The following is a 56421-nucleotide window of genomic DNA, read 5'->3' on the forward strand; positions in this document are numbered from 1 at the left end:
GGGGGCTTCGGCCCACGCGACAGGGATGCCCGGTCGACCCGCTTGCGCCGCAGCCTGCCTCGGTGCGCGTGGCGCACCCTACGGCACCGCACACGCGTAGGGTGCGCCGCGCGCACCATGGGAATCTCGGCCGCAGGGGGCTTCGGGCCACGCGACAGGGATGCCCGGTCGACCCGCTTTCGCCGCAGCCCGCCTCGGTGCGCATGCGCACCCTACGGCACCGCGCACGCGTGGGGTGCGCCGTGCGCACCGGGGGATTTCAGAACAGCTTCAGCGGTTCCTCGTCCAGGGCCGAGAGCTGCTCTCGCAGTACCAGCACCTGGTCGCCCCAGTAGCGCTCGCTGCCGAACCAGGAAAAGCTCATGGGGAACGCCGGGTCGTCCCAGCGCCGCGCCAGCCAGGCGCTGTAGTGCATCAGCCGGAGCGAACGCAGGCCTTCGATGAGCGGCAGTTCGCGCGCGTCGAAGTCGTGGAATTCCTGGTAACCGTCGATCAGCTCGGCGATCTGCCCGAGGCGCTCGTGGCGGTCACCGGCGAGCATCATCCATAAATCCTGCACCGCCGGCCCCATGCGGCAGTCGTCGAGATCGACCATGTGGTAGGTCTCGTCGCGGCACAGCAAATTGCCCGGATGGCAGTCGCCATGCAGGCGGATCGGCGTGAAGCGGACCCGCGCGAAAAGTTCGTCGAGGCGCTTGAGCAGGTCGCGCGCCACTGACTCATAGGCCGGCAGCAGGCTGCGCGGAACGAAGCCGCCTTCGAGCAGGAAATTCAGCGAGTCGTGGCCGAAGTTCTGCACGCCGAGGCTCTCGCGGTGCTCGAACGGGCGCATCGCCGAGACCCCATGCAGGCGCCCGAGCAGTTGGCCGAGGCGATACAGCTGGTCCAGATTGCCCGGTTCCGGGGCGCGTCCGCCGCGTCGCGGGAACAGCGCGAAACGAAAGCCGGCGTGCTCGAACAGGGTTTCGCCGTCGCGCACCAGGGGCGCCACGACTGGCACCTCGCGCTCGGCCAGCTCGAGGGTGAAGACATGTTCCTCACGGATCGCCGCCTCGCTCCAGCGCCCGGGACGGTAGAATTTGGCGATGATCGGCGTCTCGTCCTCGATGCCCACCTGGTAAACGCGGTTCTCGTAGCTGTTGAGCGCCAGCACGCGGGCGTCGCTGAGGTAGCCGATGCTTTCGACGGCATCCAGCACGAGGTCGGGACTGAGGGAGACGAACGGGTGGGTCATGGCGATCTCCTGCGGCGGGCCGGCATGGTAGCGCAGGCCCGCCACGGGCAGGGCAACCGATTGCGCCCGCCGTTGAGCATAGATCGCCGGGTACGGGTGCAGGCCGCTCAGGCAGCGCCGATCACCCCGCCGTCGTCGCGGCGGATCGCCAGCACCGAGGAGCGCGGTTTGGCGCCGGGCTGCCCGGACGGGAAATTCGAGCCGCCGTTCTCGCCGGGATGCTGGATGCCGATGAACAGCGTGCGGTAGTCCGGCGCGAAGGCCACGCCGGTCACTTCGCAGCCCACCGGGCCGGTCATGAAACGGCGGATTTCGCCGCTGCCCGGGTCGGCGCAGAGCATCTGGTTGTTGCCCATGCCGGCGAAGTCGCCGCTGTTGCTGGTGTCACCGTCGGTCTGGATCCACAACCGACCGCCGCCGTCGAAGGCGAGGCCGTCCGGGCTGTTGAACATGTTCCGCGCGGTGATGTTCGGCGAGCCGCCATTGGCCGTGCCGGGGTGCGCCAGCGGGTTGCCGGCGACGGCGAACAGGTCCCACTCGAAGCTCGACGCCGCGGCATCGTCGCCGTGCTCGCGCCAGCGCAGGATCTGTCCGTAGACGTTGTTCGCCCGCGGATTCGGCCCGCCCACCGGCTGGCCTTCGCCGCCGCGTTTCACGTTGTTGGTCAGGGTGCAGTAGACCTGGCCATCCTCGGGGCTGACGACGATCCACTCCGGGCGGTCCATCCGCGTGGCACCGACCACGCTGGCCGCCAGCCGGGTGTGGATGAGGATTTCCGCCTGGCCGGGGAATCCAGCGGCAGCATCCAGCCCGCCGCGTCCGTGCACCAGCTCCAACCACTGACCGCGCCCCTTGGGATGTTGCGGGTCGCCGTCGCCGTCGTCGAAACGCGCCACGTACAAGGTGCCGTGGTCGAGCAGATCGGGGTTGGGCTGCGTCGGGTCGAAGCGCGCGAAGCTGACGAACTTGTAGATGAACTCGCCGCGCTCGTCGTCGCCCATGTAGACCACCACGCGGCCATCGGCGGCCTGGGTCAGCGCCGCGTTCTCATGCTTGAAACGGCCCAGGGCAGTGCGTTTGACCGGTTGCGCGCGCGGGTCGAAGGGGTCGATCTCCACCACCCAGCCGTGGCGGTTGTACTCGTTGGGCGTCTGGCTCACATCGAAGCGTGATTCGTAGGGATGCCAGTGCACGTCCTTGCTGTCGGCCAGCACGCCGTAGCGCTTCAACGCGCCTTCCGCCGCGTAGGCCGGGTCGCTGCTGCCGAAGCAGTCGGTGAAGTTTTCCTCGCAGGTCAGGTAGGTGCCCCAGGGCGTCCTGCCCGAGGCGCAGTTCTGGAAGGTGCCGAGCACCTCGCGCCCGCTCGGATCGGCGGCGGTGCGCAGCCAGGCGTGGCCGGCGGCCGGGCCGCCGAGGCGGATCGGCGTGTTGCCGTGAATGCGCCGGTTGTAGGCGGAGTCGCGGACGAAGCGCCAGCCGTCGGCGTCGCGGCGGATTTCCACCACCGAGACGCCTTCGCAGGCGAGCGCCTTGTGCACCTCGTCGGCCGACTGCGGGTTGCCGCCGTGGGCATAGAGGTAGCGGTAGTTGGTGTACTCGTTGTTGATCGCCAGCAGCGCGCGGTCGGCCTCGCCGGGGAAGGCGAACAGGCACATGCCATCGTTGTTGTCGCCGAACTGCCGTTCCTGGTCTGCCGCGCTGCCGTTTCCGGTGGGATCGAACGCGGGCGCATCCGCGTGCAGCGGCTCGCCCCAGCTGATCAGCACCTCGTAGCGGTAGCCGGGCGGCAGCAGCACGGCGTCGGCGCCGGATGCGGCGATCCCGTCGAAGCCGATCAGCGCGCGGTTGCCCGTCTGCAGGCTGGCGGCCAGCGCACCCAGGGGGTGGCCGCCGAAGAACAGCGCAGCGCCGCAGAGGGTTCCGGCGCCGAGAAAGCGCCGGCGCGACAGGTCGGCGAGACGTTCGAGGTCGGTGGGCAGGTCGTCTGGATACATGGTCGGCTCCTTCACGGGGATGCGGCCGACGTTAATTCGCGCGGATGACAGTCCTGTTTCAGTCGCCGGGGGGCGGCGTGCGCGCCAGGCAGTAGACGTCGACGCGGCGCGCCCCGGCCTTGATCAGCAGCCGCGCCAGCGCATCGGCGGTGCTGCCGGTGGTCAGCACGTCGTCCACCAGCACCAGGTGGCGGCCCTCCACCTCGGCGTCGTCCGACAGCGCGAAGGCCCGGCGCAGGTTGCGCCGCCGCTCGACGGCCGTCAGCCCCTGCTGTGCCGGCGTATCGAGCACCCGCAGCAGCGCGCCCTCCTCGACCGGCAGCCCGAGGTCGCGCCCCACCCAGTGGGCGAGCATCGCCGCCTGGTTGAAGCCGCGCTCACGCAGCCGCCGCGTGGCCAGCGGCACCGGCAGCAAGGCGTCCGGGCGCGGCAGGCCCTCGGCGAAGGATTGTTGTAGATGGTGTGACAGCAGCCCGCCGAGCAGACGTCCCATGGGCCAGCGTGACTGATGCTTGAAGCGGGTGATCAGGCTGTCGACCGGGAAGGCGTAGCGCCAGGGCGCTTCGACCCGGCTGAACGCCGGCGGTCGCTTGAGGCAGGCGCCGCAGGCCAACCCCTGGGTAGGCAGCGGCAACGCGCAGACTGCGCAATGCCCCTGCAGCCAGGGCAACTCGAGCTCGCAGGCATTGCACAGGGGAAGCCCGTCGCGCTCGACCGGCTCATCGCAGAGCAGGCATGACTGACCACTATTTAACCACTTGTAAACCCGCCGCAAGGCCCTTGGTTGACAGCGCATCCAGCTTCCCTAATATGCGTGACATCCGTGTCGCGCCTGACTGTAGCAGGCGCCAGCCCCCGATAAGGAACACCCATGAGCGCCACCTCTCCCTTCGCCCCGCGTAACGACTGGTCCCTCGCCGAAGTCCGCGCGCTCTTCGAGCTGCCGTTCAACGACCTGCTGTTCCAGGCGCAGACCGTGCACCGCGCGCATTTCGACGCCAACCGCGTGCAGGTTTCGACGCTGCTCTCGATCAAGACCGGCGCCTGCCCGGAGGACTGCAAGTACTGCCCGCAGTCCGGCCACTACAACACCGGGCTGGACAAGGAAAAGCTGATGGAAGTGCAGAAGGTGCTCGACGCCGCGGCCGAGGCCAAGTCGATCGGCTCGACGCGCTTCTGCATGGGTGCCGCCTGGAAACATCCGTCGGCCAAGGACATGCCCTACGTGCTGAAGATGGTCGAAGGGGTGAAGGCCCTCGGCTTGGAAACCTGCATGACGCTCGGCAAGCTGAGCCGCGAGCAGACCGTCGCGCTGGCCGAGGCCGGCCTCGACTACTACAACCACAATCTGGACACCTCGCCGGAGTTCTACGGCAACATCATCACCACCCGTACCTACGCCGAGCGCCTGGAAACCCTCGCCCACGTGCGCGAGGCGGGAATGAAGATCTGCTCCGGCGGCATCCTCGGCATGGGCGAGTCGGTGGACGACCGCGCCGGCCTGCTGATCCAGCTGGCCAACCTGCCAGAGCAACCGGAATCGGTGCCGATCAACATGCTGGTCAAGGTCAAGGGCACGCCGCTGGCGGAAGAGAAGGACGTCGACCCGTTCGACTTCATCCGCACCCTCGCGGTGGCGCGGATCATGATGCCAAAATCCCACGTGCGCCTGTCCGCCGGCCGCGAGCAGATGAACGACCAGATGCAGGCGCTGGCGTTCTTCGCCGGGGCCAACTCGATCTTCTACGGCGAGAAGCTGCTGACCACCGCCAACCCGCAGGCCGGCAAGGACATGCAGCTGTTCGCCCGCCTCGGCATCAAGCCCGAAGAGCGCCAGGAACACGCCGACGAAGTGCACCAGGCCGCCATCGAGCAGGCCCTGGTCGAACAGCGCGACTCCAAGCTGTTCTACAACGCCGTCTCGGCCTGAATGCCATTGGCCCCTTCTCCCCTTCATGGGAGAGGGTCGGGGAGAGGGCAATCCCGCACCGGGGCCTGACCCTGTCCCCCGCTCCCGCAACCGGATCACCATGACCTTCGATCTCTCCGCCCGCCTCGCCGAGCGCCGCACCGCCCATCTCTATCGCCAACGGCCCCTGCTGGAGAGCCCGCAAGGCCCGCTGGCGCAGGTCGATGGCCGCGAGCTGCTGGCGTTCTGCTCCAACGACTACCTCGGCCTGGCCAATCACCCCGAAGTGATCCGCGCGCTGCAGGACGGCGCCGCGCGCTGGGGCGTCGGCGGCGGCGCCTCGCACCTGGTGATCGGCCACAGCGGCCCGCACCACGAACTGGAGCTGGCCCTCGCCGAATTCACCGGCCGCCCGCGCGCGCTGCTGTTTTCCACCGGCTACATGGCCAACCTGGCCGCCGTCACGGCGTTGGTCGGCCAGGGCGACACGGTGCTGGAAGACCGCATCAACCACGCCTCCCTCCTCGACGCCGGCCTGCTCAGCGGCGCGCGCTTCTCGCGCTACCTGCACAACGACGCCGAGAGCCTGGGCAAGCGCCTGGAGAAGGCCAGCGGCAACACCCTGGTGGTCACCGACGGCGTGTTCAGCATGGACGGCGACCTCGCCGACCTGCCGGCGCTCTGCGCCACCGCCCGCCGCCAGGGCGCCTGGGTGATGGTCGACGACGCCCACGGCTTCGGCCCGCTGGGCGCCAGCGGCGGTGGCATCGTCGAGCATCTCGGCCTGGGCAGCGATGACGTGCAGGTACTGGTCGGCACCCTTGGCAAGGCGTTCGGCACCGCCGGCGCCTTCGTCGCCGGCAGCGAGGAACTGATCGAAACGCTGATCCAGTTCGCCCGCCCCTACATCTACACCACCAGCCAGCCGCCGGCCGTGGCCTGCGCGACGCTGAAGAGCCTCGAACTGCTGCGCAGCGAGCGCTGGCGGCGCGAGCACCTGGAACGGCTGATCGCGCAATTTCGCGACGGCGCCGCGCGCATCGGCCTGGAACTGATGGACAGCCCGACGCCGATCCAGCCGGTCCTGATCGGCGACAGCGCGCGCGCCCTGCGCCTGTCCAGCCTGCTGCGCGAGCGCGGCCTGCTGGTCGGTGCGATCCGTCCGCCGACGGTGCCCGCCGGCAGCGCGCGCCTGCGCGTGACCCTCAGCGCCGCCCATAGCGAGGCACAGGTCGACCGCCTGCTCGACGCCCTCGCCAACGCCTGGCACCAACTGAATACGGAGACCGGCGCCGATGCGTGACCGCCTGATCCTGCTGCCCGGCTGGAGCTTCGGCGCCGCCGCGCTGCAACCGCTGCAGGAAGCCCTCGAACAACGCGCGCCCAACTTGCGCGTGGAGATCGCCGAGCTGCCCGAGAACGCCGCGCCCGGCGCCTGGCTCGACGAGCTCGACGCACGCCTGCCGGCCGAAGCCTGGCTGGCCGGCTGGTCGCTCGGCGGCATGCTCGCCACCCAGCTCGCCGCCCGCCGCGGCGAGGCCTGTCCGGGACTGATCACCTTCGCCAGCAACGCCTGCTTCGCCAGCCGCGAGGACTGGCCAACGGCGATGCCCGCGGAGATTTTCGCCACCTTCCGCCAGGCGTTCGGCCTGGATGCCGAGCAGACCCTGAAGCGCTTCAGCCTGCTCGCCAGCCGCGGCGCCTTCGACCCGCGCACGCTCGCCCGGCAACTGCAGGTGACCCAGCCGCGCACGCCCGTCGAAGCGTTGGACGCCGGCCTGAGCCTGCTCGCCGAGCTGGACGGACGCGCCGCCTTGCGTGCCTATTCCGGCCCGCAGCTGCACCTGTTCGCCCGCCACGACGCGCTGGTTCCGGTGGCCGCCGCCGACGCCCTGCTGGCCTGGCTGCCGGACCTGGAAGTGGAACTGTTCGACGCCAGCCACGGCCTGCCGCTGGAATGCCCGGACCAGATCGCGCGGGCGCTGCTGGGCTTCATCGGCGACGCCGTCGATGACTGAGCCCGCCGCCTCGACGCGACCGGACAAGCGCAGTGTCGCCGCCTCGTTCTCCCGCGCCGCGGCCAGCTACGACGGCGTCGCCGGCCTGCAGCGCACGGTAGGCGATGCGCTGCTCGCGCGCTTGCCGGCCGACCTGACGCCCGCGCGCTGGCTCGACCTGGGCTGCGGCACCGGGCATTTCTCCCGCGTGCTGGCGACCCGCTTTCCAAAAGCCGAAGGGCTGGCGCTGGACATCGCCGAGGGCATGCTCCGTCACGCCCGGCCGCTGGGCGGCGCGACCCACTTCGTCGCCGGCGACGCCGAACACCTGCCGCTGCGCGACGCCAGCGTCGACCTGCTGTTCAGCAGCCTGGCGCTGCAATGGTGCGGCGACTTCGCCGGCGTACTCGACGGGGCCCGGCGGGTACTGCGCCCAGGCGGCTGCCTGGCGTTCTCCAGCCTCTGCATGGGCACCCTGCAGGAGCTGCGCGACAGCTGGCAGGCCGTCGACGGGCTGGTCCACGTCAACGCCTTCCGCCGCGTCGAGGACTATCAGCAACTGTGCGCAGCCAGCGGCCTGCGCCTGGTCGGTCTGGAGCGACGCGCCGAGGTGCTGCATTTTCCCGACCTGCGCCAGCTAACCCACGAGATCAAGGCGCTCGGCGCGCACAACCTCAACCCCGGCCGCCCCGGCGGGCTGACCGGTCGCGCGCGGATGCGGGCGCTGGTCGAGGCCTACGAGCGCCAGCGCCAGCCGCTCGGCCTGCCGGCGACCTATCAGGTGGTCTACGGTATCTTGCGCAAGGCCTGAGCGAACCCGTGCCCCGCCATCGAGTGAAAACCAACGCATGAAGCACGCCTACTTCGTCACCGGTACCGACACCGAAATCGGCAAGACCACCATCGCCGCCGGCCTGCTCCACGCGGCCCGGCGCGCCGGGCTCTCGACCGCGGCGGCCAAGCCGGTCGCCTCCGGCTGCCAGTTGACCGACGCCGGCCTGCGCAACGACGACGCCCTCGCCCTGCTCGCCGAATGCAGCGTCGCGCTGCGCTACGAGGAGGTGAACCCGCTGGCCTTCGCGCCGCCGATCGCGCCGCACCTCGCCGCCCGCGAGGCCGGCGTGCGGCTGGACGTGCCGGCGCTGGTCGATGCGGTGCGGCCGATCCTCGCCCGCCAGGCCGACTTCACCCTGGTCGAAGGCGCGGGAGGATGGCGCGTTCCCCTGGCCGGCACGGCCAGCCTGTCCGACCTGCCGATCGTTCTCGGCCTGCCGGTGATTCTCGTGGTGGGTGTGCGCCTGGGCTGCATCAACCACGCGCTGCTCAGCGCCGAAGCCATCCAGCGCGACGGCCTGCGATTGGCCGGCTGGGTCGCCAATCTGGTCGACGTGCAGACCTCGCGCCTGGAGGAAAACCTCGCCACGCTGACCGAGCGCCTGCCGGCACCCTGCCTCGGTCGCGTGCCGCGCCTGGATCGCGCCGATGCCGCAAGCGTCGCCGCGCATCTGGACCTGGCAGCGCTCGGGTTCTAAGCACGGCGGTTTACATAGCCCATTGCCAGTACGCCCGGCGCAGCGACTCTGTTTCAATAACCACTCAAACCTTTTCCCCGAGCCTCCGCCATGCAAATCTCAGGAAGTGCCTTCAGCAGCGGTTTCAGCGGCATCCAGGCCGGCCAGCAGCGCGTCGACCGCGCCGCCGGCGAGATCGCCAGCCAGTCGACTGCGCGCGGCAACGGCGTCGAGGAAACTTCGTCGCAGGTGCGCGAGAACGACGACCTGGCGCGCAGCCTGGTCGACCTGCAGGCCGGCAAGCAGGACGTGCAGGTCAACGCAAAAGTCGTCAAAACCGCCGACGACGCACTTGGCACCCTGATCGACATCCGCGCCTGATCCCTCGCCAGCGCCCGCTGGCAACAGACCTTCCCGGTTTCCTTCGAGCACCCTCGCTCGGGCGCACGCCTGCGCGTTTGCCGGGCAACACCTAGACTAAAGTCACTGTTCAAAGCGCCGAATGGCGTGGCCGCTTCTTTGGCCCAGGGTTGACAAGGCCAGAACGCGAACGTATGTTTCAAACGCCTGTTTGATGCCTGTCGACCCTGTCGGCCGCCGGCGATTTGATGCGATGCCTAGACCGGCGCACCGGTCGCCCCAGAGAGCCCGTGAGTGGCTCTTACATTACGAACCCACCGCAGAGGTTTACCGTTATGCCTGACTACAAGGCCCCCTTGCGCGATATCCGTTTCGTACGCGACGAACTGCTCGGCTACGAAGCGCATTACCAGAGCCTGCCCGGCTGCGAAGACGCCACTCCGGACATGGTCAACGCCATCCTCGAAGAAGGCGCGAAGTTCTGCGAGCAAGTCATCGCTCCGCTGAACCGCGTCGGCGACCAGGAAGGTTGCACCTGGAGCCCGGAAGGCGTGAAGACGCCGACCGGCTTCAAGGAAGCCTACAAGCAGTTCGTCGAAGGCGGCTGGCCGAGCCTGGCGCATGACGTCGAGCACGGCGGCCAGGGCCTGCCGGAATCCCTCGGCCTGGCGGTCAGTGAAATGGTCGGCTCGGCCAACTGGTCGTGGGGCATGTACCCCGGCCTGTCGCATGGCGCGATGAACACCATCTCCGCCCACGGCACCGCCGAACAGCAGCAGACCTACCTGACCAAGCTGGTCTCCGGCGAATGGACCGGCACCATGTGCCTGACCGAGCCGCATTGCGGCACCGACCTGGGCATGCTGCGCACCAAGGCCGAACCGCAGGCCGACGGCTCCTACAAGGTTTCCGGTACCAAGATCTTCATCTCCGCCGGCGAACACGACATGGCCGACAACATCGTCCATATCGTGCTGGCGCGCCTGCCCGATGCACCGGCCGGCACCAAAGGCATCTCGCTGTTCATCGTGCCGAAGTTCCTGCCCAACGCCGAAGGCGGTGTCGGCGAGCGCAACGGCGTTTCCTGCGGCTCGCTGGAACACAAGATGGGCATCCACGGCAACGCCACCTGCGTGATGAACTTCGACGGTGCCACCGGCTTCCTGATCGGCCCGGCGAACAAGGGCCTGAACTGCATGTTCACCTTCATGAACACCGCTCGCCTGGGCACCGCGCTGCAAGGCCTGGCGCATGCGGAAGTCGGTTTCCAGGGCGGCATCAAGTACGCCCGCGAGCGTCTGCAGATGCGTTCGCTGACCGGTCCGAAAGCGCCCGACAAGGCGGCCGACCCGATCATCGTGCACCCGGACGTGCGCCGCATGCTGCTGACCATGAAGGCCTTCGCCGAGGGCAACCGCGCGATGGTGTACTTCACCGCCAAGCAGGTGGACATCACCCAGCACAGCCAGGACGAGGAAGCGCGCAAGGCGGCCGACGGCCTCTTGGCGTTCCTGACGCCGATCGCCAAGGCCTTCATGACCGAGGTCGGTTTCGAGTCCGCTTCCCACGGCATGCAGATCTATGGCGGCCACGGTTTCATCGCCGAGTGGGGCATGGAGCAGAACCTGCGCGACTGCCGCATCTCGATGATGTACGAAGGCACCACCGGCATTCAGGCCCTCGACCTGCTGGGCCGCAAGGTGCTGATGACCCAGGGTGAAGCGCTGAAAGGCTTCACCAAGATCGTTCACAAGTTCTGCCAGGCCAACGAAGGCAATGACGCGGTGAAGGAATTCGTCGCACCGCTGGCCAAGCTGAACAAGGAATGGGGCGAGCTGACCATGAAGGTCGGCATGGCCGCGATGAAGAACCGCGAAGAAGTCGGTGCCGCTTCGGTGGACTACCTGATGTATTCGGGTTACGTCTGCCTGGCCTACTTCTGGGCCGACATGGCCCGTCTGGCAGCCGAGAAGCTAGCGGCCGGCACCGGCGACGAAGCCTTCTACAAGGCCAAGCTGCAGACCGCGCGCTTCTACTACGCACGCATCCTGCCGCGCACCCGCACCCATGTGGAAACCATGCTGTCCGGCGCCGACAACCTGATGGACATGGCCGAAGAGGACTTCGCCCTGGGCTACTAAGCCGAGGGACGGTCCTCACGATGCCGCTCACCGCGAGGTGAGCGGCATTTTTGTTGCTGCCGACCGACGCCACGTCGGTCGACGAAAGGCCGAGGCATCGCGATCTCCCGCCGCCGGGGCGAAAATGCCACTATAGGTGCCCCTGATCGATCCAACGACATCGACCGGTATCCCGCGTGCGGAATCTCGCCTCCTTTCGTCCGAGTCATTTCTTCGTGCCGCTGCTACTGGTCGGCGGCGGTGCGATGGCCGGCTCCCTGGCGCAGATGACCGAGTTCTTCACATCGCTGTTCAACGTGCTGCCCACCCTGCTGCTGTTGCTCGGCGGCGCGTTCTGCCTGGTCTACGGGCGTGTCCGTCAGCTGTTCCTCCTGCTGGTGGTGTACCTGCTGTATTTCTTCCTCGACAACGAGGTCGACCATTTCCGCCTCACCGGCGCCGCCAGCGCCGACGCCGCGCTGGTGTTCCACCTCGGCAGCCTGCTGTTGCCGCTGCTCTACGGGCTGTATGGCGGGTGGCAGGAGCGTGCCCACCTGCTGCAGGACCTGATTGCACGCACCGCGGTGCTGCTGGCCACGCTGGGTGTCGTCGTGGCCCTCGCCCGCCGCTTTCCCGAGGGCCTGCTGAGCGTGACCACCCAGATCTACTGGCCGTTGCTGCACGGCCAGTGGATGAGCCTGGTGCAGCTCGCCTACATTGCGTTCGCCGGCTCCCTGCTGCTGCTCGCCATCCAGTACCTGCGCCAGCCGCGCCCCTCGCACGCCGCGCAACTGATCGGTCTGGCCGGGCTGCTGTGGATGCTGCCCAAGGTGTTCATCCTGCCGCACGCGCTGGGGGTGATGAGCAGCCTGGTGATGCTCGCGCAGACCGCCGCGCTGGCCCACGAGGCGTACCAGATGGCCTACCGCGACGAACTCACCGGGCTGCCCGGCCGACGTGCGCTGAACGAGCGCCTGCAGCGCCTGCCCCGCAGCTACGTGATCGCCATGGGCGATGTCGATCACTTCAAGAAATTCAACGACACCCACGGCCACGACGTCGGCGATCAGGTGCTGCGCATGGTCGCCGCGCAGCTGCGCAAGGTGGGCGGCGGTGGCAAGGCCTACCGCTACGGCGGCGAGGAATTCACCCTGCTGTTCACCGGCAAGGACGCCGACGATTGCCTGCCGCACCTGGAAGCGGTGCGCCAGGCCATCGAGTCCTACAGCCTGCAACTGCGCGACCGGCAGCAGCGCCCGGCCGACAATCTGCAAGGCCGCAACCTGCGCAGCAACACCCAGGTCGAGGCCGTGTCGGTGACGATGAGCCTCGGCGTAGCCGCGCGCAGCGACGAGCTGCGCAGCGCCGACGCGGTGCTGAAAGCCGCCGACCAGGCGCTCTACAGCGCCAAGAGCGCCGGGCGCAACCGGGTCTTCGTGCAGGGCCAGAACCGCCGCGGCGCGGTGCGCCTGAAGCCGCAGCGCGGCGCCTGAAAGCGGCGTGATCAGCGGATCGAAAGCTGTCCGACCGGTCACAACATGAACCTACGTCTCTGAAAAGGTCTTCGGTTAGACTCGTGGAATCAAGCACCGGCCACCGAGGCCGGCCGATCTCGAGGTATGCACCATGGCTGACTACAAAGCGCCCCTGCGCGATATGCGTTTCGTCCTCAACGAAGTCTTCGACGTGGCCCGTCTGTGGGCTGAGATGCCGGCGCTGGCCGAAGTCGTGGACGCCGACACCGCCGAAGCCATCCTCGAGGAGGCCGGCAAGGTCAACGCACGCAGCATCGCGCCGCTGAATCGCAGCGGCGACGAGGAAGGCTGCCAGTGGAAGGACGGCGTGGTCAGCACCCCGGCCGGCTTCGTCGAGGCCTACCGCACCTATGCCGAAGGCGGCTGGGTCGGCGTCGGCGGCAACCCGGCCTACGGCGGCATGGGCATGCCCAAGGTGATCGGCGCGCAGGTCGAGGAGATGGTCAACTCGGCCAACCTGTCGTTCGGCCTGTACCCGATGCTCACCGCCGGCGCCTGCCTGGCGATCAACGCCCACGCCAGCGACGAGCTGAAGGACGCCTACCTGCCGAACATGTACGCCGGCGTCTGGGCCGGTTCCATGTGCCTGACCGAGCCGCACGCCGGCACCGACCTGGGCATCATCCGCACCAAGGCCGAGCCGCAGGCCGACGGCAGCTACAAGGTCTCCGGCACCAAGATCTTCATCACCGGCGGCGAACACGACCTCACCGAGAACATCATCCACCTGGTGCTGGCCAAGCTGCCCGACGCACCGGCCGGGCCGAAGGGCATCTCGCTGTTCCTGGTGCCGAAGTTCATGGTTGGCGCCGACGGTTCGCTGGGCGAGCGCAATGCGGTCAGCTGCGGCTCGATCGAACACAAGATGGGCATCAAGGCCTCGGCCACCTGCGTGATGAACTTCGACGGCGCCACCGGCTGGCTGGTCGGCGACGTCAACAAGGGCCTCGCGGCGATGTTCACCATGATGAACTACGAGCGCCTGGGCGTCGGCATCCAGGGTCTCGCGTCGGGCGAACGCTCCTACCAGAGCGCCGTCGAGTACGCCCGCGAGCGCATCCAGAGCCGCGCGCCGACCGGTCCGCAGGACAAGACCAAGGCCGCCGACCCGATCATCGTGCACCCGGACGTGCGGCGCATGCTGCTGACCATGAAGGCCAGCAATGAGGGTGGCCGCGCCTTCTCCACCTACGTCGCGATGCAACTGGACACCGCCAAGTTCAGCGAGGACCCGGCCCAGCGCAAACGCGCCGAGGACCTGGTCGCCCTGCTCACCCCGGTAGCCAAGGCGTTCCTCACCGACCTCGGCCTGGAAACCACGGTACATGGCCAGCAGGTGTTCGGCGGCCATGGCTTCATTCGCGAATGGGGTCAGGAGCAACTGGTGCGCGACGTGCGCATCACGCAGATCTACGAAGGCACCAACGGCATCCAGGCGCTGGACCTGGTCGGGCGCAAGATCGTCGGCAGCGGCGGCGCGTTCTACAAGCACTTCTCCGACGAGATCAAGGCGTTCACCGCCTCCGCCGGTAGCGAACTCGCCGAATTCACCGCACCGCTGGACGCGGCGGTGAAGAACCTCGACGAGCTCAGCGCCTGGCTGCTCAACCGTTCGCAGAGCAACCCCAACGAAATCGGCGCCGCTTCGGTGGAATACCTGCACGTGTTCGGCTACACCGCCTACGCCTACATGTGGGCGCTGATGGCACGCGCCGCGCTGGGCAGGGAAACCGAGGACGCGTTCTACGCCAGCAAGCTCGGCACCGCGCGCTTCTATTTCGCCCGCCTGCTGCCGCGTATCCATTCGCTTACGGCGTCGGTCAAGGCCGGTAGCGAATCGCTGTACCTGCTGGACGCCGCGCAGTTCTGACCGCTCGCGATGCTCCGAAAAGCCCCGCCAGCGCGGGGCTTTTCTATGGGCTAAAGAAAGAGGCGGACGCTAATGGCGAATGGCCGCACCTGTAAGCCAAAGCTTACAAACCGTGATGGCTTTCCGCCTCTATCCAGCCACGGGACGCCTGCGTATTCTCCTGCTCCAAGGACGTCGCGCAGGAAGCGCCAAGGTCGAACACGGATACGTCGGAACCCGCTAAGGATTGGCGGCGGATCAAGGAAGTCGAAATCAATCAACCCCGCTTCGGCGGGGTTTTTTATTGCCCGGAAAAAACCGCAAAAGCCGAAATCGGATTGCCAGACGACGCGTGGATGGCAACACTCGGCGCCCACTCCCGCGGAATCGTCCCATGCGCGCTGCCGATTACCTTCGCCTGATCAGTCTCGCCGCCATCTGGGGTGCCAGCTTCCTCTTCGTGCGGATGCTGGTGCCGCAGATCGGTACCCTGCCCACGGCCTTTGGGCGCGTATCGATGGCCTGCCTGGGCCTGGCGCTGATCGTCCTCGTGCTGCGCATCCGATGGGATTTCCGTGGCCTGCTCGGCCGAGTACTGCTGCTCGGGGTGATCAGCGCCGGGTTACCCTTTGCCATGTACGCGGTCGCCGCGCAGCACCTGCCGGCCGGTTACCTGGCGATCTTCAACGCCACCACGCCCTTGATGGGCGTCCTCATCGGTGCGCTGTTCTTCGGCGAATCGCTCACCCCGAGCAAGGGCGCCGGCGTGCTGCTCGGCCTGGCCGGTGTCGCCGTGCTCAGCCGCACCGGACCGGTGGCCTTCGACCTCAACCTGGCCTGGGGCGCCGCGGCCTGCCTGGTGGCGACCACCTGCTACGGGCTCTCGGGCTTCCTCACACGGCGCTGGGTGAGCGAGCGCGGCGGCCTGGACAGTCGCCTGCTGGCGCTGGGCAGCCAGCTCGGCGCGACCCTCAGCCTGTTGCCATTGATGCTCTGGGCGGCGCCGGGCCAGTCGCAGGCGCACTGGAGCGATCCGCTCACCTGGGCGGCGCTGGTGGGCCTGGGCGTGGTCTGCACGGCGTTCGCCTTCATCCTGTATTTCCGCCTGATCGCCGACATCGGCCCGGTCAAGTCGATGACCGTGACCTTCCTGATTCCACTGTTCGGGGTCTTCTGGGGCGTGCTGCTGCTCGACGAAAAGCTGTCCTGGGCCTACCTGTATGGCGGCGTGCTGATCGCCCTGGCCCTGTGGCTGGTGCTGCGCCCGCCGCGCGATGAGGCGAAGTAGTCTCAGTTCAGCCCGTCGCGCGGCGGGTTGATCCCTTCCAGCAGCGAGCGCAGCAGTTCCAGCGTCGCCTGCTGGCGCTGCGCGTCGCGGAATACCAGGCCGACCTGTAGCAGCACGCGCGGCTCGCTGAGCGGCTTCCACAACAGGCGGTCGGTGGCGTTGACCTGGCGCGCGCGGCCGGGCAGCACGGTGGCCAGGTTGGATTGCGCCAGGCTGTCGAGAATCCCGCCCATCTGGTTCAGCTCCGCCTGCACGCGCGGGCGTCGACCGAGCGCCGCCAGTTGCTCCTGCCAGATCTGCCGCACGCGGAATTCCTCGCCCAACAGCAGCATCGGCAGCTCCGCAGCCTGGGTCAGGGAGACCTTCTTGAATTCCTTCAGCGGGTGCTCGGCCGGAATCACCAGCTGCAGCTCGTCCTCGTACAGCGGCAGCGAATGCAGCCCCGGCTGGCGCGGCGGCAGGAAGCCGATGCCGACATCCAGGGTGCCGGTGAGCAGGCGCCGCTCGATGTCGATACCGGACAACTCGTAGATCTGCACCACCAATTGCGGCTGCGCCTCGCGCAGACGCTCCAGCAGCATGGGCACCAGGCTGGCGTTGACCGTCTGCAGCACGCCGATGGCGAGGCTGCGCGGCGCCTGGCCGCGGAAACTGCGCAACGCCTCGCGCGCGCGCTCCATGCCGTCGAGAAGCGCGACCGCATGGTTGTATAGGGTGTGGGCGGCAAGGGTCGGCAGCAGGCGCTTGCCGCTGCGCTGGAACAGGCTGACGTCCAGACCCTGCTCAAGCCCGCGGATCTGCTGGGACAGCGCCGGCTGCGAAAGGCTCAGACGCTCGGCGGCGCGACCGACATGGCCTTCCTCGTAGAGGGCGACGAAGTAACGAAGTTGACGAAAATCCATAAGCAGAGCTTATCAATGAATCTGAAAAATCGAAATATCCGCATCCCCCTGCCGCTCTTAATCTAGCCCCACAGAGCGAGGGCTCGGTGCGGAGAACGGCGATGAAAGCCATCAAGGTCAACGGTTTATTCATAGGCAAAGCAAAAGAGATCGGCGTCGGGCTGATCAGCGCGACCGACAAGCAGCCGATCAACCATCGGCTCTGGCTATGGCCGCAAGGCCTGGGCAGCGACGAACAGGGTGACATCCGCTTCCATGGCGGCCCCGAGCGCGTCCTGCACCACTATCCCGCCGAGCACTATGCCCACTGGAAACGCGTGCTGCCGCAGATCGACTGGAAGGCGCCGGACTTCGGCGAAAACCTCTCCACCTACGGCCTGCTGGAAAACCGCGTGTGCATCGGCGACGTGTTCCGCTGGGGCGACGCGCTACTGCAGGTCAGCCAGCCGCGCTCCCCGTGCTACCGCCTGAGCCACCGCAGCGGGATCGCCGAAATGCCGCAATGGGCGCAGGAGAGCGGCCGCTTCGGCTGGTACTACCGCGTGCTCAAGGCCGGTTTCGTCAGCCCGGAAAACAGCCTGCAACTGGTTCAGCGCAACTACCCGGGGCTGACCGTCGCCCAGGCGATCCGCAGCTTCTACCAGGCACCGCTGGAGCGCGCCGGCCTGCAGCAGCTGGTCTCCTGCCACGACCTCAGCGTGCGCTGGCGCGACACCGCCGCGCGGCGCCTGGCCACCGGCCGCATCGAAGACTGGAGCGCCCGCCTGTATGGCCAGGCGCCGGAGGGGTTGCGCGCATGAGCGACTATCGGATCACCCTGCTCGACGGCGACATGCAGTTGGCCGAGCTGACCGTTCGCAGCGCGCAGTACCGCCAGGTACGTCGCCTGCTGGCGGAGCGTTTTCCGCCGGAACAAGGCTTCGTGCTGATCGTCGAGGGGGGCCGCGAACTGCGCCGCGTGCTCGGCCTGAACCACCACGGTCGCCGGCAGATCCGTGTCGAGTACCTGCAACAGGGCGGCGGCGAACATGCGTGACATACAGGCCCGCCTGCGCCTGATGCATACGATCGAGCGTCCGGAGCAGGTTTTCGTCCGCGGCCAGGGTTCCTGGCTGTGGGACAGCGGCGGCCGCGCCTACCTGGACTTCCACCAGGGCGGCGCCGCCAACAGCCTCGGCCACAGCCCCAACGTGCTGGTCGAAGCGCTGCAGCGTCAGGCCGAGAACCTGCTCAACCCCGGCCCGAGCTTCTACAGCCGCAGCCTGCTCAAGCTCGCCGCGCGGCTGTGCCAGGCAACCGGCAGCGAACAGGCGTACTTCCTCAACAGCGGCGCCGAGGCCAACGAGGCCGCGGTGCAACTGGCGCGCAAATGGGGCCGCCTGCATCGCGGCGGCGCGCGCAAGGTGATCAGCGCCAGCCAGAGCGGCCACGGCCTGACCTTCGGCGCGCTGTCCGAACAGGGCGAGGCGCGCAACGGCTTTGGCTCGGTGCCGTTCAACGACCTCGCCGCGCTGCAGGCCGCGGTGGACGACGATACCGTGGCGATCCTGCTCGAACCGGTGCAGGGCGATGCCGGCGTGATCCCGGCGACCCTGGAATACCTGCAGGGCGCGGAGAGGCTGTGCCGCGAGCGCGGCCTCCTGCTGATCCTCGACGAAGTGCAGACCGGCATCGGCCGCTGCGGCTCGCTGCTCGCCGAGGAGCTGTACGGCGTGCGCGCCGATATCGTCACCCTCGGCAAGGGCCTCGGCGGCGGCGTTCCTCTGGCCGCCTTGCTGGCGCGAGGCAACGCCGGATGTTTCGAGCCCGGTGATCTGGGCGGCACGCTGCATGGCAACCCGCTGATGACCAGTGCCGGGCTCGCGGTGCTGCAGGCGACCCTGGAGCCGGGCTTCCTCGAACACATCCGCGAGGTCGGCGAGCGCATGCGCGAGGGTCTGGCGCGGCTGTCACGGCGCAGCGGCCACGGCCCGCTGCGCGGGCACGGCCTGCTGGTCGGCCTGCCGCTGCTCGGCCTGGCCGCCCCGGCGGTGGTCCGCGCGGCGCTGGCCGAAGGCCTGCTGATCAGCGCGCCGCATGCGCACTGCCTGCGCTTCTCGCCGGCGCTGACGGTCAGCGCGGCCAACGTCGAAGAAATGCTCAAACGACTCGCCGCCGCCCTGGCGCGAGCGAAGACCGCCACGGCGGAGGTGGCCTGATGCGCGTCTCGATCCTGCAACATGCGTCCTTCGAAGGCCTCGGCCGCATCGGCCCATGGCTGGAATCGCGCGCCCTCTGGGCACGCGTGCATGCGCTGTACGAAAACGCGGCACTGCCCGAGATCGACGATTTCGACCTGCTGATCGTTCTCGGCGGCCCGATGGATGTCGACGATGAAGCCGACTACCCCTGGCTGAGCGCCGAGAAACGGCTGATCCGCGAAACGCTGAAGACGCAGAAGCGCCTGCTGGGCATCGGCTTCGGCGGTCAGCTGATCGCCGACGCGCTCGGCGCGCGGGTGCGCGACGTCGGCCAGGCCGAAGTCGGCTGGTGGCCGGTGGAGAAATACGCCCAGGCCCAGAGTTCGCCGCTCGGCCGGATGCTGCCGCAGCGGTTGATGGCGCTGCACTGGCACGAACGCAATTTCGAGCTGCCTTCAGGGGCGATTCCCCTGTACGGCTCGGCGGCGTGCGAATGCCAGGGGTTCATCTGGAAGGAGCGCGTGATCGCCCTGCAATACCACCTGGAGAGCACGCCGGACAGCATCGAGGCGCTGCTCGGCGCCTGCGCCGAAGACCTTCAGGGCCGCGGCGCCGTGCAGGATGCCGCGGCCATCCGCCAGGGCCTGAGCCTGTGCAGCACGTTGAAGATCAGCCTGTTCCGCCTGCTCGACTACCTTTCCGGGCCGCACGCCGCGATGCGCTAGCGCCCACACGAACCTCGTTCCGCGGATTTCGCGTCACCCCGCACCGGCCAGCCTGGGTGCGGGGTTTTCTTTTTCAGGGGTCCGGCTGCCGTAGGGCGCGCCGCGCCCACCAGTGGGAGCACGCGGTGCGGTTGGTGCGCATGGCGCACCCTACGGGCAAGGGGCGGGGCCATTCCGAGGTTCCGCCGTAGAGCGCGCCTCGAGCTGGCGGATCAGCCGCGCCGGGTTGCCGCCGACCAGCGTGAACGTCGGCACATCGCGGGTCACCACCGCGCCCGAGGCGATGATGGCGCCGTCGCCGATGCTGACGCCCGGATTGATCACCGCGCGCCCGCCGATCCAGACGCCGTTGCCGATGGACACCGGCCGCGCGCTTTCAAGGGTGGAGACGCGCTCGCCCATGTCCAGCGGATGGGTGCTGGTGTAGATGTGCACACCCGGTCCGATCAGGCAGTCGTCACCGATGCGCACCGGCGCGGCGTCGAGGATCAGCAGGTCGAAATTGGCGTAGAAGCTCCGCCCGACATGGATGTTGAAGCCGTAGTCGAAGCGGAAGGTCGATTCGATGTAGGGCTCGCCCTGCGCGGAGCCGAGGATCCTGCCGAGCAGCTCGTGGCGCTCGGCGGAGTTTTCCGCGCTGGCGTTGAACGCGTGCATCAACACTCGCGCCGCGGCGCGTGCGGCGACCAGCTCAGGGTCCCAGGGTTGGTAAAGCGCGCCAGCGAGCATTTTCTCGCGATTACTTTTCATCGGTTCGCCTCGCTGCCTGTCGTCGATGTTCCCTTCGACTCCTGCCAGAGCGAGGATGCGCAGCGCTCCGATGAAATGCTCGGCGGACCTCAGATCAGCGCGAAGTGCACCGCCGCCTGCCAGCCCAGCGCGGCGAGCGCCAGTACGCTGGCACCCGCCAACGCCAGGCGTAGCTGGACGAAACGCCGGTCATGGTCCGCCTGCAGCGCGAGCAAGCGCTGCGAAAGGCTCAGGTCGAGCGTCTGCAGCGACTGGTCGAATGACTCGCGCAATGCGGCGGCCTGTTGCAAGGACGCGGCTTCATGGGCGCCGAGCTGTTCCTGCAGCGCCTGGGCGTGCGCCCGCTGACGCTGCTCCAGCGCCGCCTGCACGCGCGTCGCCTCGGCGGCCTGGCTGGCGAGCGTCCTGTCCTGCTCCTGCAGGTGGCGGTCGATATCCTCGCGCAGGCGCTGGCTGTCTTCGGCGAAGCGGGCGAACTCCTCCTCGTTGCGCTCGGCCTGCGCCTGCAAGGCATCGCTCAGCTGTCGCGCGTTTTCCGCCTGCCGTTGTTCGAGGTTGGCGAAGCCGACGCCCAGCTGGCTGACGCACTGCGCGCTGGCGACGCCCAGGTCGCGGGTCACCTCGTCGCGCAGCGCCCGATTGGCGGCGTCGATGCGCTGCTCGGCTTCCCTGACCTGCTTCACGCAGCCCACCAGTTGCTGCGCCTGCTCTTGGGTCAGCCCCTTGGCCTCCAGCAACCCCTGATTGGCGGCGTTGATCGCTTGCTGCTGCTCACCCAGTTGAACCTGCTGGTCGAGAATCCGCTGGTTCTGCGCCACCAGCTCGTCGGCCTGCTGCCTCAGCAGGTTCTGCTGTTGCAGGAGAAGTTTCTGCTGATCGCTGAGCACCTTGGAGATGGCCGTGTTGACCACCAGCAGTTGCGAGGATTTCTGCGTCAGCTGGCCGATCGAGGCGTTGAGGTCGAGCTGGGCTTCCTGAATCTTGTCGCTGCGGCCGTGGAACCAGTTGCCGACGAAATTCCCGTCCTTCTTTTCCCCGCGCAGCCTGTTCAGGCGGTCGGCCTCGGACAGGACCCTTTCCTGATCGGCGCTCAGACCCTGGAGCAGCTCCTTGATGTTGCTCTCGCGGATGATCCGCTCGGGCACCTCAAGGCTGGAGAACGCCTGGACGATCTGCAGTTCCTGGGAGCCTTTCGTCGAGGTGCGGGTCTGGCTGGGCATGGTCTGGCGTCCTGCTACGGCATTGAGTGCGGAAAGAGAGTGGGGCTCAGAGGGTCTTGAGGAAGTCGTCGATGTCGGCCTGGCTCTCGTCGATGCGGCCGATCATCTGCCAGCTCCTTTCGACCTGCCCGCGGGTGCTCTCCAGCGCCTGCTCCAGACTGGCCAGGGTGGCGGCCGAAGCCAACCCGGCGGCGCCCAGGGCCACGCCGGTCTGGCGGTACAGCTCGATCGATTCGGCGTACAGCGCGACGTTACCCAGCGACGCCTCGGACAACGTCGCCAGCTCGCTGGCGACGGCCTCGTGGCGGCCGGCATTGGCGATCAGCTCGTCGAGCAGCTTCTCCTTGCGCGCATGGCGGTCGAACCAGCAGTCGATCTGGTAGGCGAGGAAGGCCGACAGCAGGCCGCTGAGGGTGCCGATCAGCACCGGCGTGAGCAGGTCGGCGAACGGTTTGAGAAAGGGCACGCCGGCCATGAATACCGCCACCGTCTCGCCGAGCAGGATGCCCACCGAACTGATGACCAGGGTGCCGAGCAGCTTGAGGCCTTCCTGCATCGCCTGCTCGCGGGTCATGTGGCTGGGCGGGAAGAGCATCATCTTCGCCGCCTTGAACAGGCCGAGCAGGCCCTCGCGGATCACCGTGACGAAGCGCTTGGCGGTGGACAGGAAGTTGTTCAGCAGGAAGGTCAGCAGGTTGCTGACGAAGCCGCTGACGCCGCCGTCGATCATCTGCGAGAGCGCGGCAGGGACCTTCCTCACCACCTGCTCGGCGATGCGCAGCAGGCGCTGGCCGATCTCCTCCAGCAGGCTCTTGCCCACCTCGACGCCCTGCTGGATGAGCAGCTTGACCTCGTTGAACAGGCCGTTGACCAGCTCGGTCAGCAGCACGCCCAGCGCCTGGCGCGCGCCCACCAGCGCGGCCTGCTTGCCACCGGTAACGAGCAGTTCGGTGGCCTGCTTCTTCAGCAGCGCGTGGTTGGCGGTGCGGTCGACGTGCTTGCGCGCGGTCTTGTGTTTCTCGTCGACCTTCTCCTGGTCGGCGCCGAATTTCTCGGCGTTGGTCTGGCCGTCCTTGCGTTCCCTGGCGGCCCACTCGGCGAGGTCCTCGTCGCCCTTGGAGCCGTTCAGCGGCTGGTTGGTCAACGCCAGGTTGTCGTCGGCGTTGACCATCTCGCGAATGCGGCTGACGTCGACGCTGCCGTCTTCGCTCACCTGGCCCAGCGCCAGGTGCATCTTCGGATCGTTGTGCACCTCGGAGATCGACACCACGTGGTCCAGCTCGGCGCGCGCCTGGCCGCCGTTCTTCAGCTCCACCGTACCGTCGGCGTGCACCGCCTCGCCGGTGTACTCGTCCTGGCCCTGCCCGATCCGCTCGCTGCGCTTGTCATCCCAGGTCTTGCCGCCGGCGGTGTCCGCCTTGGCCTGGGTGTCGACCTCGTATTCGGCGCGCACCGACCTGTCGTATTCCTTGCGCGACTGGCCGTGCAGCGCCTTGTCCGAGTCGGTCGCCACGTAGTCGTCGTCCTCACGCGAGAAGTTGTGCAGCGTGGTGACGTTGCCGCCGTTTCGGTCGACGTCCTTGAACATCGCGGTGGACAGCCCGAAAGGCCCGATCACCTGCGATAGCACGTGTTGCTGGCAGTCATCGAAGAGTTTCTGCAGGCGCTGCTCGCGGGTCATGGTAGTGGGTTGCATGGCGTTTCCCTGCCTCGGTCAGGCGGTCTTGCGGTGAATGAATTCGCCGAACCAGGCGGTGAACGAAGGCGCGACCAGCACGCGCTGCGGCACGTCGTGGAGCACCTCGATGACCTGCCCGACGCGGCCCTGCGCAGCCGGCACCATGTCCAGGCACAGGTAGTCGCCGCCGCCGTTGGAGGCGAATGGCACCCAGCCGCGTCGCCACCAGCCTTCGCGGATGCCGGCGTCCGGGCGGGCGACGCGGCCGTCGAAATCGCCGTCGTCGAGCAGTTCGGTCCAGGACGACCAGCTCATCGCGATGTGGCGGATCGGCAGGAACTGGTTGCCGTCGAACAATGCGCCCGCCTGGCCGCGCTGGCCGTCGTGGACCTTCAGGCAGTCGCCGAAGCCGGCAGGCAGGGCCACGCCCAGCACGCGCTCCAGTTCGCGCACGGCGGACTCGGAGGCCGGCGGATTGAGGTCGGCCAGGCGCGCAGGGTCATGCCCCGCCAGCCAGGTTTCGAGGCGTTTCCAGAGAACCCGCGTATCCATCGCTTCCGACATGTTTGCCGCTCGTGATCCGATGAGAGTCATTATTAAGGCGCCAGCTTTCCGGCGACTCTACGGGAACTCGATCCGTTCGCCAACCGCTCGGGCCCGCGCGCCTTTATGAATTCTTTACGCCGCGCCTGGCCCGCACATCTCGTTCCTTTACGCCGCTGCTGCCGAGAATGGCGCCAGGCGGACGGTCCGCCGACAAGGAGCGAAATCCATGAGCATTCTCGACGGTGTGTCCCTGGCCCTGGCCACGGGGCTGTTCATCTACCTGCTGGTGGCGCTGTTGCGCACCGGGCGGAGCTAGCGCCATGCAGACCTCCGACTACTGGCTTCTGGGCGTCTTCTTCGTCCTCGTGCTGGCACCGGCGCCCTGGCTCGGCCGCTACCTGTACCGGGCGATGGAGGGCGAGCGCACCCTGCTCAGCCCACTGCTCGGCCCGCTGGAGCGCGGCTGCTACCGGCTCTGCGGGCTCCGGCCCGGAGCCGAACAGGATTGGAAAGGCTACGCGGCGGCGCTGCTGGTCTTCAGCCTGACGTGCCTCGGCTTGCTGTTCGCCATCCTGCTGTTCCAAGGCGTGCTGCCACTCAATCCGCAGGGACTGGCCGGCGTGGAATGGAGCCTGGCGCTGAACACCGCGATCAGCTTCGTCACCAACACCAACTGGCAGGCCTACAGCGGCGAGTCGACGCTCAGCTACTTCAGCCAGATGCTCGGCCTCGGCGTACAGAACTTCGTCAGCCCCGCGGTGGGCCTGGCCGTGCTGGCGGTGTTCTGCCGCGGCATCGCCCGGCGCTCGACGACGGCGGTCGGCAACTTCTGGGTCGACCTGACCCGCGCCACGCTATACGGCCTGCTGCCGCTGTGCCTGCTGCTGGCGCTGCTGCTGGTCTGGCAGGGCGTGCCGCAGACCTTCCAGCCCTACGTCGACGCGCTGACCCTGCAGGGCCAGCCGCAAAGCATTCCCCTCGGCCCGGCGGCCAGCCAGATCGCCATCAAGCAACTTGGCACCAATGGCGGCGGTTTCTTCGGCGTCAACTCGGCCCATCCGTTCGAGAACCCGACGGCCTGGAGCAACCTGTTCGAGGTGGTCTCGATCCTGCTGATCCCGGCGGCGCTGCTGTTCACCTTCGGCCACTACGTCAGGGACCTGCGCCAGAGCCGCGCGCTGCTGGCGAGCATGCTGATCGTCTTCGTCATCGGCCTGGGCCTGACGCTCTACGCCGAGTACCAGCCGAACGCGCTGCTGGCGGGCCTGCCGATCGAGCAGGCCGGCTCGCTGGAAGGCAAGGAAAGCCGTTTCGGCATCACCGCCTCGAGCCTCTGGGCGGTGACCACCACGGCCGCCTCGAACGGCTCGGTCAACGCCATGCACGACAGCTTCAGCGCGCTCGGTTCGTTGATGCCGCTGGCCAACATGATGCTCGGCGAGGTGATCTTCGGCGGTGTCGGCGCCGGCCTCTACGGCATGCTGCTGTTCGTCCTGATCGCCGTGTTCCTCGCCGGGCTGATGATCGGCCGTACCCCGGAATACCTCGGCAAGAAGCTCGAAGCCCGCGAAGTCCGCCTGCTGGTGGCGACCTTGCTGGTGATGCCGGTTGGTGTGCTGGTATTCGGTGCACTCGCCGCCAGCCTGCCCGGCCCGCTGGCTTCGGTGAGCAACCCCGGCCCGCACGGCTTCAGCCAGATCCTCTACGCCTACACCTCGGCCAGCGCCAACAACGGCTCGGCCTTCGCCGGCTTCGGCGCCAACACCGTCTACCACAACCTGATGCTCGGCCTGGCCATGCTCCTCGGGCGCTTCGGCTACCTCCTGCCGGTACTGGCGATCGCCGGCAGCCTGGCGCAGAAGAAGCGCGCGCCGCTGGGCAGCGACAGCTTCCCGACCCACGGCCCGCTGTTCGTCACCCTGTTGACCCTGACCATCCTGCTGGTCGGCGGCCTGACCTTCCTCCCGGCGCTGGCCCTCGGCCCGCTCGCCGAACACCTCAGCCTGCTGGGCCAATAAGGAGCCGACATGACTGGCAACTCGCAGAATCCGGCGCTGACCGGCGCCCCCCAACAGGCCCGCACGCGCCTCTCCGCCCTCTGGCGACCGGCGCTGGTGCAGGCGTTCGTCAAGCTCGATCCGCGGCAGTTGCTGCGCTCGCCTGTGATGCTGGTGGTCGAGCTGACCGCCGTGGTCACCAGCCTGCTGTGTTTCGTTCCGGCGCAGGGCGTCAGCACCGGCCTGGCGCTGCAGATCGCGCTCTGGCTGTGGTTCACCGTGCTCTTCGCCAACTTCGCCGAGGCGCTCGCCGAAGGCCGCGGCAAGGCCCGCGCCGACAGCCTCAAGGCCGGTGGCGAAGGCCTGCGCGCGCGCCGCCGGAATGCCGACGGCAGCTTCGCCGACGTCGCCGCAAGCAGCCTGCGGCGTGGCGACCTGGTGCGCGTCGAGGCCGGCGAACTGATTCCCGGCGACGGCGAGATCGTCGAAGGCATCGGCGCGGTGAACGAGGCGGCGATCACCGGCGAATCGGCGCCAGTGATCCGCGAGTCCGGCGGCGACCGCTCGGCGGTGACCGGCAACACGCGGCTAGTATCCGACTGGCTGCTGGTGCGTATCAGCGCCAACCCCGGCGAGTCGACGCTGGACCGGATGATCGCCCTGGTGGAAGGCGCCAAGCGGCAGAAGACGCCCAACGAGGTGGCGCTGGACATCCTGCTGATCGGCCTGACGCTGATCTTCCTGCTGGTGGTCGCCACGCTGCAGCCGTTCGCCCGCTTCGCCGGCGGCGACCTGCCGCTGGTGTACCTGGTGGCGCTGCTGGTGACGCTGATCCCGACCACCATCGGCGGCCTGCTCTCGGCCATCGGCATCGCCGGCATGGACCGCCTGGTGCGCCTCAACGTGATTGCCAAATCCGGTCGTGCGGTGGAGGCGGCCGGCGACGTGCACGTGCTGCTGCTCGACAAGACCGGCACCATCACCTTCGGCAACCGCCGCTGCAGCGCGCTGTTCGCCGCGCCCGGCGTCAGCGCCATGGCCCTGGCCGAAGGCGCGTTGCTGGCCTCGCTGGCCGACGACACGCCGGAAGGCAAATCCATCGTCGACTACCTGCGCGCGCTGCATCCGCTGCAGGAGCCGCCGCGCAGCGCGGTGACCGCGGTGCCGTTCAGCGCCGAGACGCGGCTCTCCGGGATCGACTGGAACGGCCGGGTGTTGCGCAAGGGCGCGGTGGACTCGGTACTGGACTTCCTCGGCCGCGACCGTGCAGGCCTGGCGCCCGAGCTGGCCCGCGAGATCGACAGCATCGCGCAGAGTGGCGGCACGCCGCTGCTGGTCTGCGCCGACGGCGAACTGCTGGGTGCCGTGCACCTCAAGGACGTGGTCAAGCCGGGAATTCGCCAGCGCTTCGCCGAGCTGCGCACGCTGGGCATCCGCACCGTGATGGTGACCGGCGACAACCCGCTGACCGCCGCCGCCATCGCCGCCGAGGCCGGGGTCGACGACGTCATCGCCGAGGCCACGCCGGAGAAGAAGCTGCAACGCATCCGCCAGGAGCAGGCCGAGGGCAAGATGGTCGCGATGTGCGGCGACGGCGCCAACGACGCGCCGGCGCTGGCCCAGGCCGACGTCGGCATGGCGATGAACGACGGTACCCAGGCCGCGCGCGAGGCAGCCAACCTGGTCGACCTGGACTCGGACCCGACCAAGCTGCTCGACGTGGTGCGGGTCGGCAAGGAGCTGCTGGTCACCCGCGGCGCGCTGACCACCTTCTCGGTGGCCAACGACGTCGCCAAGTACTTCGCCATCCTGCCGGCGCTGTTCAGCGGCCTCTATCCGCAGCTCGGCCTGCTCAACCTGATGCAGCTGCACAGCCCGCAGAGCGCGATCCTCTCGGCCATCGTGTTCAACGCGCTGATCATCGTCGCGCTGATCCCCCTGGCGCTGCGCGGCGTGCGCGTGCAGGCCGCCGACGCGGCCAGCCTGCTGCGGCGCAACCTACTGATCTACGGGCTCGGCGGTCTGATCGCGCCGTTCCTCGGGATCAAGGCGCTCGACCTGCTGCTGACGGCCATGGGACTGGCATGACGCGAACGCAGGTTGGCTTGAGCGTAGCGATGCGCCGGTGATGGGGTCGCTGCGCTCAATCCCTCCTACGACGCTGGTGTAAGGCTTTTACCCCCTCTGCCTTTGGGAGAGGGAATCGTCAATGAATCCGGAGAACCCCATGCTCACGCACATCCGCCCCGCCGTTACCCTGCTGGCGCTGCTGACCCTGATCACCGGCGTCGCCTATCCGCTGGCCGTCACCGCCGTCGCGCAACTGGCGTTTCCCGAGCAGGCCAACGGCAGCCTGATCCGCGACGCCGCCGGCGACGTGCGCGGCAGCCGTCTGCTGGGGCAGCCCTTCGACGGCGCCGAATGGTTCCAGCCACGCCCTTCGGCCGGCGCCTTCTCCACCGTTGCCAGCGCCGCCAGCAACCTCTCGGCGAGCAACCCGGCGCTACGCCAGCGGGTCGCCGCCGACGCCGCGCGCCTGCACAGCGAAGCGCCCGGCGCCGTGCCGATGGCCCTGGTCACCACCTCGGGCAGCGGCCTGGACCCCCACCTGCCGCCGGACGCGGTGCGTTTCCAGATCCCCCGCGTGGCCGCCGCCCGCGGGCTCGCCGTGGCCGACCTGGAACGCCTGCTGGAGCGCCACATCGAGCGCCCGCTGGTCGGTCCCGAGGTGGTCAATGTGCTGGCCCTGAACCGGGCACTGAACGACAATCGCTGACCCGTTCCGAGAGCCCGCCATGAGCGATACCGACCGCGCCGACGCCCTGCTCGCCGACCTTCCCGGCGGCGGACGCGGCCGGCTGAAGGTCTTCCTCGGTGCCGCGCCCGGCGTCGGCAAGACCTTCGCCATGCTGCAGGCGGCGCAGGCGCAACGGCGCCAGGGCGTCGCGCTGCGCGCCGGGATCGTCGAGAGCCACGGCCGCGCGGAGACCGAGGCGTTGCTCGCCGGCCTGCCGCAGCAGCCGCTGCGGCGCCTCGACTACCGCGGCCTGAAACTGGCGGAACTCGACCTCGACGGCCTGCTGGCGGCGCGGCCGAAGCTGGTGCTGGTGGACGAGCTGGCGCACAGCAACGCGCCGGGCAGCCGCCACGCCAAGCGCTGGCAGGACGTGCTGGAGCTGCTCGACGCCGGCATCGACGTCTACACCACGGTCAACGTGCAGCACCTGGAGAGCCTCAACGACCAGGTCCGCGACATCACCGGGGTACAGGTGCGCGAAACGGTGCCGGACTGGCTGCTGCAGGACGCCGACGAAATCCTCCTGATCGATCTGCCGCCGCGCGAGCTGCTCGAGCGCCTGCGCGACGGCAAGGTCTACGTGCCGGAACAGGCACGCGCGGCGATCGATGCGTTCTTCTCGCAGACCAACCTCACCGCCCTGCGCGAGCTGGCGATGCACACCGCCGCCGCGCGGGTCGACGCCGACCTCGATCGCCGCTACCGCCAGCAGGGCCAGGAAGCCCCGGCGCTGCGCGGCCGGCTGCTGGTGGGGATCGCCGGCGACGAGCAGGCGCAGCGCCTGGTGCGTCATGCCAGCCGGGTCGCCGAGCGCCGCCACCTGCCCTGGAGCGCGCTGCACATCGACACCGGCAAGCCCGCCAGCGAGACCGCGCGCGCGGCGCTGCAGGCGGCGCAGCAACTGGCCGAACGGCTCGGCGGCGAAGTCGTGCTGTTGCGCGCCGACGACGTGCCGCGCGCGCTGCTCGACCACGCCCGCGAGCGCCGTGCCAGCCTGCTGCTGGTCGGCCATCGCGGGCAGCGCCGGCGCTGGCGGCGCGGTCTCGCCGAACGCCTGTTGCAGGGCGCCGGCACGCTGGAGGTCAGCGTGCTCGGCAGCGAATCCGCACCGCCGCGGGCGCCCCGCACGCGGCCGGGCTGGCGAGGTCGCGACTACCTGCTGGCGATGGGTGCCGCGCTGGCCGCCACGGCGCTGTCGCTGGGCGTCTCGCGGGTGCTGGAGCTGCCGAACATCTCCCTGGTGTTCCTCGCCGCGGTGCTGCTGGTGGCGGTACGCAGCAGCCTGTGGCCGGCATTGGCCTGCGCCGGGTTGTCGTTCCTCGCCTACGACTTCCTGTTCATCCAGCCGACCCTGTCGCTGAGCATCCGCCGCGAAGAGGACGTGCTGACCCTGCTGTTCTTCCTGCTCATGGCCGGCCTCACCGGCGACCTCGCCAGCCGCCAGCGCCACCAGTTGCAGGCGCTGCGCCGGACCCAGGCGGAGACCGGCGAGCTGCTGGAGCTGTCGCGCCGGCTGACCGCCGCCACCGATCGCCAGGCCGTGCTGAGCGCCGCCGCCCAGCAGTTCGCCCAGCACCCGGACGTCGCCATTTGCCTGCTCGGGCGCGACGCCGACGGGAAGTGGCAGGCGCCAGCGGGGGAACATCCGCCGCTCGCCGAACAGGAACGCGCCGCCGCCGACTGGGCCTGGAGGCACGAGCAACCGGCCGGGCTGGGCACCGGCACGCTGCCCAGCGGGCGCTGGTGGTGGCTGCCGCTGAGCGGCGACGGCCAACCGCTCGCGCTGCTCGGCATCGCCCCCCACGACGGCCAGCCGCTGAGCGCCGAACAGCGCCGCCTGTACGCCGCCCTCGGCCAGCCGCTGGCGCAGGCGCTGGCGCGCGCGCAACTGGCGAGCGACCTGGAAGCCGCGCGCCTGCATGGCGAAACCGAGCAACTGCGCAGCGCACTGCTGGCCTCGGTTTCCCACGACCTGCGCACCCCGCTGACGGCCATGCGCGGCTCCATCGACAGCCTGCTGGCGCTGGGCGAACGGATTTCCCCGGCGGATCGCCGCGAACTGCTCGAAGGCACCCGCGACGAGGCCGAGCGGCTTGACCGCTACATCCAGAACCTGCTGGACATGACCCGCCTCGGCCATGGCGGGCTGAAGCTGATGCGCGACTGGGTGGCGCCCGCCGACATCCTCGCCAGCGCGCTGCAGCGCCTACGCCCGGTGCTCGCGCCCTTGCGGGTGGAACTCGAGGTGGCCGAGGACCTGCCGCTACTGTTCGTCCACGCCGCATTGATCGAGCAGGCGCTGGTCAACGTGCTGGAGAACGCCGCGCGCTTCTCGCCGGCGGGCGCGCGGCTGCGCATCGGCCTGGACGCCGACGAAGGCGAGCTGCGCTTCGCCGTGGCCGACCAGGGACCGGGCATTCCCGTGCAGGAGCGCGACAAGGTGTTCGACATGTTCTATACCGCCAGCCGCGGCGATCGCGGCGGCCAGGGCACCGGGCTGGGCTTGTCGATCTGCCTGGGCATGGTCGGCGCGCACGGTGGTAGGGTGAGCATCGGCGACGGCCTCGAAGGGCGCGGCGCCTGCTTCACCCTGCACCTGCCGGTGCACCCGCAACCGCCGCTGGAGGACGAGTGACGCCAATGTCGAGCAGCATCCTGATCGTCGAGGACGAAGCGCAGATCCGCCGATTCCTGCGCATCGCCCTGAGCGCGCAGGGCTACCGGGTGCTCGAGGCGGCAAACGGCACCGACGGGCTGGCCCAGGCCGCGCTGGCGCGCCCGGACCTGATGGTGCTCGACCTCGGCCTGCCGGACATGGACGGCCATGAGGTGCTTCGCGACCTGCGCCAGTGGTCGCGGGTGCCGGTGCTGGTGCTCTCGGTGCGCGCCAGCGAGGGCGAGAAGGTGCTCGCCCTGGATGGCGGCGCCAACGACTACGTGACCAAGCCGTTCGGTATCCAGGAATTCCTCGCCCGCGTGCGCGTGCTGCTGCGCCTGGCCGACGGCCCGCGCGGAGAACCGAGCCTGGACAATGGCCCGCTGCACATCGATTTCGCCGACCGCCGGGTGACCCTGGACGGCGCCGAGGTGGCGCTGACCCGCAAGGAATTCGCCGTGCTGGCACTGCTCGCCCGGCACCTCGGGCGCATGGTGACGCAGCAGCAACTGCTCAAGGACATCTGGGGCCCGACCCACGTCGAGGACAGCCACTATCTGCGCGTGGTGGTCGGCCACCTGCGGCAGAAACTTGGCGACGCGCCGACCCGGCCGCGCTTCATCGTCACCGAACCCGGCGTCGGCTATCGCCTGATCGAACTACCGGCGGCAGCGCCGCCCGAGGAGACCCCATGAGTCCGCGCCTCACCGCCCTGCTGGGCATAGAACATCCGATCATCCAGGCGCCGATGGCCGGCGTCTCCACGCCCCGCCTGGCGGCGGCGGTGTCCGAGGCCGGCGGGCTGGGCTCGCTGGGCGTGGGCGCCAACACCGCGCAGCAGACACGAACGCTGATCGGCGAAACCCGCGCGCTGACCGCGCGGCCGTTCAACGTCAACCTGTTCTGCCACCCGCCCGCGCAGCCCGACGCCGCGCGGGAGGCGGCCTGGCTGAACTACCTGCGGCCGCTGTTCGCCGAGTTCGACGCCGCGCCGCCAGCCGCACTGGGCGAGATATACACTAGCTTCCTGGCCGATGCGCCGATGCTCGAGGTGCTGCTGGACGAGCGCCCGGCGGTGGTGAGCTTCCACTTCGGCCTGCCCCCGGCGGCGACCATCGCTGCGCTGAAGGGCGCCGGCATCCGCCTGATGGCCTGCGTCACCACGCCGGCGGAAGCGACGCTGGCCGAGGCCGCGGGGGTCGATGCACTGGTCGCCCAGGGCGTCGAGGCCGGCGGCCATCGCGGGGTTTTCGACCCGCAGCGCGGCGACGACGGGATCGGCACCCTGGCGCTGGTGCGCCTGCTGGCGCGGCAGACCCGCCTGCCGCTGATCGCCGCCGGCGGCATCATGGACGGCGCCGGCATCGCCGCCGCGCTGGCGCTGGGTGCCGACGCGGTGCAGATGGGCACCGCGTTCATCCTCTGCCCGGAGTCCGCGGCCAACCCGGCCTACCGCGCCGCGTTGCAGGGCGAGCGCGCCGCCCGCACGCGGATCACCGCGACGCTGTCCGGACGCCCGGCGCGCGGCCTGCCCAATCGCCTGTATCGGGATGCCGATGCCAGGCCCGCGCTGCCCGACTACCCGATCGCCTACGACGCCGCCAAGGCGCTGCATGCCGCGGCCAGCGCCCGCGGCAACCACGATTTCGCCGCGCAATGGGCCGGCCAGGGCGCGCCGCTGGCGCGGGCACTGCCGGCCGCCGAACTGATGCGGGTGCTGGTGGAGGAGCTGGAGGCGGCGCGCCTCAGCGCTTGCGCAACCAACTGAGGAAACCGGCCTTGTGCACCGCCACCGGCTTCTGTAGCAGCAGCGACTGGCTGGCCTGCTGGCGGAAATGGTGCAGCCGCGTCATCGCCTCGGCGACCTCGCCCCCTGCCTCCAGGCAGGTCTGGATGTGCACCTTGTCGATCCGGTAGAGCACGCAGGCGGTCAGCGCGGCGAAGCGCGCCTGCGAGGGCTGGCCGGAGATCAGGCTCTCCTCGCCCATGATCTCGCCCGGCCCCATGCGCCCCGCCTCGATCAGCGTCGCGCCATCGGAGACCGACACCCCGATCACCCCAGAACCGATGATCAGCAGGTCCTCGGTGAGGGCGCCGAGGGCGATCACCTCTTCGCCGGCGGCATGGTCCTGGCGCATTAGGTGGCCGCTCAGCTCGTCCTTCTGCGGCCCGCTCAGGGTACGGAAAATCTTCACCTCGTCGAGCAGCGCGCGGGCGCGGGAGATTTCCCGTGGCGCCTGCGCCGGGGCATCCTCGCGCAGCACCGCGGAGGCCTCCAGGTGACGGTAGGCGAGGTCGTAGAGCTGATTGCGCACCGCGGCCTTCTTCGCCATCGCATCGACGAAGCCGGTGAGTTCGTACTCGACGCTGTCGATGCCGGAGCTCTTGATACCGACGCTGGGCCTGGGCGTCGACAGCAGCTCGCTGCAGCCCTGCAGCGCGCGCTCGAGGGCGTCGAGCGCCTTGCGCGGGCGCACCAGTCGCGGCAGCTCCAGACGGATCGACACGCCATGCACGTCGCGCGGGCGGCTCAGGTTGAGGATCTTGGCCTTGGCCGCCACCGAGTTGGGCACCACCGCCATGCTGCCTTGGGCGGTGAGCAGGTGGGTGGAACGCCAGTCAATCTCCACCACCTTGCCTTCGATGCCGTCGATGGAGATCCAGTCGTCCAGCTGATAGGGCTTGGTGGTGTTCAGCACGATCCCGGAAAACACGTCGCCTAGGGTGCTCTGCAACGCCAGGCCGACGATGATCGCCACCGCGCCGGACGTCGCCAGCAGGCCGCGCACCGGCAGTTCCATGACGTAGGCCGCGGCGGCGACGATGGCGACCAGGAAGATGATCGCGCCAAGCACATCCTGCACCAGACGCCCGGTGTGCCCGCCGCGCGGCATCAGCAGCGGCCCGATGACCACCGTGAGGGTGCGCGCGCAGAACAGCCACCAGACGATTTCCAGCACGATGGCGAGCAGGTGCAGCGGAACGTCGTCTGCCCAGGGCGCGGCCTGCAGTGGACTAAGGCCCGCCTCGAAGATCAGCAGGCTGTAGAGCAGGAAGATGCCCAGCCGCGCGGCGATCTTCCACGGCTTGTGGCGCTCGTCGACCAGTTGCCAGGCGAGCAGGTCGATGACCAGCAGGAGCACGGCGCTGATCAGGGGATGGGCGGAAAGGATCGGCAGCATCGCGGCTTCGCTGAGCGTGAAGAGGGATCATTTATAACCGCAATCCGGCGGAAAAGATCGCCCCGCCGCGGGCGCCGCTCAGAGGGTGCGCGGGGCGACCGCCAGCCGGCGCTGGCGACGCTTGTCCAGTGACATCCAGGCCGGCGCCTCGTACAGCCACTTGATGCCCATGGCCTCGAGGATCTTCGCGGCGATCACCGGCAGCACCAGGCCGATCACGCAGCCGGCGAGGATATGCACGGCGACGCTGTCGATGCCGAAGAACTTGCTGAGAATTACGCGGATGCCGCTGCCGGCGAGGATGTGCATCAGGTAGATCGGCATCGACAGCGCACCGAGGGTCAGCACCCATCCGAGCGGTTTGCGCGCCAGCACCATGCAGGCGCTGACGACGAACAGGATGGCGGTCATCGCCACCACCAGCGAGATCACTCCGCGGTCTTCGTAGCGCAGGCCGAGCACGCCGTGGAAGACGTATTCCACCACCACGAAGGCCACCCCGCTGAGCGCCGCGACGAGGCCGGCGCGGCTCTCGATGTGCCCGCGAATGCTGTTGAACCAGACGCCGAAGGCGAAGAACACGAAGTTCTGCGCGATGAAGTTGAAAACGAAGAAGTTCGGCCCGCGGTTCTGGAAGATGTAGATCACCGCGCCCGCCACCAGCAGCGGCAGGAACATCGCGCTGCGCCGGTAGAGCAGCACGCTCAGGGTGAAGATCAGGAACAGCGCATAGAGGAACCAGAACTGCGCGCGCGGGGCCCAGAGCAGGGAGAACACCTTGGCCAGGCTGACGTCGCCGTTGGTGTAGTTGGACAGCAGCGCCTCGATGCAGCCCTGCAGGATCGACCACAGCACGAAGGGGTAGAACACCGTGTCGATCTTGCTGAGGAAGACGCCGTTGGCGCCGCGGTTGCTCATCGAGTGCCAGAAGAACAACCCGGAAAGGAAGAAGAACAACGGCATGTGGAAGCTGTAGATGACGCTATCCACCAGCTTGTGCAGGAAGAAGTGGTCTTCGATGATCCCGGCCGCCAGCAACCCGCGCACCACGTGGCCGTACACGACCAGAACGATGCCGATGGCTTTGCCGTAGTCCACCCAGAGGTTGCGATTGTTCATGAACATCCTTTTCTCGAAAGCCCGTGGAAGTCTCATAACCAGGGCGAAGCGGGACAGGCGCATCGCTGGACGACGGGCGACGCACTCACTCTGCGATCACTCCTGGCCACGGGAGGCCGACTGCCCGGCATTCGTCTCTGCCGAACGGCATCCTTTCAGGAGGTTTCTTCTCGCAACCCGGCTATAGGGCCCAACTTGGAGCGCAAAAAGGTCCGCCGGTTCCGGACGCGGCGACGATCCGGACGAACGTAGCTGTCCGGATACACCGCGCCGAAACCGCCAGTGGGCAGGGGTTTCAGGATTTCTTCGGGCCGATCGCCTCGCAGCTGCCGCTGCCGAGGTACTTCTGCAGCACCGGCCATTGCGGCCGGTCCTTGCCGTCCAGCGGCTCGATGGACATGTGGTAGTTGCGCCCCCACGAAGGCCCGGCGGCCCAGTAGGTCACCGGGATGCAGTTCTGCTGCAGGTAGCTCAGAAGATTGTCCATGATCGGTAGCCAGCGTGGATCGTTGTTGGGCACGCCGAATTCGCCGAGGTGGCCACGCTTGCCGTGCTGGCGCAGCCACTCGACGAAGGGCTCGACGCGCTTGACCACCACCATCGGGTCGTAGTTGTCCGGCATCGCCTGCTTGTACAGCCCGCTGCTGTCCTTGTCGGCGTAGATGTGCGCGGAGAACACCAGGTTGTCCGCCGGGTCGACCAGCTTCAGCAGGTCGTCGTTGAGCCCCGGCCAGCGCTGCGCCGACGACCAGCTGCGGCCTTCGACGTAGATCGTCTTGGTCTTATCGTACTTGCGCACGCCGTCGATGCCGGCCTGGGCGACATCGAACCAGTAGCGCTCGGCGTCGCCATAGGGCTCGTTCATCAGGTCGTAGGCGTACAGCGTGTCGTCTTTCGACCAGCGCTCGGCGATGCGCTCCATCAGATCCTGGTAGGCCTTGATCGGCACATCGGCGTCGCCAATGATCTTGCCGTAGTAGCGCCCGTAGTTGTGCACGTCGAGCATCACGCGGATGCCGTTGGCCTTGGCGTCCTCCAGGGTCTTGTCGATGCGCGCCGCGTAGTCGGCGTCGAAGTCGCCGAACTGCTGCGGCTGCAGGCGCTCCCAGACGATCGAGAAGCGAACCCAGGTGATGCCGCGTTCCTTCCACTGGACGAAATAGTCCGGCGGCGGGAAGAAATAGTTGGTGCCGTGCTTGCCCGGCAGCGTGCCCGGCGAAAAGCCGGCGCCGGCGACGTTGATGCCGACCAGCTGCGGAGGCGCCTCCTGGGCCTGGGCGGCGCTCGCCAGCAAGGTCGCGAACAGCAGCGCACAGAGTTTGCCCCACAGGGTCGAAGCGCTATTCATAGGCTGATCTCCAGTCCGATGGGAACCCACCATGCATTCCCGTGACCACAAGCGACCCGGATACCCCGGCTAGGTTCAAAAATGCCTGGCCAGACGCCTCGCCGCGACACTCGACGAAACGCCGGATACGCCGTGCCGGCGCCGCGTCCACCCGTTCCGATGCGTCTGTTACCGGAGGTTGCCGGAGCCCGACTAGACTTACGTCCAATGTCGAGCGTGCCGGGTGCAGCCGACCATGCGTGCTGAATAACAAGAGCGAGCCAGCCATGAGCAAAGCCGACGCCTTCGCCCAGGCGGGGAAGACCGCCGTGCTGCAGAACATCCACGGCACCATGGAGTTCCTGCAGAAGTACCCGCCGTTCAACCAGATGGAGAACGCCCACCTGGCGTTCATGGTGGAGAACTGCCAGCTGCGCTTCTACGGAAGCGGCGACTCCATCATCAAACCCGCCGACGGCGTGGTGCAACACTTCTACATCGTCAAGCAGGGCCGGGTGCATGGCGAACGCCCGCACAGCGCCCGGCGCGGCACCGAGACCACCTTCGAGATCACCGCCGGCGAGTGCTTCCCGCTGGCCGCGCTGATCGGCGAACGCGCCACGCGCACCGAACACCGCGCCGCCGAGGACACCTTCTGCCTGCAGTTGGGCAAGCCGGCCTTCGTCAAGCTGTTCGGCGTGTCGAGCGTGTTCCGCGACTTCGCCCTGCGCGGGGTGAGCAGCCTGCTCGATCAGGTCAACCAGCAGATCCAGCTGCGCGCCGCGGAAACCCTGGGCGCGCAATATTCCCTGGATACCCGCCTGGGCGAGCTGTCGATGCGCCAGCCGGTGAGCTGCGCGCCGGGCACGCCGCTGCGCGAGGCGGTGCGCCTGATGGACGAGCAGAGCGTCGGCAGCATCGTGATCGTCGACCCCGAGCAGCGCCCGCTGGGCATCTTCACCCTGCGCGACCTGCGCGGCGCGGTGGCCGGCGGCGGCGAGATGAACCAGCCCATCGACGCGCTGATGATCCGCGACCCGTTCCACCTGGCGCCCGCCGCCAGCGCCTTCGACGCCGCCATCGCGATGACCGAGCGGCACATCGCCCACGTCTGCCTGGTCGAGGACGGTCGCCTGAGCGGCGTGGTGTCCGAGCGCGACCTGTTCTCCCTGCAACGCGTCGACCTGGTGCACCTGGCGCGGACCATCCGCCACGCCGGGCGCATCGAGACGCTGGCGGCGCTGCGCCGCGACATCCATCTACTGGTCGATCGCATGCTCGCCCACGGCGCCAGCTCGACGCAGATCACTCACATCATCACCCTGCTCAACGACCACACCGTGTGCCGGGTGATCGAGTTGGTGCTGGAGGAATGCGGCGACCCCGGCGTGCCCTTCACCTGGCTGTGTTTCGGCAGCGAGGGCCGGCGCGAGCAGACGCTGCATACCGATCAGGACAACGGCATCCTCTTCGACGCCGAGGATTCGGCCGATGCCGCGGCGATCCGCGGGCGCCTGCTGCCGCTCGCCGAACGCATCAACGAGGGCCTGGCGCTGTGCGGCTTCACCCTGTGCCAGGGTCGGATCATGGCCGGCAACCCGGAGCTGTGTCTGTCGCGCGCCGAGTGGTCGCGGCGCTTCGCCGGTTTCATCCGCGAGGCGACGCCGGAGAACCTGCTCGGCTCGAGCATCTACTTCGACCTGCGCGCGGTCTGGGGCCCGCCGGAAGGCTGCGACGAGTTGCGCCGCGAAGTGCTGCGGCAGATCGACGACAACCGTCTGTTCCAGCGCATGATGGCCGAGAACGCCCTGCGCCAGCGCCCGCCGGTGGGCCGTTTCCGCGATTTCGTGGTGGCCCGCAAGGGCGCGGAGAAAGACACCCTGGACCTCAAGGTGCAGGGCCTGACGCCCTTCGTCGACGGCGCCCGGCTGCTCGCCCTGGCCCACGGCATCGAAGCCGGCAACACCCTGGAACGCCTACGCCAGCTGGTCGCGCGGGACATCATCGACGCCCAGGACGGCGGCGCCTACGAGGAGGCCTACCACATCATCCAGCTGATCCGCATGCAGCAGCACCAGCAGCAGGCGCGGCAGAACCTGCCCTACTCCAACCGCCTCGACCCGGACACGCTCAACCACCTCGACCGGCGCATCCTGCGCGAATCCTTCCGCCAGGCGCAGCGCCTGCAGAGCAGCCTGGCGCTGAGGTATCAGCTGTGAGATTTTCCTGGCTGAACCGCCGCGCACCGAGCCTGGACGATCGCCAGCGCCGGCGCCTCGAGGCCCTGCCGGGCGTGGCCAGCGGCACGCTGCCGCTGCGCGACCAGCGCTTCGTCGTCCTCGACCTGGAAACCACCGGGCTGAACACCAGCCGCGACCTGGTCCTGGCGATCGGCGCAGTGGTCATCGACGACGGCGCGATACAGCTCGGCCAGCAGTTCGAGCGCACCCTGCAGCGCGACAACCACCAGGTCAGCGAAAGCGTGCTGATCCACGGCATCGGCCCGGACGCGGTGGCCGCCGGCAGCGACCCGGCGGGCGCGCTGCTGGACTTCCTCGAGTTCCTCGGCGACAGCCCGCTGCTGGCGTTCCACGCGCCGTTCGACCAGCGCATGCTGGCCCGCGCGCTGAAACACAGCCTCGGCCATCGGCTGCTGCACCCGTTCATCGACCTCGCCGAGCTGGCGCCGCTGCTGTTCCCCCAGGCGAACATTCGCCAGGGTGGGCTGGACGACTGGATCGCGTATTTCGGCCTGCTGGTGCAGCAGCGCCACAATGCCAGCGCCGACGCCCTGGCCACCGCGGAACTGGCGCTGATCCTGTTCAGCCACGCGCGGCGCCAGGGCATGGACAGTTTCGTCGCGCTGGACGAGCGCCTGGCCGGCTGGCGTCGCCGGCAGCGCGCGCAATCCCTCTAATCCGACTGGCATACCCCGGCATTGCGGGCACCAACGACATTTGCGATCATGTGCGAATAATTCTCGTTTTGCGGCCACCGTGCGCAATGGAGGCTGGTCGTGTCGACCGGGCAATCGCCGAACCACGAGTTAGTCGGACTGCTGTATCGCGGTCATCGCAACTGGTTGCTCGCCTGGTTGCGGCGCAGCCTCAACTGCCCGCAGCGCGCCGAGGACCTCAGTCAGGACACCTTCCTGCGCCTGCTCGCCCGCCAGCACCTGCAAGCACCGCGCGAGCCGCGCGCGCTGCTGCGCACCATCGCCAAGGGCCTGCTGATCGACCACTTCCGGCGCAACGCGCTGGAACGCGCCTATCTGGACGAACTCGCCGCCCAACCCGAGGCGCTGCAGCCCAGCGCCGAGGAACAGTTGCAAATACTGCAGGCGCTGCGTGAGGTCGAGCGCCTGCTCGCCACGTTGTCGACCCGCGCCCGCGCCGCCTTCCTGCACAGCCGCCTCGACGGCTTGAGCCACGCCGAGATCGCCGAGCGCCTTGGCGTCTCGGTGCCACGCGTGCGCCAGTACCTCGCCCAGGGCCTGCGCCAGTGCTACATCGCGCTCTACGGCGAACCGACATGATCGATACCCGACCGGTCAGCGCGCGCGTCCTCGACGAGGCCATCGCCTGGCAACTGAACCTCGGCGCCGGCGATGACGACGGCCAGCAGCAGGCATTCGCCCACTGGCACGCTGCGCATCCGGACAACGCGCGCGCCTGGGCGCAGCTGGGTGGCATCGACCAGCAACTGCACGGCGCCGCGTCGGGCCCCGCGCGACGCGCGCTGCAGCGCGCCGAAGGCGAAGTGCGGCGGCACCTGCGCCGGCTCGGCGGGACGACCCTCGGCCTGCTGCTGATGGTCGGGCTGACGCTCGGCCTGCTCCAGCAGCAACGTCCGCTGAGCGACTGGCTGGCCGATGAAGTCACCGCCAGCGGCGAACAGCGCGACGTCGAGTTGCCCGACCGCACGCGAATCCGCCTGAACAGCCGCAGCGCGCTGGATATCGCCTTCGATGCCCGCGAGCGACGGGTGATCCTGCGCGGCGGCGAGGTGCTGGTGGAAACCGCGCACGGCGACCCGCGCCCGTTCATCGTGCAGACCGCCGAGGGCGACCTCCGCGCCCTCGGCACCCGCTTCCTGGTCCGCCGCGAACCCGAAGGCACGCGTCTGATCGTGCTGAAGTCGGCCGTCGCCGCGCACCCAGGACGGGGAGACGAGGAACGCATCATCGGCGAAGGCCAGCAGGTGCTGATGCGCAACGCCTGGCTCGGCGCCAGCCAGCCCGCGCCGGTCGCCGCGGATGCCTGGAGCCGCGGCATGCTGGTGGTGGAAGAGATTCCGCTGGGCCAGCTGCTCGAACAGCTGGGCGAATACCGTCGAGGTCATCTCGGCCTCGATCCGCGCCTGGAAAATCTGCGCATCACCGGCAGCTTCCCGCTGAACGACAGCGACCTGGCCCTCGCCGCGCTGCCGCCGAGCCTGCCGGTGAGCATCGAGCGGCACACCGACTGGTGGGTGACGGTGGTGCCGGCGGCGACCAAGGAGAAATGACGGGAATGGCGCCGGCGGAAATATTTTCGCCGCGCCCTATCATTTTTCGATCTTGCTTCGGCAAAGGGGCATTGAGATTCATTCTTGTCCAGGAGCCATTCCCGAATGTCCGCGTCGAAAACCCTGTTCCGCCCCAGTCTGCTGGTTGCCGCCATGCTGCTCGCCAGCCAACCCTGGAGCGCCGCACAAGCCCAAGAATCCACTGCCAGCAGCGCCGTACGCACCTACCAGCTGCCGGCCGCACCGCTGGCCAACACGCTCAACCGCATCGCCGGTGAAGCCGGGCTGACCCTGAGCATCGACCCGGCACTGAGCGCCAGCCGCACCTCCAACCCGGTACAGGGCCAGTTCGACGCCCAGAGCGCCCTGCGCGAGGCCCTGCGCGGCACCGGCCTGCAACTGCAGCGCAACGCCGCCGGCGTCTACAGCCTCGACGAGGTGCAAGAGAGCGGCGCCTTGCTGCTTTCCGAATCCAGCGTCACCGCCAGCGCCGCGGCGCCCGTCGACGGCAGCGCGGCCGCCGGCTACCGCGTCGACGCCGCGAAGAACGTCGGCGCGCTGGGCGGCATGAGCCTGCAGGACACGCCGTATTCGATCAGCGTCGTTTCCAGCGACCAGTTGCGCAACACCCAGACGACCTCCACCGACGACGTCTTCAAGCGCAACCCGTTCACCCAGCTCTACTCGCCGAAGAACGCCGGCTACGCCAGCGCCGTGGCGATCCGTGGCTTCAGCAGCGCCGGCAACCTGAACGTGGCCACCGACGGCCTGCGCTTCAGTACCGATTCCGACAGCAACAACTTCGTCGAGGAGATGGAGCAGATCGAGGTCCTCACCGGCCTCTCCGGCTTCCTCTACGGCCCCGGCAACCCCGGCGGACTGGTCAACTACGTGCTCAAGCGGCCGACGGCCGAGCGCTACAACAGCGTCACCCTGGGCAACGCCGGCGGCGAGAACTACTACCTGCACGGCGATTTCGGCGGCCCGATCGACACCGAAGGCCGGTTCGCCTATCGCCTCAATGTGCTGACCCAGGATGGCGAAACCGCCATCGACCTGCAGAAGCGCCGCCGCGAGATGGTCAGCCTGGCGCTGGACTGGAACCTCAGCGACGACCTGCAGATCCAGTTTGACGCCTCGCACAAGAAGAGCGAGACGCGCGGCCTGAGCAGCTACTGGTTCGTCCAGGACGGCGCTCGCCGCCCGGATGCGGACGACCTGGACAACGACCGGCTCTACAGCCAGAAGTGGGCGTTCTCGGACTCGGAAAGCGACCGCGTCGGCAGCCGCTTCAACTGGCGCCTGAACGATGTCTTCAGCCTGCGCGGTGCGCTCGCCTACACCGAGTACACCCAGGAATACACCTACACAGGCCCGACCATTTACAGCACCTCGCCACCGGTATCGGCACCGGGCAACTATACCCAGCCGCTGTATGCCTACGCCCCGGTGGACAACGCCGAGACCTCCGGCTACCTTTTCCTCGACTCGGCGTTCGCCACCAGCGCCATCGGGCACAAGGTGACGTTCGGCTACCAGGGCAACATGCGCCGCGTGAAGCAGCACATCGACCACGCGTACCCGTCCTATCCCCAGTTCTCGGTGGTCGGCGACATCCCGCTCGAAGAAACCCCGCAGGTCGACAAGCCGTCCTACAGCATCGGCAACAGCGACAAGCACCTCTACAGCACCAACGAAACCCGGAACCTGCTGATCGGCGACGTAATCACCTTCAACGACCAGTGGTCGACGATCGTCGGTTTCACCCACAGCAAGATCGACACCTTCACCAACGACTTCGTCTACGGCAGCGGTGTGAGCACCTACGCCAAGACCAAGACCTCGCCGAACTACTCGCTGATCTTCAAACCGCTGCCCTGGCTGACCACCTATGCGACCTACATCGAAGGCCTGGAAGCCGGTGGCGCCACGACCCTCAACGGCCGCTCCATCGCCCTGCCGCCGGAAGTCAGCGAGCAGTACGAAATCGGCGCCAAGGCCACCTGGGGCGATGCGCTGTTCACCGTGGCGCTGTTCAACATCGACAAGCCCAACTACATCACCAACTTCGTCTACACGCCTAACGGCCGCCAGGAAAACACCGGGCTGGAATTCGGCGTCACCGGCAGGGTGACCTCCAACCTGACCCTAGTCGGCGGCCTCACCCTGCTCGACCCGCAGGTGAAGAAGTCCAACGTGGCGGCGAACGACGGCAACAAGCCGACCAACGTGGCCTCGCAACTGGCCAAGGTCTACGCCGAGTACGACCTCGACGCCCTGCCCGGCTTCGCCTTCACCGGCGGCGCCTACTACACCGGCAAGCAGTACAGCGACGAGGCCAACGACCACAGCCTGCCATCCTTCACCACGTTCGACTTCGGCGCGCGCTACAGCATGCCAGTGGCGGACAATAAGCTGACCCTGCGCACCAACGTCAGCAACCTGGCGGACAAGTCCTACTGGCTGAACAGCTACTACCTGGGCGATCCGCGCACCCTGACCTTCTCGGCGGAAATGGAGTTCTGAACCGCCGCTGCCCCGCTTCGCGCGCGAGCCGCTCCGGGAGCCGGCTCCGGCGTTTTCCACGGAATCCCCGATGCACGCCAAGACAATCCGCCTCTGGTCCTTCGTCCACACCTGGAGCAGCCTGATCTGCACGCTGTTCCTGCTGATGCTGGCGCTGACCGGCCTGCCGCTTATCTTCCACCACGAGATCGACCACCTGCTCGGCGATGCGCCCGCGCTGCGCGAGCTGCCGGCGGATACGCCGCACCTGGACCTGCAGCAACTGATACAGGCCGCCGAGGCGTACCGGCCCGACGAGGTGGTGCAGTACCTCGCCTGGGAAGACGACGAGCCCGACGCGGTAATGGCGATCAGCGCGGCCACGGCGGGCAGCGATCCGAACGATTCGCACACCTTCCTGCTCGATGCGCGCACCGGCGAGGCCCTGGAAATGCCTTCGGCGAATGGCGGCCTGATGCTGTTCATCCTGCGCCTGCACGTCGACCTGTTCGCGGGGCTGCCGGGCAAGCTGCTGCTGGCGTCCATGGGGCTGCTGTTCATCGTCGCCCTCATCTCCGGCGTCGTGCTCTACGCGCCCTTCATGCGCCGCCAGCGGTTCGCCCAGGTACGCCGTGACCGCTCCACCCGACTGCGCTGGCTGGACCTGCACAACCTGATCGGCATCGTCACCCTGGTCTGGGCGCTGGCGGTCGGCGTCACCGGAGTGATCAGCGCCTGTGCCGACCTGCTGATCGCCGCCTGGCGGCAGGACGCGCTGACCGCGATGCTGGCGCCCTACCGCAACGCCCCGCCGCTCGGCGAACGCGCGCCGGCCAGCCGGCTGCTGGAGATCGCCCGCACGGCGGCGCCCGACAGCCAGCCGAATTTCATCGCCTTCCCCGGCACACGGTTCTCCAGCGAGCACCACTACACCGTGTTCATGAACGGCAACACGCCACTGACCTCGCACCTGTTCACCCCGGTGCTGATCGATGCGAAGACCCTCGGCGTCACCGCGGTGGTCGCGCGGCCCTGGTACATGGACGCGCTGGGCATGTCGCAGCCGCTGCATTTCGGCGACTACGGCGGCATGCCGATGAAGGTGCTGTGGGCCGTGCTGGACGTGCTGACGATCATCGTCCTCGGCAGCGGCCTGTACCTCTGGTGGGTGCGCCGGCGCGTGCCCATGGGCAGCCCTCGAACGGCCGGGGCGGAGGCATGAAGCGCCTGCGCCACTCGACCTTCGCCCTGCCCGCGCTGGTCGGCCTGGGCAGCGCCATCGGCCTGTTCTGTGCACTGCTCGGCGACGGTGTGTGGGACGCGGTGGCCTGGCTCGGCCTCGGTATTCCGGCGTTGCTCGGGAGCTGGCCGTTGCTGCGCCGCGGACAAAATAAGGGCGCCCCGTTTAAACGGGGCGCCCTGCTCTGGCACAGACGTCAGTGATCGATGGCCGCGCCGGCACCGCGCGGAACGCGAATATCCTCGATCAGGTGCTGGATGTCCTCCGGCGGTGGCGCGGTCATGCGCGATACCGCGAGCGCGACGATGAAGTTGAAGATCATCCCCAGCGTACCGATGCCCTCCGGCGATATGCCGAACCACCAATCCGCGGCGGTTGCCGTGGGATTGATGAACTTGTAGTAGACGATGTAGCTGAAGGTGAACGCCAGGCCTACCACCATGCCGGCGATCGCACCTTCCTTGTTCATCCGCTTGGAGAAAATGCCCATGACGATGGCCGGGAAGAAGGACGCCGCGGCAAGGCCGAAGGCGAAGGCCACCACCTGGGCGACGAACGCCGGCGGGTAGATACCGAACAGGCCGGCAATCACCACCGCGACACCCGCGGCGATCCGTGCGGCGAGCAGCTCCTTCTTCTCACTGATGCCCGGCATCAGGTTGCTTTTGAGCAGGTCATGGGAAATCGATGTCGAGATCACCAGCAGCAACCCCGCCGCCGTGGACAGCGCTGCCGCCAGCCCCCCGGCGGCGATCAGCGCAATGACCCAGCCCGGGAGCCCGGCGATCTCCGGGTTGGCCAACACCATGATGTCGTTGTCCACGTAAAGCTCGTTGGCGGCCGCCGTACCCTGATTGGACAACACGCGCTGGCCCACCTCGCCGCGCTCGGCAGTGAAGGTCGGCTTGCCGGCGAAGGCGGCGCCGGGCCCGTACTGGATGACGCCGTCATCGTTCTTGTCCATCCAGGCAATCAGCCCGGCGCTTTCCCAGGTCTTGAACCAGCCGGGCACCTGCTCGTAGCTAACGTTGGGGACACTGGTGAGAAGGTTGGTGCGGGCAAACGCGGCAACCGCCGGGGCCGTGGTGTAGAGCACCGCGATGAACAGCAGCGCGTAACCGGCCGACTTGCGCGCATCCTTCACCGTCGGGGTGGTGAAGAAACGCACGATCACGTGGGGCAGGCCAGCGGTACCGACCATTAGCGCCATGGTGATGAAGAACACATCGGTGGTCGACTTGGTGCCGTTGGTGTAGGCCGCGAATCCCAGCTCCGCGCCCAGCCCGTTGAGACGTTCCAGCACACTCTGCCCGGTGCCGAGGACTTCGCTGCCGAAGCCCAACTGAGGGATCGGATTACCGGTGATCATCATCGAGATGAAGATCGCCGGGACCATGTAGGCGAAGATCATTACGCAGTACTGCGCCACCTGGGTGTAGGTGATGCCCTTCATCCCGCCGAGCACGGAGTAGAAGAACACGATGGCCATGCCGATCATCACGCCGGTGTTGATGTCCACCTCGAGGTAGCGCGAGAAGACGATGCCCACGCCACGCATCTGACCGGCCACGTAGGTGAAGGAAATGAAGATCACGCAGATCACCGCCACCACCCGCGCGGTCTGCGAGTAGTAACGCGTACCGATGAATTCGGGCACGGTGAACTTGCCGAACTTGCGCAGGTACGGCGCCAGGCACATCGCCAACAGCACGTAACCGCCGGTCCAGCCCATCAGGTAGACCGAGCCGTCGTAGCCGGCGAAGGCGATGATCCCGGCCATGGAGATGAAGGATGCCGCCGACATCCAATCGGCGCCGGTGGCCATGCCATTGAGTATCGGATGCACGCCCTTGCTGGCGACGTAGTACTCGCTGGTGGAAGCCGCGCGGGTGTAGAGCGCGATGCCGATGTACAGCGCGAAGGTGGCGCCGACGACCAGGTAGATCAGGGTCTGGGTATCCATGCGTGGGCCCTCACTCTTCGTGGACGTCGTACTTGCGATCGAGCTGATTCATCTTCCACACGTAGAAGAAGATCTCGATCACGAAGACGTAGATGGCACCCTGCTGGGCGAACCAGAACCCGAGCGGGAAACCGAAGAAGGAAAAGGCGTTGAGCGCATCGACCATGAGCACGCCGAAGAGAAACGAGACGACGAACCAGATGACCAGCAGGATGAGCATCCAGCGCAGGTTTTCTTTCCAATAGGCGCGTGCGGCTTCTTGCTTGCTGAAAGACATGTCGGATCTCCTGTTATTGTTTTTGTTATCGCTTCAGGAACCTAGCAGCCACGCGGACGCCCGCCGTTCGACGTTGGTCGAACGCCGATTTCCACGCTCAGGGCTTAATGTGTCTAGTCCGCGGCTTGCAGGCGCACCGCCCGCCCGTTCCGGCGCGCGGATGGAAACATCCACTAACACTAAGGCCGCGAAAGGCGCGCAGGACACCGTCCGCGGACGTATCCGGTCGCCTGGGCGCACGCCTCAGTCAGATCAGCTACGGACGACCAGCGGCACTGCCAACAGCGTCAGGCCGATGCCGGCCAGCAGCAGGTCGCTGTCGACGAAGTAGGGGAAAATCATCAGGGCGATGCCGCAGACCAGCGGCACACTCTTGCCCCGCTTCTTGCCGTAGATGAAATAGGCCAGGCCGAAGGCGCTGAACAGCAGCCCCCAGAGCAGCGAGGCGGTGTCCATCAGCGCACCCTCAACCAGACCCAGCCGGCCGCCGCGCCCAGTACCATGCCGAGCCAGGCGACCGGCAGCGGATCGCCGGAAATCAGGTAGCCGGCGACGCCGGCGATGGCAAAACCGACCAGGCCGGAACGCAGGAGAAAGCGCTGTCGGGAAAGCTGTTTCCGGCGCGCCTCGCCCTCATCCTGCGAGGGCGCCGCAGGCCGTGCGGAAAGGTGCTTGTGCTGCTCGTTGCGTTCGTTCATGCAAAACCCGTGGTGGCCACCGGGCAGCTGTCCCGGCGCGACGACGCTAACCGCATCGCCACGGGGCTGTCCACCGGGAGGCAGGGTTTCACAGATTGAACGCGGGGACGTGCAAGGTGCCAGGGCTGGCGCGCAAGGCGGCCGGCGGGCGGCGCTCGCCGTCAGGCGGAAGAAGGCAGACGATCGGATGCGCGCATCAGGCGTCGTTACGCTCTTTCCACTTCGGGTTCACGTATAGACCGCCGAGGAAAAAGGCGACCAGACCGGCCCACAGCAAGATGTCTAGCAGCATGAGGAATGTCCTGTCCTGACTGGCTCTCAAGGGTTATGACGCCGGCGAAACGAAATGGTGCCGCTTCGCTTCGTCGCCTCCCGTCGGCTCAGCTCAGCTGGAAACGCCCGGTGTTGCGCCGCAGCCCCTCGCTGCCACGCTGCATCTGCTCCGCCGCGCCGCTGACCGACTGCGCGCCGCTCAGCAACTGGCTTGCCGCCTGGTCGATCTGCTGGATGTTGCCGCTCACCTCGTCCGCCGTGGCGGCCTGCTGCTCGGCGGCGGTGGCGATCTGTGCGAGGCGGTCGCTGACGCGCTGCACGGATTCGGCGATGTGCTCCAGATCGCCGCCCATCGCCAGCACGCTGCCGACGTCGCCCTCGGCCTGGCGGTTGGCTTCCTCCATCAGCGCCACCGCCTGGCCGACCACGCTCTGCAGGTCGCCGACGGTCTGGCCGATTTCCTTGGTCGACTCCTGGGTACGCTGCGACAGGCTGCGCACTTCGTCGGCGACCACCGCGAAGCCGCGGCCCTGCTCGCCCGCGCGGGCCGCCTCGATGGCCGCGTTGAGCGCCAGCAGGTTGGTCTGCTCGGCGATGCCCTTGATCACGTCGACGATGCGGTTGATTTGCTGCGCCTGTTCGCGCAGTTGCCCAAGGGTGACCGAGGCCTCGCCCAGGCGCTCGCCGAGCTGATGCATGCTGGCGCCGGTCCGCGTGCTGCGCTGACGGCTCTGCATGGCGACTTCGCGAGTCTGCACGGCGTCCACCGCCGCTTCCTCGCAACTCTGCGCGACGCTCTGCGCGGTGGCGGCAAGTTGCGTCGCGGCGGTAGCGATTTGGCTTAGCTGGACCTGCTGCTGCTCGACTTCGCCGAGGGAATCCTGCGCCTGGGCATACAGCCGGTGCACCGTGTCGCCGAGCTGGTGGCTCTCGTCGTCGACGCCCTTCAGGCTGTCGCGCAACTGCAGGACGGCGGCGTTGAGGGCCAGCGCGATCTGCGCCAGGTCGTCCTCGCCATGCACCGCGACGCGCACACGCAGGTCGCCGTCGCGCAGCCCCTGGGCCGCCTCGGTGATGCCCGCCGTGCTGCGACGGATCGAGGCGTTCAGGCACAGCAGCACGTAGAGCGCAATCAACGCCAGCGCGGCGAAGGCGCCGATCACCTGCAGCAGGCTGTGCAGCGCGTCCTCCCGGTGGCTGGCCATGCGCCCTTCGAACACGTCGTAGAGCGCCTGCTGCAGACCGAGCAACTGGTCGCGCAGGGTGTCGCTGGCGGCGGCGAACGGCGCCGGGGCGATGGCGATCGGGTTGCTCTCGAAGACCTCGCGATCGATGCGCTGGGTATAGGCGTCGAGGCCCTGCAGCGCGGTGTCGTAGGGCTGGCGCAGGCCGGGCATCACCCAGGGCGCATCCTGGGCGAGGGTGGCGGCGGCCTTCTGCAGGCTGGCGCGGGAATCGTCCAGCGCGCGACGCAGGTCGCGGATCACCACCCGGCTCTGCAGGGTGAAATGCTGCGAGACGACAGCGCCGTGGCCCTGGGCGAAGAAGCTGCCGAGACGCTCCAGCGCACGCGGCAGGTTGGCGGTGAGCTGATCCATCATCAGGTAGGTGTCGAGCCACGGGTCGAGGATCAGGCCGCTGTCGGTGGCGACCTGGTCACGCAGGCGTTGCAGTTGCAGGAGGAATTTCTGATAGCGCTCGAGCCCGTCGGGCAGGGCCATCTTGCCCAGCCGGTCGACCGCCAGCTCGCTACGCAAGCCCTGCAGCGTCTGCAGATGCTGGTCGGTCTGCGCGGTGAAACCTTCCTGGGCGATGCGCCGGGCGGCCTCCTGCATGGCGCGGTCGAGTTCGCCGGCCTGCTGCTCGAAACCCGCTTTGGCCGGCTCCTCGGTGCCCTTCCAGCGGGCGAACAGGTTGCGCTGCTCGACCATCGCCTGCTGCACCGCGTCCAGGGCCTGCATCGCACGCATGCCGCCGCGCTCCTTCGCCACCACGTCCAGTTTGGCGGTGAAATCGCTGACGATCACCCAGGCGGCGAAGCACAGGGGCAACACGAAAAGCAGGAACAGCAACTGAAACTTGCGCGCGAAACTGAAGCGTTCCAGAACGCGCATCCCCGGTAACAATAGAGCGCCCATCAGCACACCTCGACAACGATCACGCCAGTCTTCTGGCGCCATGATGTCGTAATGCTAGCAAGTTGCGGGCCGCCTGGCTGCGCAGTTGGTCGTGAGGCTCAGCATTCCGGCTTGCGGGTGGTGAAGCGCCGCGCCGGGTCCACCGCCGCGCCCAGCTCGCGCAGGGTCTTGGCGCCCAGCAGCAGCGGATAGATGAAGTTGCTGCGGTCCGCCAGGTTGACTTCGACGGTCTCCTTGACGGTGCCCAGGCACAGTTCGAGATCGATCACCGGACGCTTGCTGACCTCGACCCCGGCGTCTTCCTCCTCGTCGGCGGATTGCTCGCCCGCACGGTTCTTGATCTTGCCGATGCGCGCCAGCCTATGCTCGTAGAGCGTGTCGTCGGCACCCTTGCTGGCCAGGCGGAAACGCACCCAGTCCTCGCCATCGCGCTCGAAGCGCTCGATGTCCTTGGCCGACAGCGAGGCGTTCAGCGCACCGGTATCGAGCTTGGCGCGCAGGGTCTTGCCCAGTTCCGGCAAGCGTACGTACTCGTTGCGCCCATAGAGGGTCGGTTGCTCTTGCTCATCGGCGACGGCGGGCAGCACGGCGCTCAGGGCCAGCAGGGCGAGAATGGCTTTCACGCAGGTTCTCCAAAAGGCGCGGATAGTCTAAGACGGCGGCTGGCGGACGGGGTTCAGCGCAGCGGGCGCACAGGGTACGCCGCTCGCGGCGTCACGCGGAAGGGTGACCGCCTCAGAGAGCGGGAGAGGCGACTCCCGACCAGAGCTCGTCGAGGTCGCGGAACCCCCACTGCGCCGGGGATTCGCGGCCGACGATCTTGTCGCGGCCGACCAGCTTGGCCAGGTCGACGACCTCGCGCGCCAGGTGCGTATTGGTCTTGGCGTTGAAGAACACCCGCACTCGTGGCGACAGCAAGGATTTCTCGTTCTGTTCGATGACCACGCCCAGGCGGCCGCTGTCCAGGCGCACCAGCGAGCCGACCGGATAGATGCCGACCGATTTGACGAACGCCTGGAACACCGTTTCGTCGAAATGCCGGTGACACCACTCGGCCATCTTGCGGATCGACTCGGCCGGGTCCCAGCCGCGCTTGTACGGGCGGTTGGAGGTGATCGCGTCGTACACGTCGCAGACCGCGGCCATCCGCGCGAAAAGGCTGATCTGATCGCCGGCCAGACGGTGCGGATAGCCGGTTCCGTCGATCTTCTCGTGGTGGTGCAGGCAGACGTCGATCACCAGCGCGCTGACCTGCTTGCACTCCAGCAGGATGTCGGTGCCGGCCTGTGGATGGTCGCAAACGCGGCGGAATTCCTCGTCGGTGAGCTTGCCCGGCTTGTTCAGCACTTCGCTGGGGATCGCCATCTTGCCGATGTCGTGCAGCAGGCCGGCGACACCGGCCTCCTGGATATGCGCATCGCTCAGCTCAAGCTGGCGCGCCAGCGCGATCATCAGCGCGCACACCGCCACCGAGTGCATGTAGGTGTATTCGTCGGCGCTCTTCAGGCGCGCCAGGCTGATGAGCGCGTGCGGATGGCGTATCACCGAGGCGGTGATGTCCCGGACCAGCTGGCCGACCTGCTCGACGTTCACCGCCTGGCCCATCCGCGCGTCCTGGAACATCTCCATCACCGCCCGCCGCGAGTGCGAGCAGAGCTTCTGCGCGCGGGCGACTTCCTCCTCGAGGCTGGCGCGCGGCGGAGGCACCGTCGGCGTCGTCACCGCGGCCAGCAAGCGCGCATCGGTCTGTGCCTTGACCTCGTCGACGGTCTCCCCACCCGGCACGTCCAGCCCTTTGGCCGTGTCGATCCACAGCTCGCCGATGCCGCTGTCGCGGATGCGTTGCAGATCCTTAGGGTTCTCGAGGAGAAACCGGCTCTTCCAGAAGGGGTGCTCCATCCATGAGCCGGAAAATTCGTGAATGAACATGCCGATACGCAGTTCGGTCAAAGCGATACGTTTAAGCACGCTGGCACCCGATGAGAATGACCGTATGGTCGCGCCGCCATGATGGCTCAAAGGCATCGCTGCATAAAAGCCCTGTAACGCCATTGGCTTGGGACGAGCGCCGGCGCTGGGTATGATTCCCCGACCGCACATAGCCAAGGAGAAGAGGCCGATGAGAGCCCCGCTAACCGGCGTCGTCACCACCCTTCTGCTGCTGTTCAACACCCTCGTCCTGATCGGCCCGCTGCTGCTGATCGCCCTGTTCAAACGGATCGCGCCGAACCAGGCGCTGCGTGATCGCTGCTCGCGCGGGGTGATGTGGGTCGCTGAGACCTGGGCCGAAATCGACAAGGCGATCTTCGCCCTGTGCACGCCGACGCACTGGGACATCCGCGGCGGCGGCGAGCTGCGCATGGACACTTCCTACCTGGTCATCAGCAATCACCAGTCCTGGGTCGACATCCCGGCGCTGGTGCAGGCCTTCAACCGCAAGACGCCCTACTTCAAGTTCTTCCTGAAGAAGGAGCTGATCTGGGTGCCCTTCCTCGGCCTTGCGTTCTGGGCGCTGGACTACCCGTTCATGAAGCGCTACTCGAAGGCCTTCCTGGAGAAGAACCCGCACCTGCGCGGCCAGGACCTGGCCATCACCCGCGCCGCCTGCGAGCGCTTCAAGCGCCTGCCGGTGACCGTGGTCAACTACCTCGAAGGCACGCGCTTCACGCCGGCCAAGCGCGCGGCACAAGGCTCGCCCTACCGTCACCTGCTCAAGCCCAAGGCCGGCGGCGTGGCCTTCGTCCTCGCCGCGCTGGGCGAGCAGCTGGATGCCATCCTCGACGTCACCCTGGTCTACCCGCAGACGCCCACGCCAGGCTTCTGGGACCTGCTCTGCGGGCGGGTGCCGCGGGTGATCGTGGACATCCGCACGCTACCGCTGGACCCCGCGCTGTGGCGCGGCGACTACGAGAACGACCCCGACTTCCGCCGGCAGGTGCAGGAATGGGTGAGCGGGTTGTGGGCGGAGAAGGATGAACGGATCGAGCGGCTGAAGGCGGAGGCTGAGCCGTCAGGCCGTAGGTTGGGTTGAGCGCAGCGATACCCAAGTCATGCCGCGAGGCGATGGGTGTCGCTTCGCTCGACCCATCCTACGGTGCTGCACAGCTGCAAAAAGTCCAAACCTCCTCAACCCGGCTGCATCAACTCCACCGCCTCGCGATCGGCCGCGCGCCGCTCGGCGCCGTCCATCTGCGTGCAATCGAGCATCACCAGTTCCACGTGCCCCGCACGCTGGTCGGTACGCAGGTCGATCTGGCAGAAGCCGTGCTTCTGGTAGAACGCCACTGCCTCGCTGTTGCGCTCGTAGACCGACAACTCCAGCCCGTCGGTCATGCTGCGCGCCTTCTCCAGCAGCGCCGAGCCGATGCCCTGGCCATGTTCGGAAGGGCTGACGAACAGCGCGGCTAGGATGTGTTCCTGCAAGGCGAAGAACCCGAGCGGCCGGCCGTCACGCTCGTAGAGCCAGACGTCCGCGCTGGGGAGATAGTGGTCGCGCATGTCCTCGAATTTGCCTTCCCAGAAGGAGGGTTCGATGAAGTCGTGCGCCTGTTGCGTGGCTTCGAGCCAGATGTCGAGCAGGGCCGGCAGATCGGCCGGGGTCGCTTTCCTGATCATCCTGAAAGTCTCCATTTGTCGATCGATACGGGGTACCGCGCCCTCCGGGCAGACATGTGTTCCTTTGTTCCTTCCCGAGCGCCGTTTGCCCGGCGCTCACGGCTTTGAGCGTCGGAGCCTGCCCGGTGTTCCCCCGCATCGCCTGTCGGCCACGCTGGCGCAACTCATCGAACGCCTCTATCGCCGCATCGGTCCTAACGATTAGACGGGGTGCGACAATCTGCCCTAGTCTCGTTTCCATAACGACACCGAGCCTTGCCTATGAACGCCCCGAGACGTTCAACGGTGCGCCGCCTGCCCGCGCCCGTTGCCGCCGCCAGCCAGCGTTACCGGTTCCATGGCCTGGACGACCAGGCCGAAAGCCCTGCCGAACTGGCCGAGGAAATTGCCCTGGCGATTTCCTACAACGGCCTGAACCAGGCGGTGATGCTGGTCTCCCCCGCCGACTTGGAGGACTTCGTGGTCGGCTTCAGCCTCGCCGCCGGCATCGTCGCCTCGCCCGACGAGCTCTACGACATCGTCATTTCCGGCGACGGCGACGCCCGTCAGGCGCAGGTGCAGATCGCCAGCCGCGCCTTCTGGCAACTCAAGCGGCAACGCCGCAACGTCGCCGGCAGCAGCGGCTGCGGGCTGTGTGGCGTCGAGGCGCTGGAACAGGCGCTGCCTGACCTGCCGGTACTGACGCCGACCCCGCTGCCGCCGGCACAGTGGCTGGACGGCCTGCGCCAACGCATCGGCGAATTCCAGCCGCTGGGCCAGCACTGCGGCGCGGTGCATGCGGCGCTGTTCATGGATGAGCGGGGCGCACTGCTGCTGGGCCGCGAGGATATCGGTCGGCACAACGCCCTGGACAAGCTGATCGGCGCACTGCAACGCCAGGCCATCGCCACGAGGGGCGGAGTGGCCGTGGTCACCAGCCGCTGCAGCCTGGAACTGATCCACAAGGCGCTGCGCGCCGGCCTTCACAGCCTGGTCAGTTTCTCCTCGCCCACCGGCCTCGCCGTGCAGTGGGCGCAGCGGCACAACCTGAACCTCATCCATCTGCCCCAACACAGCGCGCCACGGGTCTACAGCCCGGCGCTCCGCGAAGACGAATCGCCGACATGAGCCTGCAAAAGATCGATCCGCAGTACCGACCCTACAAAGGCCCGGCCGCCGGCTGGGGTGCGCTGGCCAGCGTCACGCGCTTCTGGCTGGACAGCAAACAGCCGTTCAAGAACCTCCGCGCGCTGCTCAAGACCAACCAGAACGGCGGTTTCGACTGCCCGGGCTGCGCCTGGGGCGACTCGCCGGAGAACGGCATGGTCAAGTTCTGCGAGAACGGTGCCAAGGCGGTCAACTGGGAAGCCACCAAGCGCCGCGTGGACGCCGCCTTCTTCGCCCGCTACAGCGTCAGCCAGTTGCGCGAGCAGAGCGACTACTGGCTCGAATATCAGGGCCGGCTGACCCAGCCGATGCGCTACGACGCGGCCAGCGACCGTTACCTGCCGATCGACTGGGACGCCGCCTTCGCCCTGATCGCCGAGCACCTGCACGCGCTGGAAAGCCCCGACCAGGCGGAGTTCTACACCTCCGGGCGGGCCAGCAACGAGGCGGCCTACCTCTATCAGCTGTTCGTCCGTGCCTACGGCACCAACAATTTCCCGGACTGCTCGAACATGTGCCACGAGGCCAGCGGCGTGGCCCTCGGGCAAAGCGTCGGGATCGGCAAGGGCAGCGTGACCTTCGCCGACTTCGAGCATGCCGACGCCATCTTCGTGCTCGGCCAGAACCCCGGCACCAACCACCCGCGCATGCTCGAACCGTTGCGTGAAGCGGTGCAGCGCGGCGCCCAGGTGGTCTGCTTCAACCCGCTCAAGGAGCGCGGCCTGGAACGTTTCCAGAACCCGCAGAACGTGGCGGAAATGCTCGCCAACGGCTCCGAACCGCTGAACACGGCGTTCTTCCGCCCGGCGCTGGGCGGCGACATGGCGGCGGTCCGCGGCATGGCCAAGTTCCTCCTGCAGTGGGAGCGCGAGGCCCAAGCCAAGGGCGAGCCGGCGGTGTTCGACCACGCCTTCATCGCCGAGCACACCGACGGCATTGACGCCTACCTGGCCGAGCTGGATGACACCTCCTGGGCGCAGATCGAGCAGCAGTCCGGTCTCACCCTGGCGGAGATCGAGCAGTCCGCGCGCATGTACCGGCGCGCCGAGCGAGTGATCGTATGCTGGGCGATGGGCATCACCCAGCACCGTCATTCGGTGCCGACCATCCAGGAGATCGTCAACCTGCAACTGCTGCGCGGCAACCTCGGCAAGCCAGGCGCCGGCCTCTGCCCGGTACGCGGC

Annotated in this window: 50 protein-coding genes (1 of these 50 only partly in view); 31 read left to right on the forward strand and 19 right to left on the reverse strand. The window is 67.9% G+C overall.

The features are described from left to right. Positions 1–259: 259 nt before the first annotated feature. The 3 genes from QMX85_RS10175 to QMX85_RS10185 form a co-directional block, all read right to left on the reverse strand. Complete coding sequence (locus QMX85_RS10175; RefSeq protein WP_282340545.1) at positions 260–1234, reverse strand: serine/threonine protein kinase; 975 nt, start codon at positions 1232–1234, stop codon at positions 260–262. A 107-nt stretch (positions 1235–1341) separates the two neighbouring features. Next, positions 1342–3228 (reverse strand): PhoX family phosphatase, encoded by a 1887-nt coding sequence (locus QMX85_RS10180; RefSeq protein WP_282340546.1) that lies wholly within the window; start codon positions 3226–3228, stop codon positions 1342–1344. A 58-nt stretch (positions 3229–3286) separates the two neighbouring features. Continuing rightward, a complete protein-coding gene (locus QMX85_RS10185; protein WP_282340547.1) occupies positions 3287–4024 on the reverse strand; it encodes a ComF family protein in 738 nt (245 codons plus the stop codon). Positions 4025–4099: 75 nt separating this feature from the next. On the opposite strand from QMX85_RS10185, the gene bioB reads away from it, so the two are divergent. From bioB to QMX85_RS10235, 10 genes are all read left to right on the forward strand, one after another. After that, positions 4100–5158: a biotin synthase BioB gene (bioB, locus tag QMX85_RS10190; protein WP_282340549.1), complete on the forward strand. Its 1059-nt coding sequence runs from the start codon at positions 4100–4102 to the stop codon at positions 5156–5158. A gap of 100 nt (positions 5159–5258) precedes the next feature. After that, positions 5259–6440 carry an 8-amino-7-oxononanoate synthase gene (gene bioF / locus QMX85_RS10195; RefSeq protein ID WP_282340551.1) on the forward strand — a complete coding sequence of 394 codons (1182 nt, stop codon included), beginning with the start codon at positions 5259–5261 and terminating at the stop codon, positions 6438–6440. Further along, a complete protein-coding gene (locus tag QMX85_RS10200; protein WP_282340552.1) occupies positions 6433–7155 on the forward strand; it encodes an alpha/beta fold hydrolase in 723 nt (240 codons plus the stop codon). The genes bioF and QMX85_RS10200 overlap by 8 nt, the downstream gene beginning before the upstream one ends. Then, positions 7148–7945, forward strand: a complete 798-nt coding sequence (bioC, locus tag QMX85_RS10205) for a malonyl-ACP O-methyltransferase BioC (RefSeq protein WP_282340553.1) — start codon at positions 7148–7150, stop codon at positions 7943–7945. Before QMX85_RS10200 ends, bioC begins: the two co-directional genes overlap by 8 nt. A gap of 37 nt (positions 7946–7982) precedes the next feature. Then, a complete protein-coding gene (gene bioD, locus QMX85_RS10210; protein WP_282340555.1) occupies positions 7983–8666 on the forward strand; it encodes a dethiobiotin synthase in 684 nt (227 codons plus the stop codon). Between the two features lie 90 nt (positions 8667–8756). Next, positions 8757–9026, forward strand: a complete 270-nt coding sequence (locus QMX85_RS10215) for a hypothetical protein (RefSeq protein WP_282340556.1) — start codon at positions 8757–8759, stop codon at positions 9024–9026. A gap of 314 nt (positions 9027–9340) precedes the next feature. Beyond that, positions 9341–11146: a phenylacyl-CoA dehydrogenase gene (locus QMX85_RS10220; protein ID WP_282340557.1), complete on the forward strand. Its 1806-nt coding sequence runs from the start codon at positions 9341–9343 to the stop codon at positions 11144–11146. A 176-nt stretch (positions 11147–11322) separates the two neighbouring features. Then, positions 11323–12618, forward strand: a complete 1296-nt coding sequence (locus tag QMX85_RS10225; protein ID WP_282340559.1) for a GGDEF domain-containing protein — start codon at positions 11323–11325, stop codon at positions 12616–12618. Positions 12619–12751: 133 nt separating this feature from the next. Next, positions 12752–14530, forward strand: coding sequence for an acyl-CoA dehydrogenase C-terminal domain-containing protein (locus tag QMX85_RS10230; RefSeq protein WP_282340561.1), 1779 nt, complete (start codon positions 12752–12754; stop codon positions 14528–14530). A 373-nt stretch (positions 14531–14903) separates the two neighbouring features. Beyond that, the gene (locus QMX85_RS10235) at positions 14904–15797 is read left to right on the forward strand and encodes a DMT family transporter (protein WP_282340562.1); all 894 of its coding nucleotides are present in this window, start codon (positions 14904–14906) and stop codon (positions 15795–15797) included. A gap of 2 nt (positions 15798–15799) precedes the next feature. Here QMX85_RS10235 and QMX85_RS10240 read toward each other — a convergent pair whose 3' ends face one another. Continuing rightward, entirely contained in the window at positions 15800–16699 is a 900-nt protein-coding gene (locus tag QMX85_RS10240) for a LysR substrate-binding domain-containing protein (RefSeq protein WP_090225009.1), read from the reverse strand. A gap of 101 nt (positions 16700–16800) precedes the next feature. Here QMX85_RS10240 and QMX85_RS10245 point away from each other — a divergent pair, with 101 nt between their 5' ends. Genes QMX85_RS10245 through QMX85_RS10260 form a run of 4 tightly spaced genes read left to right on the forward strand, consistent with a single transcriptional unit; the run spans position 16801 to position 19604 of the window. Then, positions 16801–17499: an MOSC domain-containing protein gene (locus tag QMX85_RS10245; RefSeq protein WP_273233723.1), complete on the forward strand. Its 699-nt coding sequence runs from the start codon at positions 16801–16803 to the stop codon at positions 17497–17499. Continuing rightward, on the forward strand, positions 17496–17735 hold the full coding sequence (locus QMX85_RS10250; RefSeq protein ID WP_282340565.1) for a hypothetical protein: 240 nt from the start codon (positions 17496–17498) through the stop codon (positions 17733–17735). Before QMX85_RS10245 ends, QMX85_RS10250 begins: the two co-directional genes overlap by 4 nt. Continuing rightward, complete coding sequence (locus tag QMX85_RS10255; protein ID WP_282340567.1) at positions 17728–18897, forward strand: aminotransferase class III-fold pyridoxal phosphate-dependent enzyme; 1170 nt, start codon at positions 17728–17730, stop codon at positions 18895–18897. Before QMX85_RS10250 ends, QMX85_RS10255 begins: the two co-directional genes overlap by 8 nt. Beyond that, a complete protein-coding gene (locus QMX85_RS10260; RefSeq protein ID WP_090225002.1) occupies positions 18897–19604 on the forward strand; it encodes a type 1 glutamine amidotransferase in 708 nt (235 codons plus the stop codon). The genes QMX85_RS10255 and QMX85_RS10260 overlap by 1 nt, the downstream gene beginning before the upstream one ends. Positions 19605–19754: 150 nt before the next feature. Here the strand turns inward: QMX85_RS10260 and QMX85_RS10265 are convergent, their stop codons facing one another. The 4 genes from QMX85_RS10265 to QMX85_RS10280 all read right to left on the reverse strand — a co-directional run bounded on the left by QMX85_RS10265 (position 19755) and on the right by QMX85_RS10280 (position 23816). Further along, the gene (locus QMX85_RS10265; protein WP_282340569.1) at positions 19755–20354 is read right to left on the reverse strand and encodes a sugar O-acetyltransferase; all 600 of its coding nucleotides are present in this window, start codon (positions 20352–20354) and stop codon (positions 19755–19757) included. A gap of 89 nt (positions 20355–20443) precedes the next feature. Further along, positions 20444–21574: a hypothetical protein gene (locus QMX85_RS10270; protein WP_282340571.1), complete on the reverse strand. Its 1131-nt coding sequence runs from the start codon at positions 21572–21574 to the stop codon at positions 20444–20446. Positions 21575–21620: 46 nt separating this feature from the next. Then, on the reverse strand, positions 21621–23270 hold the full coding sequence (locus QMX85_RS10275; protein ID WP_282340573.1) for a hypothetical protein: 1650 nt from the start codon (positions 23268–23270) through the stop codon (positions 21621–21623). Between the two features lie 18 nt (positions 23271–23288). Beyond that, positions 23289–23816, reverse strand: a complete 528-nt coding sequence (locus tag QMX85_RS10280; RefSeq protein WP_282340576.1) for an SMI1/KNR4 family protein — start codon at positions 23814–23816, stop codon at positions 23289–23291. Positions 23817–24024: 208 nt separating this feature from the next. Here QMX85_RS10280 and kdpF point away from each other — a divergent pair, with 208 nt between their 5' ends. The 7 genes from kdpF to QMX85_RS10315 all read left to right on the forward strand — a co-directional run bounded on the left by kdpF (position 24025) and on the right by QMX85_RS10315 (position 33016). Beyond that, positions 24025–24114 (forward strand): K(+)-transporting ATPase subunit F, encoded by a 90-nt coding sequence (kdpF, locus tag QMX85_RS10285; protein ID WP_282340578.1) that lies wholly within the window; start codon positions 24025–24027, stop codon positions 24112–24114. Between the two features lie 4 nt (positions 24115–24118). Beyond that, entirely contained in the window at positions 24119–25816 is a 1698-nt protein-coding gene (gene kdpA / locus QMX85_RS10290) for a potassium-transporting ATPase subunit KdpA (protein WP_282340580.1), read from the forward strand. A gap of 9 nt (positions 25817–25825) precedes the next feature. After that, on the forward strand, positions 25826–27883 hold the full coding sequence (gene kdpB / locus QMX85_RS10295) for a potassium-transporting ATPase subunit KdpB (protein ID WP_282340582.1): 2058 nt from the start codon (positions 25826–25828) through the stop codon (positions 27881–27883). A gap of 139 nt (positions 27884–28022) precedes the next feature. Beyond that, positions 28023–28571, forward strand: coding sequence for a potassium-transporting ATPase subunit KdpC (gene kdpC / locus QMX85_RS10300; RefSeq protein WP_282340584.1), 549 nt, complete (start codon positions 28023–28025; stop codon positions 28569–28571). A 19-nt stretch (positions 28572–28590) separates the two neighbouring features. Continuing rightward, entirely contained in the window at positions 28591–31227 is a 2637-nt protein-coding gene (locus QMX85_RS10305; RefSeq protein WP_282340586.1) for a sensor histidine kinase KdpD, read from the forward strand. Continuing rightward, positions 31224–31943, forward strand: a complete 720-nt coding sequence (locus QMX85_RS10310) for a response regulator (protein WP_282340588.1) — start codon at positions 31224–31226, stop codon at positions 31941–31943. The genes QMX85_RS10305 and QMX85_RS10310 overlap by 4 nt, the downstream gene beginning before the upstream one ends. After that, positions 31940–33016 (forward strand): nitronate monooxygenase, encoded by a 1077-nt coding sequence (locus QMX85_RS10315; protein WP_282340589.1) that lies wholly within the window; start codon positions 31940–31942, stop codon positions 33014–33016. Before QMX85_RS10310 ends, QMX85_RS10315 begins: the two co-directional genes overlap by 4 nt. On the opposite strand, the gene QMX85_RS10320 is transcribed toward QMX85_RS10315, so the two are convergent. The 3 genes from QMX85_RS10320 to QMX85_RS10330 all read right to left on the reverse strand — a co-directional run bounded on the left by QMX85_RS10320 (position 32994) and on the right by QMX85_RS10330 (position 36897). Beyond that, on the reverse strand, positions 32994–34430 hold the full coding sequence (locus QMX85_RS10320) for a mechanosensitive ion channel domain-containing protein (RefSeq protein ID WP_282340591.1): 1437 nt from the start codon (positions 34428–34430) through the stop codon (positions 32994–32996). The genes QMX85_RS10315 and QMX85_RS10320 overlap by 23 nt on opposite strands. Positions 34431–34508: 78 nt before the next feature. Beyond that, the gene (locus QMX85_RS10325; protein WP_282340593.1) at positions 34509–35549 is read right to left on the reverse strand and encodes an acyltransferase; all 1041 of its coding nucleotides are present in this window, start codon (positions 35547–35549) and stop codon (positions 34509–34511) included. 295 nt (positions 35550–35844) lie between these two features. Then, positions 35845–36897, reverse strand: coding sequence for a glycoside hydrolase family 5 protein (locus QMX85_RS10330; protein ID WP_282340595.1), 1053 nt, complete (start codon positions 36895–36897; stop codon positions 35845–35847). A 266-nt stretch (positions 36898–37163) separates the two neighbouring features. On the opposite strand from QMX85_RS10330, the gene QMX85_RS10335 reads away from it, so the two are divergent. The 7 genes from QMX85_RS10335 to QMX85_RS10365 all read left to right on the forward strand — a co-directional run bounded on the left by QMX85_RS10335 (position 37164) and on the right by QMX85_RS10365 (position 45330). Then, positions 37164–39095, forward strand: a complete 1932-nt coding sequence (locus tag QMX85_RS10335) for a putative nucleotidyltransferase substrate binding domain-containing protein (protein WP_282340597.1) — start codon at positions 37164–37166, stop codon at positions 39093–39095. Further along, positions 39092–39793 carry a 3'-5' exonuclease gene (locus QMX85_RS10340; protein WP_282340599.1) on the forward strand — a complete coding sequence of 234 codons (702 nt, stop codon included), beginning with the start codon at positions 39092–39094 and terminating at the stop codon, positions 39791–39793. Before QMX85_RS10335 ends, QMX85_RS10340 begins: the two co-directional genes overlap by 4 nt. Positions 39794–39892: 99 nt before the next feature. Then, a complete protein-coding gene (locus tag QMX85_RS10345) occupies positions 39893–40411 on the forward strand; it encodes an RNA polymerase sigma factor (RefSeq protein WP_282340601.1) in 519 nt (172 codons plus the stop codon). Continuing rightward, positions 40408–41382: a FecR family protein gene (locus QMX85_RS10350; protein ID WP_282340603.1), complete on the forward strand. Its 975-nt coding sequence runs from the start codon at positions 40408–40410 to the stop codon at positions 41380–41382. Before QMX85_RS10345 ends, QMX85_RS10350 begins: the two co-directional genes overlap by 4 nt. A 105-nt stretch (positions 41383–41487) precedes the next feature. Next, positions 41488–43908, forward strand: a complete 2421-nt coding sequence (locus tag QMX85_RS10355; RefSeq protein WP_282340605.1) for a TonB-dependent receptor — start codon at positions 41488–41490, stop codon at positions 43906–43908. A 70-nt stretch (positions 43909–43978) separates the two neighbouring features. Next, entirely contained in the window at positions 43979–45109 is a 1131-nt protein-coding gene (locus tag QMX85_RS10360; protein WP_282340607.1) for a PepSY-associated TM helix domain-containing protein, read from the forward strand. Further along, on the forward strand, positions 45106–45330 hold the full coding sequence (locus QMX85_RS10365) for a hypothetical protein (protein WP_282340608.1): 225 nt from the start codon (positions 45106–45108) through the stop codon (positions 45328–45330). Before QMX85_RS10360 ends, QMX85_RS10365 begins: the two co-directional genes overlap by 4 nt. Here QMX85_RS10365 and QMX85_RS10370 read toward each other — a convergent pair. The 7 genes from QMX85_RS10370 to QMX85_RS10400 form a co-directional block, all read right to left on the reverse strand. Further along, complete coding sequence (locus QMX85_RS10370; RefSeq protein ID WP_282340610.1) at positions 45324–47090, reverse strand: sodium:solute symporter family protein; 1767 nt, start codon at positions 47088–47090, stop codon at positions 45324–45326. The genes QMX85_RS10365 and QMX85_RS10370 overlap by 7 nt on opposite strands. A gap of 10 nt (positions 47091–47100) precedes the next feature. After that, positions 47101–47367: a DUF4212 domain-containing protein gene (locus tag QMX85_RS10375; protein WP_282340612.1), complete on the reverse strand. Its 267-nt coding sequence runs from the start codon at positions 47365–47367 to the stop codon at positions 47101–47103. A gap of 252 nt (positions 47368–47619) precedes the next feature. After that, on the reverse strand, positions 47620–47823 hold the full coding sequence (locus QMX85_RS10380) for a hypothetical protein (RefSeq protein ID WP_282340614.1): 204 nt from the start codon (positions 47821–47823) through the stop codon (positions 47620–47622). Beyond that, on the reverse strand, positions 47823–48065 hold the full coding sequence (locus QMX85_RS10385; protein ID WP_282340616.1) for a hypothetical protein: 243 nt from the start codon (positions 48063–48065) through the stop codon (positions 47823–47825). The genes QMX85_RS10380 and QMX85_RS10385 overlap by 1 nt, the downstream gene beginning before the upstream one ends. A 380-nt stretch (positions 48066–48445) precedes the next feature. Continuing rightward, positions 48446–50476, reverse strand: coding sequence for a methyl-accepting chemotaxis protein (locus QMX85_RS10390; RefSeq protein WP_282340618.1), 2031 nt, complete (start codon positions 50474–50476; stop codon positions 48446–48448). A 98-nt stretch (positions 50477–50574) separates the two neighbouring features. Beyond that, positions 50575–51099: an ATP-dependent zinc protease gene (locus QMX85_RS10395; protein ID WP_273233695.1), complete on the reverse strand. Its 525-nt coding sequence runs from the start codon at positions 51097–51099 to the stop codon at positions 50575–50577. A gap of 112 nt (positions 51100–51211) precedes the next feature. Further along, positions 51212–52444, reverse strand: a complete 1233-nt coding sequence (locus tag QMX85_RS10400; RefSeq protein WP_282340621.1) for an HD-GYP domain-containing protein — start codon at positions 52442–52444, stop codon at positions 51212–51214. A 151-nt stretch (positions 52445–52595) separates the two neighbouring features. Here QMX85_RS10400 and QMX85_RS10405 point away from each other — a divergent pair, with 151 nt between their 5' ends. Beyond that, a complete protein-coding gene (locus QMX85_RS10405) occupies positions 52596–53507 on the forward strand; it encodes an acyltransferase (RefSeq protein WP_282340622.1) in 912 nt (303 codons plus the stop codon). A gap of 95 nt (positions 53508–53602) precedes the next feature. On the opposite strand, the gene QMX85_RS10410 is transcribed toward QMX85_RS10405, so the two are convergent. Then, positions 53603–54091: an N-acetyltransferase gene (locus QMX85_RS10410; protein ID WP_090224953.1), complete on the reverse strand. Its 489-nt coding sequence runs from the start codon at positions 54089–54091 to the stop codon at positions 53603–53605. A gap of 261 nt (positions 54092–54352) precedes the next feature. Between QMX85_RS10410 and fdhD the strand changes: the two genes are divergently transcribed. Both fdhD and QMX85_RS10420 read left to right on the forward strand, forming a co-directional pair. Then, a complete protein-coding gene (fdhD, locus tag QMX85_RS10415; protein WP_282340625.1) occupies positions 54353–55198 on the forward strand; it encodes a formate dehydrogenase accessory sulfurtransferase FdhD in 846 nt (281 codons plus the stop codon). Next, positions 55195–56421 carry the 5' portion of an FdhF/YdeP family oxidoreductase gene (locus tag QMX85_RS10420; protein ID WP_282340627.1) on the forward strand. Its footprint extends 1095 nt past the window's final position, so 1227 of the gene's 2322 nt are visible here — the first part of the coding sequence; the start codon lies at positions 55195–55197; its stop codon lies beyond the right edge, outside the window. The genes fdhD and QMX85_RS10420 overlap by 4 nt, the downstream gene beginning before the upstream one ends.

Source organism: Pseudomonas sp. PS02288 (assembly GCF_029959715.1).
Taxonomy (GTDB): domain Bacteria; phylum Pseudomonadota; class Gammaproteobacteria; order Pseudomonadales; family Pseudomonadaceae; genus Pseudomonas_O; species Pseudomonas_O kuykendallii.

What these genes read in the sequence shown, in the direction of transcription:
- QMX85_RS10175 (WP_282340545.1), bottom strand. Translation starts at nt 1,234, where the DNA reads ATGACCCACCCGTTCGTCTCCCTCAGTCCCGACCTCGTGCTGGATGCC.
- QMX85_RS10180 (WP_282340546.1), bottom strand. Translation starts at nt 3,228, where the DNA reads ATGTATCCAGACGACCTGCCCACCGACCTCGAACGTCTCGCCGACCTG.
- QMX85_RS10185 (WP_282340547.1), bottom strand. Translation starts at nt 4,024, where the DNA reads ATGCGCTGTCAACCAAGGGCCTTGCGGCGGGTTTACAAGTGGTTAAAT.
- bioB (WP_282340549.1), top strand. Translation starts at nt 4,100, where the DNA reads ATGAGCGCCACCTCTCCCTTCGCCCCGCGTAACGACTGGTCCCTCGCC.
- bioF (WP_282340551.1), top strand. Translation starts at nt 5,259, where the DNA reads ATGACCTTCGATCTCTCCGCCCGCCTCGCCGAGCGCCGCACCGCCCAT.
- QMX85_RS10200 (WP_282340552.1), top strand. Translation starts at nt 6,433, where the DNA reads ATGCGTGACCGCCTGATCCTGCTGCCCGGCTGGAGCTTCGGCGCCGCC.
- bioC (WP_282340553.1), top strand. Translation starts at nt 7,148, where the DNA reads ATGACTGAGCCCGCCGCCTCGACGCGACCGGACAAGCGCAGTGTCGCC.
- bioD (WP_282340555.1), top strand. Translation starts at nt 7,983, where the DNA reads ATGAAGCACGCCTACTTCGTCACCGGTACCGACACCGAAATCGGCAAG.
- QMX85_RS10215 (WP_282340556.1), top strand. Translation starts at nt 8,757, where the DNA reads ATGCAAATCTCAGGAAGTGCCTTCAGCAGCGGTTTCAGCGGCATCCAG.
- QMX85_RS10220 (WP_282340557.1), top strand. Translation starts at nt 9,341, where the DNA reads ATGCCTGACTACAAGGCCCCCTTGCGCGATATCCGTTTCGTACGCGAC.
- QMX85_RS10230 (WP_282340561.1), top strand. Translation starts at nt 12,752, where the DNA reads ATGGCTGACTACAAAGCGCCCCTGCGCGATATGCGTTTCGTCCTCAAC.
- QMX85_RS10235 (WP_282340562.1), top strand. Translation starts at nt 14,904, where the DNA reads ATGCGCGCTGCCGATTACCTTCGCCTGATCAGTCTCGCCGCCATCTGG.
- QMX85_RS10240 (WP_090225009.1), bottom strand. Translation starts at nt 16,699, where the DNA reads ATGGATTTTCGTCAACTTCGTTACTTCGTCGCCCTCTACGAGGAAGGC.
- QMX85_RS10245 (WP_273233723.1), top strand. Translation starts at nt 16,801, where the DNA reads ATGAAAGCCATCAAGGTCAACGGTTTATTCATAGGCAAAGCAAAAGAG.
- QMX85_RS10250 (WP_282340565.1), top strand. Translation starts at nt 17,496, where the DNA reads ATGAGCGACTATCGGATCACCCTGCTCGACGGCGACATGCAGTTGGCC.
- QMX85_RS10255 (WP_282340567.1), top strand. Translation starts at nt 17,728, where the DNA reads ATGCGTGACATACAGGCCCGCCTGCGCCTGATGCATACGATCGAGCGT.
- QMX85_RS10260 (WP_090225002.1), top strand. Translation starts at nt 18,897, where the DNA reads ATGCGCGTCTCGATCCTGCAACATGCGTCCTTCGAAGGCCTCGGCCGC.
- QMX85_RS10265 (WP_282340569.1), bottom strand. Translation starts at nt 20,354, where the DNA reads ATGAAAAGTAATCGCGAGAAAATGCTCGCTGGCGCGCTTTACCAACCC.
- QMX85_RS10270 (WP_282340571.1), bottom strand. Translation starts at nt 21,574, where the DNA reads ATGCCCAGCCAGACCCGCACCTCGACGAAAGGCTCCCAGGAACTGCAG.
- QMX85_RS10275 (WP_282340573.1), bottom strand. Translation starts at nt 23,270, where the DNA reads ATGCAACCCACTACCATGACCCGCGAGCAGCGCCTGCAGAAACTCTTC.
- QMX85_RS10280 (WP_282340576.1), bottom strand. Translation starts at nt 23,816, where the DNA reads ATGTCGGAAGCGATGGATACGCGGGTTCTCTGGAAACGCCTCGAAACC.
- kdpF (WP_282340578.1), top strand. Translation starts at nt 24,025, where the DNA reads ATGAGCATTCTCGACGGTGTGTCCCTGGCCCTGGCCACGGGGCTGTTC.
- kdpA (WP_282340580.1), top strand. Translation starts at nt 24,119, where the DNA reads ATGCAGACCTCCGACTACTGGCTTCTGGGCGTCTTCTTCGTCCTCGTG.
- kdpB (WP_282340582.1), top strand. Translation starts at nt 25,826, where the DNA reads ATGACTGGCAACTCGCAGAATCCGGCGCTGACCGGCGCCCCCCAACAG.
- kdpC (WP_282340584.1), top strand. Translation starts at nt 28,023, where the DNA reads ATGCTCACGCACATCCGCCCCGCCGTTACCCTGCTGGCGCTGCTGACC.
- QMX85_RS10305 (WP_282340586.1), top strand. Translation starts at nt 28,591, where the DNA reads ATGAGCGATACCGACCGCGCCGACGCCCTGCTCGCCGACCTTCCCGGC.
- QMX85_RS10315 (WP_282340589.1), top strand. Translation starts at nt 31,940, where the DNA reads ATGAGTCCGCGCCTCACCGCCCTGCTGGGCATAGAACATCCGATCATC.
- QMX85_RS10320 (WP_282340591.1), bottom strand. Translation starts at nt 34,430, where the DNA reads ATGCTGCCGATCCTTTCCGCCCATCCCCTGATCAGCGCCGTGCTCCTG.
- QMX85_RS10325 (WP_282340593.1), bottom strand. Translation starts at nt 35,549, where the DNA reads ATGAACAATCGCAACCTCTGGGTGGACTACGGCAAAGCCATCGGCATC.
- QMX85_RS10330 (WP_282340595.1), bottom strand. Translation starts at nt 36,897, where the DNA reads ATGAATAGCGCTTCGACCCTGTGGGGCAAACTCTGTGCGCTGCTGTTC.
- QMX85_RS10335 (WP_282340597.1), top strand. Translation starts at nt 37,164, where the DNA reads ATGAGCAAAGCCGACGCCTTCGCCCAGGCGGGGAAGACCGCCGTGCTG.
- QMX85_RS10350 (WP_282340603.1), top strand. Translation starts at nt 40,408, where the DNA reads ATGATCGATACCCGACCGGTCAGCGCGCGCGTCCTCGACGAGGCCATC.
- QMX85_RS10355 (WP_282340605.1), top strand. Translation starts at nt 41,488, where the DNA reads ATGTCCGCGTCGAAAACCCTGTTCCGCCCCAGTCTGCTGGTTGCCGCC.
- QMX85_RS10360 (WP_282340607.1), top strand. Translation starts at nt 43,979, where the DNA reads ATGCACGCCAAGACAATCCGCCTCTGGTCCTTCGTCCACACCTGGAGC.
- QMX85_RS10365 (WP_282340608.1), top strand. Translation starts at nt 45,106, where the DNA reads ATGAAGCGCCTGCGCCACTCGACCTTCGCCCTGCCCGCGCTGGTCGGC.
- QMX85_RS10370 (WP_282340610.1), bottom strand. Translation starts at nt 47,090, where the DNA reads ATGGATACCCAGACCCTGATCTACCTGGTCGTCGGCGCCACCTTCGCG.
- QMX85_RS10375 (WP_282340612.1), bottom strand. Translation starts at nt 47,367, where the DNA reads ATGTCTTTCAGCAAGCAAGAAGCCGCACGCGCCTATTGGAAAGAAAAC.
- QMX85_RS10380 (WP_282340614.1), bottom strand. Translation starts at nt 47,823, where the DNA reads ATGGACACCGCCTCGCTGCTCTGGGGGCTGCTGTTCAGCGCCTTCGGC.
- QMX85_RS10385 (WP_282340616.1), bottom strand. Translation starts at nt 48,065, where the DNA reads ATGAACGAACGCAACGAGCAGCACAAGCACCTTTCCGCACGGCCTGCG.
- QMX85_RS10390 (WP_282340618.1), bottom strand. Translation starts at nt 50,476, where the DNA reads ATGGGCGCTCTATTGTTACCGGGGATGCGCGTTCTGGAACGCTTCAGT.
- QMX85_RS10405 (WP_282340622.1), top strand. Translation starts at nt 52,596, where the DNA reads ATGAGAGCCCCGCTAACCGGCGTCGTCACCACCCTTCTGCTGCTGTTC.
- QMX85_RS10410 (WP_090224953.1), bottom strand. Translation starts at nt 54,091, where the DNA reads ATGATCAGGAAAGCGACCCCGGCCGATCTGCCGGCCCTGCTCGACATC.
- fdhD (WP_282340625.1), top strand. Translation starts at nt 54,353, where the DNA reads ATGAACGCCCCGAGACGTTCAACGGTGCGCCGCCTGCCCGCGCCCGTT.